A 56,001-nucleotide genomic window follows, 5' to 3' on the forward strand; every position below is an offset into this window, starting at 1 on the left:
TTTTGAGATGTGTGAAATGGCGGGTAAAACCAGTCCAGCCGTCCACTTCATCCAGCATTTCAGTAATTTTAGGGTGAGGGAGCATGCCATAAACCAGATCGCCAAAAGGGGATGCTGCTGAAGGGACACTGTTATCCAGCGGGGTAATTTTCACGCCTTTATCCGATATATCAACATCGGGTAAATCACCGGCCAGCGCCATCGCGTTAACTTCTTCCAGACGCGATGCAAGAAGCGTCAAACGGCTCTTGATGTATTCATGGCAATCGGCCGGAACAGCAAGGGGTAACTGGTTATCCCTGAGTGATTTTTCAAAATCGCCTGACGGGATCAGATAATCATCGAAATTCCTGTAGCGGCGTGACCCCTTTACCCAGATGTCACCTGAACGTAAGGCTCCCTTCAGTTCATTCAGCACGCAAAATTCGTAATATTTTCGGTCAATGCCGGTGGGGGTGATCACAACCTTTCTCCAGCTTTCCGGGATGAACCCGATTGGCGCGGAAGGCGGTACTTTTCGGAGTTGTTTTCTATACATATCTCTGACGGTATCCAATGCGTCATTGAGCTGCATTGCGGCGGGTGCAGCCCTGAACTGCAACACGGACAGCATCCGGGGGGCGTATTTACGCAGCGTACTATATTTTTCTGTGATCAGATGCAACGGGTCGAAGTTGTCCTTACGTGACAGGAACCGCGTCTCTTCCACGCTGTTGATGAATTCCTGCCAGGGAAGGACGTCTTCTATTGCGGCCCAGGGATCTTCCCCGGATTCTCTGGCGTTAAGTAATGCCTGCCCGACGGTAACGTATTGCTTCAGTTTACTCTGAATCAGCTTTCCCGTTTGCTGGAGCCGCTCGGCCTGAGTGCGTTTTGCCCTGCTGAACAGACTACTCAGAATACGCTCGTGCAGATCAATAACTTCGTCAGTCAGGGTGGATCTGGCCTCCGATATGATACAAACCAGCGAGGCATAACGGCGAACATCCGTGAATCTTGCCAGATCCCGGCTACTCATTTTCCTGCCTTCGCGTGCGAGTTTCAGGAGTCGGTTCTGGTGAACGGAAAGTGCAATGCCGTCAGGGAGTGCCAGCGACTCAATCGCATTTAACCGGTCGATATGTTGCAGGACATTTTTACCATTAATTTTTCCCGGAGGCTGGAGCAGCCAGGCCAGCCGTGAAGGTTGCTCACCCTCAGATACCAACAGACGGTCCAGTGCCGCTTTATGCCCTAGTTCAAGCTGCGCGGTAAGCGCAGAAAAAACCGCCCTGTCGGCAAGTGTTGTTGCTTCGGCCAGGGTTCGTTCGATCACTTCAACAGAGGGGAAAATAACCTTATTATTGTGGAGCCAGGAGAGCATTTCCTCCGCAAGTAAAAAACCTCTGTCTGTCCGCATGGCGTGGGGATAAAGGTGGCGAATACAGGTTTTTTGCAGCGCCCGGTTAAAAGGGGATAATTCCAGGTAGCGGTAGAGTTCAGCCAGATGTTCCCAGCGGGTGACCTCTCTTGATGCATACTCGACCCACAAATCAGACTGGACTTTCAAATGAGTCGCCAGCCTGAAGACAACACCGTCGTGAGGTGAAATACTTTTGTCGGGAGGAAACCCTGGTCCTCGCAAATAGCAGAGTAAAACTGCAAAGCCCAGACGGTTAGCTGGCCTGCGGTGTTTATTAATGAGCGCGAGGTCATGTTCACTCAGAAAGCACATGCGCGTCAGAAATACGTCATCATCCGGCACAATCAACAAGCGTTCTTTTTCTTCACTACTGAGTATTTGTCTCCGTGGCATAAATGCTTCCTCTGCATATAGTTTATATGAGTTATCGCTTTAAACTGACCGAAACCGGTCAGTTTCGTACATCAGGCTGACAACATATCCGAAAGTCAGTGAAATTAATTTCGTACATGCGTTATGATTCGTACATCCTTTACGTACGGAAAGTTGCGCGATGTCACGAGTTTTTGCCTACTGTCGTGTCTCTACCCTGGAGCAGACAACCGAAAATCAGCGAAGAGAAATTGAGGCGGCTGGTTTCGCTGTTAAATCTCAGCGACTGATTGAAGAACACATCAGTGGCTCAGTTGCCGCCAGTGAGCGGCCAGGGTTTTCTAAACTGCTCGACCGGATGGAAAATGGCGATGTGCTGATTGTCACCAAACTTGACCGTCTGGGACGCAACGCGATGGATATCAGAAAAACGGTGGAACAACTGGCTGCTTCAGATATTCGCGTTCACTGCCTCGCTCTGGGCGGTGTGGATCTGACAAGCCCGGCAGGAAAAATGACAATGCAGGTCATCTCTGCTGTGGCTGAATTTGAACGAGATTTGCTGCTAGAGCGCACGCACTCTGGTATTGCGCGGGCAAAAGCAGCAGGAAAGCGGTTTGGACGTCCTTCAGTACTGAGTGAAGAACAGCAAAGTACGGTGATTGCACGGATTAACGCCGGGATCAGTATCAGCGCCATTGCGCGGGAGTTTAATACCACCCGGCAAACCATACTCCGGGTAAAGGCAGGGAAGTAGTGATCCTGAGTTCTTATCTGGACGGTCTGCTATGTGCCAGTTGCGGACGTTCATAGTACTGGGTCATCTGTCTTCAGTTTAATGAGTTATACATTACGGAATGTTTTCCGCCACTCTCTGGGGCTGACACCGAATTTTTCCCGAAACTGTAGCCTAAAAGTGGGTGCTGACTGAAACCCCGCTTGTTCAGCCACCTGTTCTACAGGAAGATCCATGTTCTCCAACAGCTCCTGACTCCGGTGCAGTCGTGCCGCCGTTATCCACTCAACGACGGACATACCTGTCGCTTTCGTGAAATGTCGCGTCAGTGTCCTGCGGCTCATTGAGGCGTATTCAGCCAGAGAATTAATATCGTGCGGCTCCTGAAGGTTTAGTAGCAGGTAATCAAGCACCCTATTAATTCTACAGTCGGCTGTCTTTTGAGTGACGGGATGATCAATATACTGCGCCTGACCACCATCACGGTGAGGAGGTGTGACCATCCTGCGGGCAATGTGATTAGCCGTCAGGCTGCCAAAATGTTGACGAATGATATACAGGCAGCAATCCATCGCCGCAGCCGTTCCTGCCGATGTAGTCAGTCCATCGTCATCAACATAGAGTTCGTTAAGATTCAAATGAATGGAGGGAAACAACTTCCGAAAATCTTCCTCATACTCCCAGTGTGTTGCCGCCATATGCCCGTCCAGCAAGCCTGCATAAGCCAGTACGAAAGTGCCTAAGCATAGCCCCACTATCTGAGCTCCTGCTTCACGCGCTTTTACCAGAGCGTTAAGCAGAGGCTCGGATGGTCGTTTACGCACATCTCCCCAGAAGGGCACAATGACGGTATCAACCTGAGTCAGAACGTCCAAACCATGATCGGCCTGTATTGCCGTTCCTTCGTCAGACCAGATGAGACCCGGCTTTTCAGCGCATATCAGGCGGGTAAAGAGCCGTTGGTCTGTGAGGGTATCGCCAAAAAGGATCAGCGGAACTGATACGTGATAAGTGCTGAAGCCCTGAGTAACGAGAATGGCAACTGAAATCACAGACATCGTGGCTCCTTAGTTATCGGTTTCCGTCAGAACGTGACAGATTCACCGTCTGCAGGAGCTGAAACGTAATCCTGAATATGGTTAATCAGCGCATATTCCAGGAGTTCCTGTCGTGTGACCAGACAGTGGTTAACAGCTTCCATGTGGGTGGCAACAATTTGGGCTTCTGGTAATACAAAGTGCGCCTTCGAAATATCCTCTTTACCAAATATGATTGCGCCGTAGCCCAGCACATGCGCCCAACCGGTGTTCATAATCAACACATCCGGTATATATTTTCGCATGTTTTCTTCGACGGCTTTAATCCAGATAGAGTCACCAACAAGATATAAGGTTTTTTCCGATGGATGACGGAACACAACACCACTGGCATCGCCAAGCATTTCTGCCAACTGTGGGTTGGTATAGGCTTCATCTGAACCGTGCTGACATGCTGTCTTAATCAGTTCAATATCTTCAAGGCTGCTGGTTTCGGTGAGAACAACCAGATTTGTGAAGCCCTGAGTACGCAGCAGCGCTTCATCATTCTCATTCTGTACGTAAATCAGCTTATCTTTTGGCACAATATCCGCAGCGGCCTGATCCCAGTGGTCAGGGTGGGTATGGGTGACAATAATAGCATCTACAGCAAGCAGTGAGCTGATATCCAGAGGCAATTCCACCATAGGGTTACGAATTTCTGAGCGAACAGTTCCCTCAAAACCGGGCCATATATCTTTGTCAGAAAGCATGGGATCGATAAGGAACTTCTTACCCGCATATTCGAGGATCTGAGTGGCATTACGGACCTGAGTAATTTTCATTATATGTTCTCCAAACTTTGTTTAAACCAGCAGGAGTCATGTCAACCATGACCCGATAACCGATTATAGTGATTATCGGGCAATTCCACTGCCTCAGGAGAGCCAAGTTTCGCGCATATCGGGTCAAGTTTCCGTTAAATTATACAAATATACGTAGCAGCCTAAGCACCTCTTTTACGTTCGCTCAGAGCTGCCTGTCATGTGTGCTTAAGAAATGGCCTTAGCGTAGGATATTTTCCGTTTTCCAAGCGGACCCCTTATTGCGTAAAATTAATTTTGTTTCATCAAGAGAAAGACTATTTAGTTTTACTGTTAAGAGCCTATCTCAATAGGACTTTATTCCAGACAATAAGACCACAGGCAAAATGCAACATGGCCTCGTAATTTTCAGTCTTCTTTTCCCATCGTGTCAGAACCCGGCGAAAGCGATTCATCCAGCTATGAGTTCTTTCGACAACCCAGCGATGGGCTTTGAAGTCCGTGTTTTTACTGGCATCTGACTCTTCTTTACGGGACTGGATATGCGGCTCGTAGCGGCGGCTCTGCAGATATGTTTTCAGCCAGCCTGCATCGTAACCTTTGTCCAGGCAGAGTCTGAGTTTTTGCCCCGGACGACCCGTCTGAAGGGCATCGAGCGTATCCGCAACCAGTTTGATGTCGTGCGTGTTCGCTGCTGAGACAACCAGCGACAGAGGAAGCCCGCAGGCGTCCGTCAAAAGGCTGCGCTTTACGCCTTGTTTCCCTCTGTCAGTGGGGTTACGGCCTGTTTTTTTGTTCCTGACAGCGGCGATTTGGTGATACAGCCGTCCATTGACAGCCAGGACCAGTCAATGCTGTCCAGATGCCCGCAGGCAAGCAAACCGTTCTGCCAGAAGCGCTCGAAGACTCCGGCATCGCGCCATTCCTGAAAGCGCCGGTGTGCAGAACTCGATGAACATATCCCGGTGGCGTTCAGGGCGTTCCACTGGCAACCGGTCCTGAGGACGAAGAATATGGCGTCCATGGCAGCGCGGTTATCAACGCGTTTCCGGTGCGTACCGAGTGGATGGCAGGTTTTGTGCTCAGGGATAAGCGGTGCCATTTTTTCCCAAAGTTCATCGCTGATCCGCCATTTGCTGCCTGTCATCTTTTCACCTTCAGAAATTATCAGTTACGACATTCTGACAATCCCTTCTGGGATAGGTTCTAAGTGTTGATATTGAGGAAATGTAACGGATGAGGAAAATATAAAGTATATGTTTTTGTTTCTCAATTTAGAGGTTTCTGTAAACTGAATTAAATAGCTTAATGCTTCTTGCTCAATATCCCCACGGATGTTATCAATAATAACAAGATAAGTATCACTTTGATCTTTGCTCATTTCAAATATAAGCAATTGTGGGTTAACCCCAGTATAAGCAACAAAACAATCATCAATTTGATTTTTTACAAGAACATCTGAAAAATTGAGTCTGAAGTATTTTATTTCTTTTTTGTATTTAGATGTTGTAGAGTAGATAAATCCATATAAACCTGCACCTAACCCTGCCTCAATGAACGCATGGTTATATCTAACAAGCTTAAGAAAAACATCATTTTGTTCTTTCTTTCTAACCTCAAAGTAATCAGGGTTGTTGCTTATATAATAGTATTTTAACTCGCTAGTCGTATTTAAATTGACCGGCGAGGTTGTTACTTTTTTACTTCAGTTACCTCTTAATTAAAGATATTAAATATTGATATGCAATCAACCCCCTTGTAAAACTGAATTCGCTCTCTGCTTATTGCATCTTTTAACTTTAGTTCAAGATGCCCATAATCTCTAAAAATGTCGGCATCATTATTTGCATAAAAACACCATATTAGAGAGTGTCTAAATTGATTGTTATTAACAATCTCCAAAAGAGTCCGGGTAAAACTGTCTTCCCATCCACCATATGCCATAATGCAAGTTGTATGATTTTCCAATATATTTCTAATGGATTCTTCTATTTTACCTCGCCGTTGTGCTAATTGATTGCGAGTATGCATGGTGTCACCTTTATTCCAGACACCATGAATGTGGACTATAGTGAGAAAATCATTAGCATTTTCATTAATGTTCGAGTCTGGAACAATACTGATGCTATTGTATAATATATTTTCCTCTGAAAGAGCCTCTTCAATTAGAGTGTCAAAGTTTGTTGTTATTATGTATTTTACTTTAAGCTTGTTTTCTTTTATGGATTTTACTAAATCTTTAACGTTTTTTGGTATTTTTTTCTTGCCTGATGCTGGGTCTGCATTTAACTCTACAATTTCATTTATAATATTATATATTTCATCCGCGCCATATGTTTTGGCTATAAATTCGAATGCAGCTTGATATGGAAATACATCGCGATTTTTTTTGCAAATAGTCTTCAAATGGTTCGTGATAACCAGCTTTTTGCATTTTTTTGCGAATGTATTCAACTACTCCATTAGGTTCCAATATACCTATATTATCACGACGTCCTGTTAATGCAGAGCCAAAAACAAAAGATATTTCACGTGTATTAGAGAGGCGTCTTACAAGGTCTTCTTTATTTGATAATTCTAAAGACATCTTTGATATCCTAATCCGTTAAGTAAAATAGTACTGTGTTAACCTATTTGCTGTGCAATATGTATCAATACAACATATTGTCTTTTTAATCAATTGATGTGTGCTCATAATATTCTAAATTCTAAATAGCTGCGCCTAATACCGCTACACTTTTTCCAGTCCATGCTGTCCTCCCGGGAAGGGACTGACGGTTTCCATAAAATGACGAACCTTTTTCAGTAGCTGCCACATTGAACGGCACTGATGATTACGCGTTATCGTGTCATGCAGCGCCTGCCATAACCGCTCAACATGGTTTACCCACGGTGAGTAAACTGGCTGATAAATCACTCTGAACTTCGGGTTCCCTTTCAGCCACCGCTGTGTTTCATGGCTTTTATGGATAATGTAGTTATCCACGATGAGCGTGATGGTTTTTGCCCGTCGATATGTGCCTTTCAGGTGCTTCAGCAGGCTGATGAAGAGTGCCGAACTCTTGCTGTTTCCACCCACATAGCTGACTTTGCCCGTGCCGCTGTGCAGCGCTCCGGCCAGATAGTATTTTTCATTCTGCCCCGGCGTTATCACGCGTTTCTGTTGTCCACGCAACTGCCAGTCTGCACCGATTTTGGGATTAAGGTGGATATCCACTTCATCCTCATAAAAGACCGGGTGTTCTGCGCTGCATTCGTCCAGTGCTTTATGGATTGCCGCCATCTTTTCGTCCTTATGCGGATCGCGGATACGCAACGTTGGCGCAGCCCTGCGCCATACCAGTCCGGCAGAGGGCAACCAGCGACGCACAGTGCCTGCATGCAACTGACACCCGGTTATCTCATTGATTTTTATTGTCAGTAATTCGGTGCTCCAGCGTGAACGTTGATAACCAAAATCGCCGGGAGAGTGCTTTATCAGTTCACGTAACAAGGTGCAAATATGCTCAAAAGGCCAGCGTCGGGAGCGTCCTGCCGGTAAGGATTTGAGGCCTTCCACACCCGATAACGTGAACCAGTTAATCCAGCGCCCAACAGATGAACGGGCGCAACAGAGCGTTCTGGCAACGCAACTAACACTGTTACCCCGGTGCAGCATCAGCATAGCGGTGAGTCTGCGGGCATAATTTTTATCGCGTGTTTTATGGATAGCTTTTTGCATCAGGCGGCGTTCGTCGCGGGGTATTGGTGCTATGATCGGCATCGCTCAGTCCGGTTGGTGATTTGTTTTGATTTGGCGATTGATCAGATCGCACAATTCGGGCTGAGTTCCCTTTAAGTGATCTACTATTCGGCGCAGCTATTTAGAGAACACTCTACTTATTAAAATGTACGTTTGAAAAAGTAGACTCTCTGCGGTACGCTTCATCAGTATCATGGAACCCGATTTTTTACCCAGCGCGCCGGACGGTTTCCGGCCCTTCCGGAGCCTGAGATGACCCCACTGACGGATGACCATCCCGATCACCAGCCGGTTCCGGTCTTCAGGGATCAGGAGTTCCTCCCGGCGCTGGCCGGGAATGAAGCTGTGCTTAATCCGGCCCGGGCCTATTTACTGTCGCTGAACTCCCCGCGCAGCCGGCAGACCATGGCCTCGTTCCTCGGGATTGTCGCCGGCATGCTCGGCGCCGCGAGTGCTGATACCTGCAGCTGGGGCAGCCTGCGCCGCCATCACGTGATGGCCGTTACCGAGCTGCTGCGCGATACCGGCCGGGCGACGGCCACGGTCAACACCTACCTCTCGGCGCTGAAGGGGGTGGCGAAGGAAGCCTGGATGCTGAAGCTGATGGACGTCGAGAGTTTTCAGCATATCCGGGCGGTGCGCAACCTGCGCGGCAGCCGGCTCCCGCGCGGTCGCGCCCTGCCGGCAGAGGAAATCCGCCAGCTGTTTAAAGTCTGCGATGCGGACAGCAGCTGTCAGGGGGCGCGTGACGCAGCCCTGCTGGCGGTGATCCTCGGCTGTGGTCTGCGTCGTTCCGAGGCGGTGGGTCTCAGTTTAAGTGACATTGTCACGCATGAGCGGGCGCTGAAAGTACTGGGGAAAGGGAACAAGGAAAGACTGGCCTACATGCCGGCCGGAACCTGGCAGCGGCTGATGCACTGGACCGAACAGGTCCGCGGTGAAAGCCCCGGACCGCTGTTTACCCGCATCCGCCGGTTTGACACCCTGACGTACGACCGGCTGACCGACCAGGCGGTGTATCATATTCTGCAGGTACGTCAGCGCCAGGCCGGGATTGAGAAATGCGCGCCGCACGACCTGAGAAGAACCTTTGCCACGGCGATGCTGGATAACGGCGAGGACCTGATTACGGTGAAGGATGCGATGGGGCATGCAAGCGTCACCACCACCCAGCAGTATGACAGGCGTGGGGAGGCGCGTCTGCGTACCGCCCGCGATCGTCTGGATCTGGTGTGACACATACCATCTTAATAACTTACTATTTTAACAAGATGATAAGTGAACACCCTGAATCAAAACGCGCTGGCAATGGTGACGCAGAACAACTCTCGGTAAAGAGGGCAACCGGATATCTTGCTTCCCGTTCTGTCTGCCGGGGCTGCATTTTATGAAGCGTGAAAATTTTCCGCGACTTCAGCGAAGTAACTTAATAACCGGGTATCTCTTGCTGGCATACGTTCATGCGCCGGAGTTATCAGCCCCATCATCAAAAAACGACCGCTGTCCCACATATGTTCTGTGTAAACGAGATAGTGATCTGAGGTCCGGTTGTAATTCTCTTGTTTTGCACTCCAGGTTAGCTGGAAGTGCAAATTTACGTGAATATGCTGGAGGTTGGATTCGACTGCGAATGGCGGGAAATCAAAGGGAGCATCCCGCCCCAGGAGATTAGAAGGTGCACCCGTTGATTTATAAGTAATGAACTCTGCTTTTAGCTGATTTTCCAGCTCAGGATAAACGGCAAACGTGGGCTGGAAAAATGTATCCCAGGTAACAGGACTGTACTCAGCCTTCAACGCCATTTAGCCGCAGCCCTGTTGCCTGACTCCAGAAGATGATTCATGGCTGAAAGATTGATGCCAGAGTCACGTACTTCTGTCGTGCGTGTGAGCTGATCAATCAGACTCAGGTAGTTTTTAGTCGCGATACTGACCATTTTAATGGCCTTAAAGAATGCAAACTCTACAGAATTCTTGTCATAGGCCTGCACAATATTTTTTTCAGGCAACATCAGAACAAAGGACTCGGCAATGCCAGCCACATGGATAGTCTGATTCCTGATATCGCTGGCTATCTTGATTGCGCCAGAGAAATCCCTGTCCGCATACCTTATCAGCTCGATACGGCTTAAGCGTAATTCTTCTGCCAGGGCATTGAGAGCAGCTGTGAGATCGCTGATGTCGGTTTTGTTGACCCTGGCACCCATCTCATGAACCCGTTCCACGATCGTAGGCTGACACGCAACCGCTATGGGTTGTGGCTGGAGACTGGCAAGTACCAGTGCCACTGCGGCCTGCAACTGCTGGATAGTAAATTTCACGACGGACTCCATAATCATCATCTCTCGACGAGGCGCTGCATTTTACTACTGAACTTAACTATATGCTAAAAAAAGTTGGTTGCCTACGTGCCCGGCAGACCCAACGGGAAATCAGACTCCGGATCTGAAAGTCACGAATCTGGCGCGGCCTGACGGATAGCTGCCTGTATTCTGTCGGCGGTCACCGCTTCCGGGAAAACGGTGATGGTATCCGGGGTGCGCCAGTGAGAGGCATAACGATGATACCAGGGATCCCGCCAGCGTGCCGTTTTTCTCCAGTATGGCCGGGTGACTGGCCTCGTTCGTGGCATTAACACCCGCCTTTGTTGCGGCCGCATGAATATCTTTAGCGCTCAATCTTTCCCTCAAAATGACCAGTAGCATAGATGGCGTAATGGTAGGTGACGTAGGCCTCTGGCCCTTTTTCTTTCCATACCGCCAGGCACTGGTGTGCAGCCTGCTGGGACGCTTCCCAGCGACTGCCAAAGATGGGCCATTCTTTAAAGATGTAGCGGACATCAGGCTGAGCTTTCATGACTTTTTCCAGCTCCGGCGAAAACTGACTGCAAAACACGCACTGATAGTCAAAGAACTCGATGACGGCCACCCAGGCACCTTCCGGTCCGGTTGTCGGCGTGTTCGAGTCTATTACAAACAGTCGACTTCAAATTGTACAAATACAGCCTTGGCGTGGGGTTATTTCCATTTTCAAAGCGACTCCCATCAACGTAACCGGCTGCGTCTGGCTACGGCGCCACGGACCACTTTACTCCGGTCAAATTCAGAGGTCTCCTTTATCTGAAACGCTAACTGTCTTATTGCAAGTAACGATCAGTACAGCGAGACTGATAGTCAATAACTATCGATAACCATTTAGCGATCGTTATAATCGCTCACTGTTTCTTTTTTATGCTAGAAAAGTTTCCCAATACTCGGGCAGCTAGAAAAAATTGCGTCATGAATTTTAATCATTTGCTGAAAATTGTTCATTCACCACCCTGAATATTTCCCAAGCCTCACTCAACAATGGCACATATAACTCCCGAGTCATCTCGCCTTTTACATACAATGCTGAGTCAGTTGACGGATATTTTTTTGGAGAGTTCATGCGTATCTTTCAGAGTCTGCAGTATTGATGCTGCCGCATCAGATGCATGCATATGGGCACAGTCCAGCGCCAGAAAGCGATCCGCATATACGCGGTGAAGACCGGCTGAGCAGTTGAAGCCTGCGCCACAGGATTAAACCCAATGTATGTTGTAACTAACAAAGCGGTCAGTGTCTTCAGTTTCATCAGTGTTCTCTTCCTGTCCTGGGGTTAGCGTTCTTTCTGGATAGTACGGGTGAGGGTCTGTTCTTCGCGCTCCGGTATTCTGCCGCGCTCAGTGTTGTCGGCATGGCGAACCATTTCGCGCTCGGCACTGACCAGTTCACTGACGACCCGTGATGCCCGCTCACGTTCGCCTGGGGCGTTATCCGCCAACGTGTTTTCACTGCGCACACGTTCCGCCAGTTTCTGTTCATGACCGTCTGCACGGTCATTGTTTCGCACCGTGGCCAGCAGACTGTCATCCGGTGTCAGTGGCTCAGGTTTGACCGGATTCAGGTCTTCCGGTCGCAATGTCACCACCTCCCCGGCCGGGAGAACGATGCGCTGCGGTTGATTCTCTTCCTGACGGGCTGCCTCCTGCGCACGTATAAGGTCCGCCTGCTTCTGCTCAGCCTGCTGACGTTCATCCTGTCCGCTCAGATCGGACAGCGCGAGCCGCTGCTCATCATCCTGTCGCACACCCCCGGTCACCTTCAGCAGATGGGATGACGGTGGCTCTTTCCCGGTCTGCCACACCACACCATCACGGGGATTCCCTTTCACCGCCTCCAGTGCCGCGTTCAGGTCACTGACTACTAGGGTGTTGCCTGACTGACTGCGCTGAAGAACCACCCCGCGTGCCCGCTCAGTCATGACCATACGGGTGTCACCCTGTGTCAGCCTGCCCTCCGGGCTGGACACCAGAGAGACCAGGGCCAGTCCCGCGCTTTTACCGTTGTTGTCATAGACCGGCAGCGCGAGAGCCGGCTCCGGAAAACGCCGGGTGGCCGGGATCACCTTCGCCGTCAGCGATGCGTCGCCCATCCCCTGATGGCGCACCCAGGCACGACCAATGGCGGTTTTTGTGACCGGCTGACCCATTGCCCAGATTGCTTTCGCCTGTTTTCGCTGCGTTTCTGGCTGCAGTGCATCGTGCGCGGTTTTGATATCGCGCTCTGGTGACGTGACGGCTTTCACCCAGTCCGCCTTACCGTCCGTGTAAATCTGCACATGCTCCTTTGCACGGGAGGCCGAAATGTAAAACGCACGACGAGTGGCCAGAGCCTTGCGCCCCCCGTCGGTCCCTTCCAGGGAAATCACATAATCCGTACTGGTCCCCTGCGCACCGTACCCGGTCACGGCCCAGGCATAATCAAGATGCTGCTGCGCCCGGACCTGAGTCGGGTTGATGGTTACCAGACCGTTCGCACCCCGCAGGCGAATATTGCCCGTCTCGCTGACGCTGTCGACCGTAAAACGCTGGTTAGCGGTCTGGCCCTGCTCACGATCCGTGGCTGTAAACCGCAGCAGATCGCCCTGCCGGACTTCAATGTTATGACGCTTAAACAGCTGCACGTCGCCGGTTATCAGCTCTTTAGGGGAATACAGTCCGATTTTCCCCTCTTCATCCCGCACCGTGACCGTGCTCCCGTTACGGTCGACCGCCACAACGTCCTGGTAGCAATCGCCACGTTTCACCACCATGCCCGTCTGCCAGGCGTCCGTTTTGTTAAAGGCATGCCGGGTATGCGTGATTTTGTCGAGGACAGGGACAGTGACCGCTTTCTCACCCAGTTCGCCGCGTTTGGCCAGCTGCGCGTGAATACCGGCATTCACCGCCTGGCGGTCAGCGTTAAGCTGGGTAATGATAAGGGTTCGTGCCCGGGCATCGATCGTGCGGCCAGTCCAGTCACTGACAATGTCGTCAACCGGCGAGGCGGTTTCCTGAAATGCCCCGTCAGGTACTGTTGCCCCTGGCTGGCGGCCAATCCGCTCTGCCGGCTGAGCCTCAATGCGTTTTAAAGCCGCATCGATGCGATTATCAATGATGTCGTGAACGGCACCGCGCAGCTGCACATCTTTCTGACGCACAATTTCTTTCATAATGGCCACATCCATCGGGCTGCGCTCCTGCATCAGCTTAAAGGGCGCGCCGGAGTCCACCGCTTCGAACTGGTCAATATCCCCCATCGAGACCGCACGCCCCCCGCCGGTGGCAATGGCCTGAAACAGAGCGGCGGTGTCCTGGTTACCGGCCATCGACGATTCATCAATCAGGAAGACCTGGCCTTTGTAATCCGGTTTTTCACCGGCAGCGGTGGCCTGGTCATGCTCCACAATAAAGGACTTGATGGTCTGCGCCGTCACACCGACCTCGCTCATCTCTTTCACGGCCTGATGCGTTGGTGCAAGACCCGTCAGGGTAGGTCGGGAATCGGCCGGCAGCGTCCCGAGCGCGGCCACGACCGCTTTCACCTGCGTGGTTTTCCCCACACCGGCATAACCCTGAATACCGGTAAACTGGTCGGTACTTCCCAGAACCAGCGACGTCGACGCCTTTTGTCCTGCAGTCAGCCCGTTGAAAACAGCGTCTGGCACCTTATCAAGCAGTGGAGTCTGTGTGTTTTTACCCTCCTCCACGGTGCGAAGGATGGCTTTTTCCATTTCCCAGGTCGCCCGGGCGACCAGTTTTGGCTCCCCCCCGGCAGATACCCGCATCAGCTCCCCGGTTTTCACCATCGTGCTAATTTCATGGCCGATATCGTCAAAGTCGGGATGGTACTTCTGTGCCTCGTCAGCCAGCGTCAGTTCACTGAACACCACGCTGCGCTGATCGTTTACCGCACGCCACACGGCCAGCCCGGCGTCGGTACGCACACTGTCATGCAGCTGGCCGACCGCTTCACTCACATTTTCTTTACCGCTGAGGGTGCGAACCAGATTCACGGGAGAGGCATTGGTTTTCATTCGCAGCAGCCGGGTTTCCGCCTTATCCTGGACTTCGGCGGTAAAGATTTCGGCACGATGGCCACTCTGCGCCAGCGAGTTCATGGTCTGAGAGGAGATATCCCGGCTGTTAAGTGCAGCCAGGACCACCCCGGTATCGTTATCACGCCCTCCAGGTGCACTCACCCAGGCGTGCGAGACATACAGGGGCTGGTCTTTCGGCAACGTCAGGATGTCATCTCCCCGCTTTACCTCGATCCCTTTTTCACTGATGCCGGTGACTTCCAGGCGGTCTTTTGCTTTCAGACTGTGTTCACGGTCGCCCGCCACGGCCAGCAGTTTTTCGCCGGTGGCCACGCTGAGCGTTTCACGGCTGAACAGTCGCCAGTCGGCGCTGACATCCCCGATTTTCATGCGGGTCAGCACACCATCCCCGTCAATGAGCGAGATCACTCTGGTGTCCTCATGCACCCGGTCAATCACGTATGACTGGCGCGTTCTGGCATCACTGCGATCCTCAAGCACCATGCCGGGCCGGTAAGAGCCGGGCATCCTGCGGGTTTTACTGTCGAGCCAGACCGGCTGACGTGCCTCGATGTCCACACCGTCCCGTCCCAGCTGGCCGGCATTCTGTAGTGCATCACGGATAAGCCCGGTCAGATGGGTCTGTTCGCGCTTACCGACCACCACGGCGGTGACATTTTCGGCGCCGCCACTCAGCTCTGCAAAGCGGTTCGCCAGCGCCTCATAGCGATCGCGTTTGTTGGCGATACTGACCACATCGGCCTCAAGCCCCGGCGTCGGTTCATTGCGGCGTGAACGGACCACGCCAGCTGACTCCAGTACCGACATGGCATTGCCGTTCGCCTGACGACCGGCACTGTCCAGAAAGACCAGCTGCGCATCCTGCGCGCGCGCTTCGCCCAGCAGGACCAGCGTCTCCTTAAGCCCCAGCCGCTCTGCCCCCTCAATAATCAGCGTACTCTGGGGCTTCAGATGAAAATCCCCGCTCAGCACATGCTGACGACTGATAATACGCTCACGCAGGTCATCAGATTTGCCCAGCGAAATAGCACGTTCGGCAGAGCTGGCCAGCACTCTGACGTCACGCCCTTGCGCAACTGAGATACCGGTCAGTTGTGTCGTCAGATCGCGAATACCGGCCACGCCTGATGGGGCATTCATCAGCACCAGTGGCGAGGTCTCCACCACTGCCAGAGCGGGAGGGGCATACTGTTCCGGCCGGCTGAAAGCCACGACCGGTGTGGATTTGAGATGTTCCTGGCTGAGTGCCTGAATGGAGAGTTCATCCAACAGATGAATACGGGAAGTGAACACCCCTTTTTCGCTATCCAGGGGGACGATCATGCCGTCTTTCAGCGCCGTATCGATGGCCACGCGGATATCCTTAATCTCCGGCAGATGTTCGCTCAGCTCAGCGGTCGTCAGCATCAGCTCCCCGAAGGTAAAGCGGGTTTTGCTGTCACTGAGTTGCGAGATGGCCAGTCGCATCGCATCAGCCAGATCGGGCTGCGGTGTCTCAGCACGAACTGGCTGCACCGGGGAGGCCGTTCTCCCGACAGGCATTTTTTCGGCATCAGCCCGTTCCGGCTGACTCAGAGTGTCAGTCTGTCGTGATTCGGGCTGGCGTGAGGTGCTGTCCCGCACTGCCGGCTGCACCGGTGATTCCGGGCCTTTTTCCGGTTGGGGTGTCTGTCCGGGCGACATCATCGCACCCTGTTCTGTTCGTCCAGGCATGTCCGATGAAACCCGTTCAGGCTGCGGCGGTGTGCTACGTGCTGCGGCTTCACGCGGGACCACGCTGGCCTGATAGGCCTTCAGGTCGTAGCCTTTATCCTTCAACTGGCCGAGCCAGCGCTCCATCAGGCGAAGCCGAGACGGGTCGACCTTCGCCTGACGGGTGTCCTTCGCCGCCACGTCACGGCTGCGTAAGGTGGCCTCCGCCCCGACGGCCCCCTCAATTTCCCGGCCACGGGAGGACAGATCGTCCCGCACCTCCTCTGGCACGCCCTTGATTTCCCACATGCCGTGCTTGCCGACCTCTTCCACCTCGTGGCCCAGCGCCTCCACGCGCTGGCGCAGTGCGCTGCGATAGATTTTCCCGAGCGTGACCTGCATTTTCATGACCGTTTCGATAAAGCCGGCATCGTGGATGTAGTCCGTGGCCAGCGCTTTCCACTTCCCGCCCAGCTCAGTCATATTGGCAATCAGCAGGTGGGTGTGCAGCTGAGGGTCCAGGTTACGCGAAGTGTCGTGGGTAAACGCAGCGGCCACCATTTTGCCGGTGTGAACAATAGAGGTGACACCGTCTTTCGTGTCACGCGCGGAAATCAGCTTCTCAACGTAGCCCGCCGCCACAAGAACAGCGTGGTTGTGGGCCTCTACCATCTCTTTATCACCACCAATCAGGCCAAGGATGGACACACTTTTGGGCGCTGAGAAAGTCAGGTCATGGCCAGGACGGTGAACGTGGTTGCCGTTAATCTCCTTGCCCAGGCGGGAGCCGTCAGGAAGACGTCCCTCAAGCACGGACGTCAGGTCATCCCCCCGGACACTTCCCTCCAGGCCGAGGTCTTTCGCCCCCTCGCCCAGCCAGAGACTCTGGAGATTGCCGAGGAAATAGTAGTTGTCGGAATTGCTGTAGTAGCCGGCAGCGGTGCCAGCTGAGGCGATGGGGGCGACTGACATCATAGTTCAGGCTCTCTGTCTTCATAGTGTTGGTCGTAGTCGCTGTACCCAGGATCTTCCGGGTCACGGTGACGTAAAATGTTCTCTTCATCCTGTGCCAGCCTGCGGTTGACCTTGTGGTCTTCGGCTGGCCCTTCATGGGTGACACTTTTCCCCGCCGTGGTGACGGCCAGTCCGCCATCTGCCCGTTCTGATACGTGCATATCCAGATTCATTGACTCGCCACCTGCTTGCGTATCGTCTTCCGTTTCATTTGCGCTACCCGTGCCGGTCGTCAAGCGTCGCTGCAGCATATCCAGTGCCCCGGAAGGGGGCTGTGCGACTGGGGTCATGCGACTCTGAAGTTTTTCCAGTGCTGAGGACACTGGCTCTCTGCTCGTGACAGAGGGAGCAGGGATTTCAGGCACAGTCCGGGAAATGTGAAGCGGGACGACATTACTTTTCTCTTGCACAGTGACAGGGGCTGTCACCGGACTGTGCTTCTGTGGCCTCGAAGGTGGCGCGGTGGAAACGGGAGACGGTGTCACTGCCGGCGTGGCGTGCAAGGGTTTCACTGGTTCCGGGCTGACGGAAGCGGCCGACACAGCTTGAGGCCCAGAAGAGGCGCTGGCTGTCGCTGAAGCAGACGAGACGGTGGACGAAGTGTCCCGATCGCTGCCCTTTTCCAGCCATTCATCACCGGTCGGGAAGGCGACACCGGCGACACTCGCGGCCCGTTCATTGTCCTGAATCACCTTTTCAAGCTCCGGACTCAGGGCATCCCGGATGTTGCGCTCTACCAGACCTGGGTGGTGTTTTTTCTGCTCACGGTATTTCAGTTTCAGGCGAACAACCGGATACTCGCCTGGCAGGCGGACATAGAAACTCAGGTTGGGCAGGCGCATCACCTGCTCGTAATCGACAATCGGGTTGTTGACCTCATCTTTCCCGAGTGACACACCGTCACGCACCTGATCCAGACCGTAGCTGTTCTGCTCGCGGATTTTTCGCTTACGCTGGTTGCCCAGTTCTTCTTCCACCACTTTGGCCATCTCCGCACTCGGAGAGCGCCCGTACATACGGGTGTTCATCAGGTCGAAGATACTTTTGGCCAGTTCACGTCCGTAAACGTGGACCAGTTGCGCCATGTTCTGCATACCCAGCACAAAACACCCGCCGAACTTACGCGCTTCAGCCAGGGTCTCCGCCAGTTCAGGGATACGCTGCAGGCTGGGGGTTTCATCGATGATGAACCAGACCCGGCGGTCGCTGTTTTCTCCCATGCTCTGCAGCATCATGGTGGCCAGCGACACCCAGAGCGAAATCAGCGGTCGCACACTTTTGCGATGCCGCGCCTGGGTGGAGATAAAGAGCCAGCTGTTGTCGTGCTCCTCCTTCGTCATCCATTCCCGGATAGTGAAAGGCGGTTTAACACCATCATCCAGTCCCTGCAGGTAGCGCAGCGACTTCGCATAGTTCGTCACCACGGAACGGATGGAGATCGCCGTCTTCTCAATTTTTTCTTCTACCAGGTTGGCTGATGGCGTGTTGGCCAGATAACCACGCAGACTTTTCATGTCCAGCGACAGCAGGGTTCTGAGGAATTTCTCAATGCTCCTGTCCGGGTCAACCGACATGCGAATAGCGAGGTCGGCGAAGATGGTGCGCGAGCTGGATACCCAGAACGGATCTGACTCCCCTTCGACCGGGATCAGACTGGCCGACATATTGTCGTAGTCGACCGCATCCACGCATTCGCCCCACAGGTGCCAGTTGGCACAGCGCTCGTCATGGGCATTCAGAATAAAGTCGGTGGCGGGGTTATAGTGGGTTTCGGTGAAGGTACAGCCGGAATCGTAGATGATGGCCCTGTCGCCACGCTTACGGATGTAATCCAGCAGCCAGCGGATCAGCGTCGACTTACCGACGCCGATCGTACCGTGCATCAGGAAGTTCATGACTTCAGCCATCCTGACCATGTGCAGGTCACCCACACGCAAATCGGACAGTTCGCCATTCTTGCGCAGCAGCTGGTTCACTTCAGCCGGTTTGTCTGTCAGCAACATGCCGGAAAGATACTCATCCTCGCTCTCCCGGCGTCCAATGCCCACAATGTACCAGGTCACGGCGAGAAACACGGCCAGACACCCTGCCCCGCTTATCAGCGCAGCCCACTGCAACTCACTCAGGAGTTGTTCGCTCATTGCAATCATGTAGGGGTCTTTGAACACCTGGGCCAGCGTCATTTTGAGCACCATCGGTGTCCCCGTCGGGGCGTACCAGTAGTGAACGTCGTAAATTTTTGGCGCACTGCCCGGCATCAAATCAATAAAGCTGTTGTTCATCCAGGCAAACCACCACAGAGAGCCGTTATCCAGCGTCTCCTGCGGTATGCGCCAGAAAAAAATGACCGTTGCCAGCACCCCGAACAGAATGAAAATCCAGTAACTAATCCAGTTATTCACCTGAAGGAACATGCGCCAGCGGTAGGCGGTCATCTGCCCGCCCTGAGTAAGATTTTTGCCTGCGAAGCTCATAGAATATGTCCGGCAGTCATCGCATCACCGGGACGGTGACGTGACTGATTGAGAGGTTAAGATTGAATACCCGGCGCTCGCCGCAGACAGGGCTGCGCTGGCGCAGTCATGCGAGGAAGCGAAATATCACGGGACTGACTGAAAGCACTGACGCACCCGGTTTAATACAGGCTGGTCGTTAACAGGTTAAAACAGAAAGAAGGGCTGTGACGGGCGCCACAGCCGCAGGTGATTACATAATGCCGGTAATGGATTTGGCCAGCTGGGCTTCCAGGACAGGTTTCGCCTCTTCAAACTTGAGGTTCACCTTGTTCGCATTGGAGACCACGCGGGTCTGGTATTTGGCGCGGTTGCCCTGTTCAGTGCTGGTCTGAACCTTGACGCCTGATGTGCCCTGCTTCAGAGCGGCAATGTTGTCAGTCGTGACGGTAGCTTTGCTGCGCTCAGAAATCTGCAGATCGGTCACCATCGTGTAGTTCACATCCTCCACCATAGAATCCGCCGCCAGACCAATCAGGCCACTTGCCAGACCAACACCGAGCGTCGCACCTGCTGACGCTGAGTTATAGGCGGTAATACCCGCGCCTAATGCTGCAGCAGTGGCGGCCCCTTCATATCCGGTGCTGAGGAAGCCCTGGGATGCGCGTAAATCCATTTTCTCAGCTTTCAGAACGTTAGCCTGAACCCAGTAGTACGCATCATCCGGGGAGTGAGTGACGCGATAGCCTTTAGCCGACAGCGCATTTGAAATCTGCGTTTCGAGTCCTGACATATCCTGATCTGAAGTATTGCGCACCTGGAGGTATACGGTTTTCTCCGACGACGGCTCCAGCCAGACGGTCTGACTCATCTGTGTTTTGACATCAAGATTACGCTTCTTCACCGCTGTCGACATTGCGCCACAACCAGAGAGAGCAAGAGTAGAAGCCACTAAGCCAACGACTGCATATTGTTTTAATTTCATGAGATCATCCTGTGAATAAAAAAACGTCCTGTTAACGGCGGAGCGCTAACAGGACTGTTATCGGCTGAATTGAAAGGATATTTAGTTTAAAGCGGGGTATTTACGATTTGATTGGTAACAAAAAGGGCTCAAGCCCCTTTTTCAATAACCGCGATTCGGATCGTAGGTACTGGAGGGTTCGTTAAAGTTTGTTCCCCAACTATTACCATGAATATCAAGACCGGACATTCCACCAATCATCGGCATCCCTGTGGACGGGTTAACGATAATTCCTGAATTGTAATCGTGATTAACGTTACTACTTAACTCAAAGTTTACTGGTATTACAGAAGAATGTGAGTCAAAACCAGATACTGAGCTAGAAGAAAAATCACCGGTTGGTTTGAATCGTCCAGAAGTATCGTTCTTACACCGCTCCACTTCACTATCAGAGAGACGATACGCCTTTCCTTTGTGTACGCGGTAGATACTCCCGGTATCTTTATCCACGATGAGATTTACACCTCTAGTGCTATATGCATAAAGCATACTGCTCAGGCCCATAGCTAAGCCCATAGAGACATAAAGTGGAATGGAGTCTTCCCATAAGAAGAACAAGCAATTCACTTGAATAGCTGCTGCAATAAGCATGCTAACAGGGATATTAAATCTCGGTTTGAAATCCCCACTCGCACTTTTGAGCATTAGGAATAACAATGGCGTGGCTATAAGAGTACCAAGTGCATATAGCCCCCCTAATGCCAGCCAATCATCCAAACGATACCCCTGATAGTATGGAATCACATCTCTGATCAGCGGAAATCCGAAGTACATGACAAATACGGGTATGAAAGTAATTATGCGAAAACTACCTTTTGTCATTTCCCCTCCTAACCGGTTTTTTTCCTTAATTCAGCTAGTTGTTGCTCTAACTTTCTCTTTTCAGCGCTATCAATAATGGGCATTTGTTGATCAATTTCAGCTTCTTTACGACCAATCTGGAATTTGCCTTGAGCGCTTGAATCTTCTCCTTTAAGAATATCACTGGATGCCTGAACAGTGGATTGTTTTTTCCCAATTTCACTAGCAGATTCATTGATATTACGCTCATTTTCAGATCTTTGTTCCGCAGCCCGACGCTGTATCTCATTTTGTGGACCAAAATTCTGACCTGATTGCTGCTGCAGTTTTTCCTGATTTTCCTTATGAGCGTTTTGCATTTCATTGCCTGAAACACGCCCTCCCAGAACCCCACCGGCTGACTCGCTCAGATTATTACCCACTTCATTTCCACCCCTTTCCGCCCCAGAGACGTGATTGTTACTACGATGGCTGGAGTTCACTTGCGGATATTGTCCCGAATAGTCATCAGCACTATTTACCTGATGGTTTTCGCGATGACCACCATCACTAACACGGGAGGCTCCTGATACCTGGCCAGCTTCACTAACTCGAGAAGCTCCCGATACTTGAGATGTCCCTGAAGCCCTTTCCAGCTGGTTACCTTCACCAGTCACAGTCTCACTATTATGGTGGCCAGCTGGTGCGCCACGTTGTATTCCCTCAACCGTTGACTGACGATTTCCCTGATATGTCCCTCCGGATTGAATTTCATAAGGCGATCCGGATGAACTCACATCGGAAGAGCCAGAACCAGCAGGGCGATTTACGTCCAGGTCCTGTTCCCGTGAAACGATTGATGGCTGGACAATATGCTTGCCGCTAAAAGCTTCGTGTTCGGCTCCACTTGATAAATCAGAACGGCCTTGCTGGTAGTCACCCATGATTTCCGGCTTCAGACGCTCGTTCACGAACTCCATTGCGGCTTCACGGGCACTTGGTGCACTGGTCAGCATGCTCTGTGCCTTATCACCGTATTTGTTGCCCGCCCAGTCAACAAACTCCTGCGTATAGTTGGTATCGAGGCTTGCGCTTTCATTCTGCGCCAGCGTCGCCATACGGCTAAATTCGTTGCTGTTGGTTGAGCTGGTTGTGTACTGATGATACTGACTTTGGGCATCATTCAGGGTCGCCGCAAACTGCTGCACATTGCTGGTTGCAGCATTCTCAGTATGGTTTGAACCATCCGTCACACGACTGCTGGTAACCATATCCATCCCCTGACGGAAATCATTAACTGCCTGACTGTTCTTATCGTGCCGCATGTCCTGAGTATGCGAATCAGAATTCTGGGTACCACGCGAGCTGCCGGTAGAATGGCGAAGATCGGTGGCCACACTGCCTTCAACCCCTGCTTTCGCAACGCCGATATTGATACCCCCCCCTACTGTGGTCTTGACACCTGCATTTATAGAACCCTGATTACTGATATCCATTAAGGAGTTATAAGCCTCCTGCGTAGAGATATTATTCGCTTTCGCATAATTCTCAGCCGCTGACATCATCATGCTGGCCCCGCGCGTCGCGTTCGTGGCCTGGCTGTTTTCACTGCCCTTACTCAGGCTGTCGCTGGTTCCGGTCTGATTAGACAGCTGTGAGAGCTGTGACCAGCCGCTGGTGACGCTGTGGTTGTATCCGTCCAGCGCCGTCTGCGCCTGGACCTGAGACTGACGGGCCGATTCCTGGAATCCACTGCTCGCCAGCTGACTGAGCTTCATGTTCACCGGCAGGTTTGACATCGCCCCAGAACCGTCGATAACCGTATGGCCACCGGCCGTCTGGGTCTGTGTGGAACCGTTATCCGCCTGCCATGTCTGCTGACCCTGGCGCTGAACAAGATTTGTATCCATCTTGTTCTGACTGAGGTTATCCATCGACATGTTATTGAACGACCAGTTACCGTCAGCCGTCGTCGCGGAGACGCCAGCTGAGGTAAATGCCGCAGAACTGAGCACGCTGCCAGCAACCTGAGAGCCGATCGCTGACGCCCCCTTGGTCAGATAAAACGATAACACCGGGATCGAAAGTGCCAGATATCCGGCAAGGTTGGCCACATCAGAATGCTGTAGCGCAACGATGTTTTTATTTGCCAGCACCAGTGGCGTACCGCCTGTCTGGGACTGCAGCCAGTAGTTCGAGGCGTAGTTCAGAATCGCAAACATAATCGGCCACATCTGGAAATAGATGAATCCCCCAATGTAGATTTTCAGGGTATTCAACCCGAACATACTGTGGTTTGACGCTGCAAGTGCGATCATCAATGGGAACAGACAGACCAGAATCAGCATCAGCAACGACTGCGCAAACGGCAGCGTGCGGGTGGCCAGTTCATTACCTGCCGCCCAGCTGAGTCGCTGTTTGGTCGCGGCATTTTCCGTAGCGAGGTTCAGCAGGTTAGCGGTGTCTGAAGAACGCGCGGCAAAACCTTTGATGCCCTGTCGCACTGCGCTGTTGGTGATGTTGTTCTTCATGATCTGCGCAGCCGTCATCCCCCCGGCATAGAAGTAGCCATAGCTCTCCCCCATTGCACTGGACAAAAGACTGGCTCCGTTCAGTTTGTTGCCGAAGACCTTACGGGTCAGCCAGGTAAAGGTGGCGCTGCCAGGGTTGGCATCCGTTGTCGCCAGTGTTTTGATTTCTGCAGCCGCCTGCTGGCAGGTCAGAAACTGACGCGTTGTGGAGGTCATTTTGAAAATGCCCCGTAGCGGACTCGGGTTGCTGGTGATCAACGTCAATGGGTCAGTGGAATTGAGCAGCTGGTTAATGGTGTACTTGCCATTCAGCAGAATGTCGCCAATAACGCAGTTTTCCACGTAATCCGGTAGCATCTGAGCCAGAACCGGGTTTTGCGTGGTGAAGTCGCTCGTCTCCGCCACAATCTGCGAACCGAACAGCATCCCGGTCTTGCTGTAAGTTACCGAGTCTGGCCGCGCCATGAGAGAGTCGTATAACGTGGTCATTTTGTACCCGATACTCGTCGTGAGTGACGCGATCGCCGCCAGCCCCACCGGAACATTATCTGTTTTCCAGACTGCAGCAGGGTCTGAAATATCGATCACCTGCACGGAACGTTTCGGCACCACAAGGATAGTGGTGACCAGCATGAAAATGGCCAGCCACTGCACAAACACCATCGGGTTACGTTGTTTAATGAACGTCAGCACCACCGCCAGCACGGCAAAAGTACCAGCCATACGCATCAGCGTGCTGAATGTATTTGAACCGATGAGGGTGACAACGGCGTCCAGCGCCGTTTTCCACATCCCTCCGCCATAGATTGTGTAGATCTCAAGCATCAGCGATCACCCCAGTGATAGTTGCTCTGGTAGGAGCCTGAAACGATGGTGGATACCTGCTGTTGCAGGTATTGCATATTGCGATCAATCCCGTCGAGAGCATTCTGGTCTGCTGCCGACTGCAGCTTCATGTCTGCCAGCAGCCCCTGCGCATGAATGACGTTGTCACGCAGTTTGGCGGCCGCCTCTTCCGGAAAGTTTTTACCTGCAAGCGACAGACTTGCCTGTTTCACCAGCTCCTGCAGATACTGGATCATCAGATCCTGAGCGATAAAATCGGCCACCTGCAGCAGGTAGGTGGCGCTCATCCCCATGCTCTGTGCATTGGTCAGATATTTCAGCACCGGCACGGATGTCGTGTTCACAAAGCCTTTTTCCTGATCGGTCAGCGCCTTGTCATCGACCAGCTTGTTCTGCATCGAGAGCATCAGGTTTTTGACCAGTGTGACCAGCCCATTCGACTCAGTGATGGTCAAATCCTTAACGACCGGTGCCAGGCACAGAGTGGCTTCGTCGCAGCCGTACACCTTCGCCGTCCCGCCCCGCATCAGCACCTTAATCAGGTCCCGGTTATCAACCAGCGGCGTCAGGATGGTGACGTCCCCGGCCTTATTGAAGATGATGGAGCCGACGGTACTCATGACCAGCTCTTTCAAAGCCCGGTCATTTGCCAGCAGACCGTTCTTACTGAGGGTGTCCCAGATAAGGTTTTTGTTTTTCAGCACCTGGTCTTTCTGGTCATCGCTGGCTTTGTTGGTGACCGTGTCGCTCTTGCCCCCGACGGTGCAGCCCTGGCGTGATGCCGCCCAGTCTGAAAACATGTTGGTTTCACCGGCAATGTCCTGACAGATTTTTTGCTGCGATACCTGCGTGACTGGCCACAGCCCGCCGATAATGCCCTGTGCTGCCTGACAGGAACTCATGTTCATTGAGTTCACATCGCTGGCCAGCTTCTGCAGAAAGTCTTTCGCCTGCTTCAGCTCCGGCACCATCGTCTGCAGTGCCAGGTCAAACGCGTACCCGGCCGCGTTACTCATGATTTGCTTCACGAAACGCTGTATTTCTTCGCCGCTGATCATGCTGAATGCCCCCAGATAGGCATCTATTCCACCGCAGCCGGCATTCAGCGACGGAAGCTGCATCGAGACAAGCTGAACGTTTTTGACGGGATTACGCAGGTATACCGAGCCACCGGAGAAGTACCCGGCCGCCTGCCCCTGCCAGGCCTGTGCCTGGGAGACGTTACCGCTGTAACCCAGTTTGCCGAAGAAGCCGTTCAGGTCACCGTTCACATCGGCCTGAGCGGGTAATGCGACCAGCCCTGCCAGGAAAATGCCAGCAGCCGTTATCAGTGACTTAACCATGCCGGACCTCCCCGTTATGTGTTTTCTGCAGAGACACACGCAGCGCGTAGTGCCCGGTGGCGGAAACAATAAATCCGCCACTCAGGGAAATCAGGAGGAGCACGGGGAAATCCTGCAGGTATGTTGTCAGTTCTGGCCGGGAGAGCGCCCGGACGATCCGTGACGCGAACGTGCCGTAGAAAGCCGCAGACACCAGTAACGTCACGCTGAACAGCAGCCACACGCGCTCGGTACGCGACAACGCATACGTATATGTAGTCATTTTGTAGTCCGGTTGTATTACTGAGGAGTGACCTGCGCGCTGGCAGGCATGGGTGGCAGTGTTTTGGGGTCGACGTTATCCATGTCCGCCTGAATCAGGCTGGCCCAGCGGCTTTCAAGCGTCGGAATTTCCATCACACCCTGCGTCAGCGGATACGCTTTCAGGGTGTTGACGTTTACCACAAACGCCGTCGGTGTGGCGATCGGCAAACCGTTACCAAAGAAGGTGACAATCTCATCGGCAATCGGCGCGGCCGGGTCAATTTTGCGCGGAACCAGCGGGTGGGGATAAGACACATCGCCGCCCCCGTCCAGGGTGTAGGGATAAACACGAATATTGTGCTGATCGGCCCAGTCCTTGAGCAACGGATCGAACTTCGCGCTGTACTGGCAGTGGGCCTGCATAAACAACACCACCGCATAATCCTTCATATCTGCCCGACGCCCGTCCGGCAGCTGCATCAGACTGGGAGGGGGAGCCGCCGGAGTGACAACCTGTGTCAGTGAGGAGACGGTACCGGTTTTAGCGGCCTCAAGTGCCAGCAACTCCTCACGGACGCCGGCACTGGCCATCACGGGGATCAGACACAACAAAGCGGTCAGCGTGGTTTTACATTTCATGACTGGCCACCCCGCTGCGTTTTGCACGGCGTTCCCGCACAGCAACAATGCCGGCACGAATAACCATCGCACCCGCAACAGCCCAGAGGGCATAGCTCAGCCACACCAGGCCCGTCTGTGTCCCGCTGACAGACACCGTCATCAGCTCGCTCAGTACGAGTGCCATCACGCCCCAGAAAATCAGTCCTGCGAGAAGATTAACGTTCATTCGTATATTCCTTTTTAAGCACAGCAAGTTCCGGAGGCGTTGTGGTGCGACGTTGTTTCAGGTGAACGAGGAAGCCTGCCAGCGCGCCAAGCAGCACGGTCATTACCCAGAAATTGAATAACACGGCATCCGTTGTCCGTGACCAGTGGGCGCTGTCTACAGGTTCTGAATGACAGCTGGATAACACCGGCACGTGATACGGGAGCGGAGTAACGTCCTCTTCAGGTTTGGGTTTCCGGTGTTGCAAAGGCGGGGGGTTATGTTCGATGCACTGCATCACTTTTCCGGCAGGAGCGCCGGCAGTCAGGCGTCGTGCCTCGTTCAGAAACTGCTGCGACAGAGAATCATCCAGCGCGATGACCATCACCAGGGAATACAGCACCAGGGCAGGACCCAGAACGAAAGAATATGAGGCCAGACGCACCATATTTCTGATATGAGGAAACAGTCGAATATTCATGAGTAAACCTTAAGAGTTGGGTTTGAAGCCGGTGGCCACGTTCAGGAATCGCTTCGCCAGGTCATCCTGGGTCATGAAGCCGTAGGACAGCGCACGATAGTTCTGGCTTTTCGGATCAACCAGGAACAGTGCCGGGTAGTGTGAGATATTCATCGACCGGGACTGACCGGTATCAGGACGGCTTTGCGGCAGCGTGGCTGCCACCTGCCCGTCTACCGAGACAGGGATAAGTGAGATACCGTTGGTTCTGGCAAAATCGGCCACCACACCTGCCATCTGCACATCAATCGGATCGCTGCCACGATAGAAGTAGAACAGTCCGTACTGCTGTGAGAGCTGTGCTACTGCGCTTTGCTGAGTCTGCTGATCACGTGTCTGCACAAACGGGGCCATACTGTTGTAGTGCGGGTATTCCAGGTTGTAGTCGAGATCTGGGTGGCTCAGCTGGGCGGCCGCGAAGGACTGGCTGAACATCGAGCCTCTGTCGGTCCAGAACTTCTGCCAGCGCAGGAATGTTGCCGTGTTTTCCCGCGTCGGATACAGGATGGCGCGGTTAAGCGCCTCCATCGTGTATCCCTTCAGTACCTTTGCCTGCTCAAGTGCGGACATTTTACTGAGATCAGGAATGGCCTGCGGTGGCGCGGGCGGCTGCGGCTTCGTTTTTTGCTCCGGCGGTGTCTTCGGTTCGTTATACCAGGACCAGCCAGTAAACGGGTCTGCGGGGGTAATGATCTCCTCCGCGATGGCCTGCAGACTGGCAGCGGTCATCAGAAGACCGCATAACAGTCTTTTCATTTATTGCCTCCCTGCTGATTCACCTGGGCGGCTATACGGTCTTTGATGAGTTTTACCTGAGCAGCGGTATCGGGGATTTTCTGGTTCTTCATCAGATCGTCGTAGAAATCCGCGAAGTTGATTTTGTCGAAGTCGATACTTTGCAATTCCGGCACCGTAATCCCACGGCAGTTTGGGCTGTCTCCGCTACCGAATTTTACCCCCAGTTGATCACGGCGCCCCTGCTCCTGAATGATGCGCGCAAGCTTGCCGTCAAAGACGCAGTAGACCTGACTTTTCTGGATACACGCCCCGAGCACTTTTTTGTCACAGCGCTCACCGATCGTCACCGTGATTTTTTTCGCTTTGGCCTTACCAATAGCCATTTCGTCTGAATTGCAGGCAGCAAGACCAGTATCCTGACCCCATCCCGAGTCCTTGCAGCAGTTGGAGAATCCGGCAAACGCTTTGCGACAGCTCATGGCCTTACCGGTGAAGGCTTTTATATCAATCTGGCTTTGGTCTTCTTTAACGTCATCAGCTGCAGAGGCCAGTCCGGCAAGTTTGGCCACCGCCACATCGAAACCGCTGTTGCCGGCTCCATTGGTCGCATCACAGTCACCGGTTTTACAGATGTAATCCCCACCACACACCAGACCACCTGACTGATAAGTGGTCTGGCACTGATATGTGTAGTTCATGTGCGTACACTGACCGTCCGTCGTCTCCACGCATTTAGATGCTGAAGCCGTGCACTTCGGATTGGTCATCAGCGTTCCGCAGTTACCGGTCGAACTGGAGGAGACGACATAGTTATCGGTGTATTGCCAGCAGTCACTGTGCACCTGGTAGCTCTGGCCATTACTGACAACCGTTTTGTCGCCGCCCGGGGTGGTGCAGGTTGAGGTCGTTTTTTTGGCTTTGGACATGTCCAGACCGCAGGACGTTTTCCAGGTGACTTCAGGGACAAAGGTCGTCTCAACCGCATTCATCACGACAACCAGTGTGAGACTTGACGCTCCGGATTTAAAATCAGCAATCTGCTCGCGGGCATGTTTCTCGCAGCGATCTTTGTTTCCGCTGGTACACCCGGTGCTTGTATAGGTCCCGACCGGCATCGCTGTCCCTTCCATCAACTGATATCCTGGCGCGCCGGGCAGAGGCCAGTCATATTTTTTTCCTTTCAGTGTCTTGTTAAGCCCCCACCAGACCAGCTTGCCAACATTGACTTCGTGATCGCCCCAATAGAGATGAGCACTGATTACAGGGCCTGTAGCCGGTGCGTTAAAAGTGATATTGAATGACGAACCGCCACCATGATAGAAAGTGGCATCAGCAGCAGTCAGCGTGAAGGTTTTCTGCACCGTCGTGGTCGTTGAATGCCCCCCGGCGGTTGCCGTTCGGGTACATGATTCCACGGAAGCCACATCCTTATCACACTGATAATTTTCAAATGTGGTCTTACTGACGGTTGTTTCAGTGCACTGTTGTGCCGTACCCGCCAGCACCCCTTCAGAACCCGCTTCCGCATTTTTACCGATGGTGATAAACGGCGCTTTAGGATCTATCGTGGGTACCGGGTTGGTATTTCCCGAGCTGATGACTGCCTGCCCTGCATTGCTTCCCTGCAGCGCTGCCTGCCCCTTATTGGCCAGACCGCCATCGCCACCCTGAACGCCACCGTAGTAGCCTTTTTCCGGAGGATTAGCGGTATAGCCAGGAATGGAGCCGGTCACCGCCCCCGGGTTTTTCAGGCTCCCGGTGCCGGCCCCGGCATTTTGTTTGCCAAAACTGGCCCCGGCATTGAAAGCAGGATCGGCTGACATGGCAAAAAGCGGTGTCATCAGTAGTGAAGCAAGGATCAGTCGTTTCATTGCGCCGCCTCCAGAATTTGCTTCGCCGTGGCGGCACAGTCACCGCTTTCAGCCACTTTCTCCAGCGCCTGTTTGAGCGGAAGACTGCCGCGAATCACATCGAAGCGCCCCGGACAGGTCACCACCAGGGCCGGGATAGTAGTGATGTGGTATTCGGTGTAGAGCGTCGGGTCAATTTGCACCCCGATATTTTTATCCTCTTTGGCCAGCTCAAACATGGCCGATGCAGTCTGACGGAGATCGTTATTCACCAGCCCCCGCAACGTGGCCGGCACGCCGTAACGGTTGGCCTCTTTGAGCATCGGTAACAGGCCTTCGCGCGGCAGGCCCAGACTGACAAAATACATGGCGGGAAACGTGCGTTTTTCATCGTACTCACGCGCTGCCTGATGGCTGGCAATGTCGCCCTGAAGCCGGCTGATGAGCGCCTGTTGCTCTGCCGGCAGTGGCAAAGCCTGTCCCTGGAGACTCTGTTTCAGCGTATTCATTGACTGCTGCTGTTGCTTCATCCAGTCCCTGTCACTGGCTGACACGCTGGTTTGTTCGCTGGCCAGTGCCTGCGAGGCGCAGGTGACCAGAACGCTGAGGATCAGCGCCCGATATAACGTTGTATTCATTTGTCTGACCTCACGAATAGACGCAGTTACGTTTGCGCCAGAGCAGATAGCCGAAGTTTTTCTTTGACTGCGGGGAGTTATGGGGTGTGCCCCAGGTCTGGGTACTGGCCCCGAACGCGTGACAGCTGTTGGTTTCGGGATACATGTTCACCATCTGATAGCGCCATCGCTCTTTCGGCACAATCGGGGACGGGTACTGATAGCAGACGGCATAATCCGCGCCGACCGTGTTCATCACCAGACCTTCCCGGTGCAGCTTGAACGCCATGCGCTCGCTGACCAGAAGCGACGACTCCAGGGGAGAAAACTCGCCGCTGGTAAAGCCCGTGAACGGATACATGCTGCCCTGACTGCCGGCACACCAGAACAAAGGGGAAAGGGGAACGCCTGCTGTACTGGCCACGGCGTCCGCCGCACACGCGGCCTGTGCAATCAGGTTACCGAACAGCGCAGCCTCCGGGTTAATCAGCATCGAGAGCGTACTGTCATTCCAGAGTGGATCAACTTCAGACATGTAGGCGATATCCATATCCCCCCCCTGAAAACAGCCGGTGCTGGTCATAATACTGAGCCAGGAAATCAGCGGGTATTTGTACCAGTGCACGTGGTAGAACGCCCCCGCAGCCGGTCGGTCGCTTTGCCCTGCGGTACCGGTTCCGGTTCGTCCCAGATCAATTTTGAAGCCCCCCATATTCACCATGACGCCGGGCTCACGGGTCACATCCGTCATCGCGGTCGGCTCCCAGTAACCAATGGCCAGCCCCATGCGGTACAGCACACCGTAAGAGCAAATCTGGATGGGCATGGACGGGTTACTGGTATCTGGTTGTGGACCCGATGCCAGCTTGACGCTGCCGACCGACATCGGAAACAGACATTTCCAGCAGACATCCGATATTGGATTCACCCAGCGCCCGGCACCCGCGTTAGACGCAGCTGCTGATGCAGAGGTTAATGATGCTGTCCAGCACACTGCGGCCAGCAGCAGAGCGGTCAAACAGGCTCTGAATGTCATTGCGCCTCCCGTAACCAGACACAGACCGGGCCGTCTTCCGTGTCGTGTATGGAGCCAATAAACCAGCCGCTGCCTGACGGTGGCGAGGGTTCCCATTCGCTGATACAGGTGAACCCGTGTTCCCAGGCCGTAATGACATAAGTGGGGGCATCATTTTCCATCCAGCGCGTGGCGCAGGTCAGTCGGTGTTGGTTCAACCAGTTGCCAAATTCTGCCGGAGTGGCTTCATCGTCGGCTGGCTGAAAGTAGTGCGGGTGGGTCCAGAAGCCGTTTCGGTCACGCGTAACCGCCACCGGCCTGATAGTTTCAGGGTGTGTCATGGGATATCTCCGGGTGAGCCGCAGCCACCGGACGGGCGGGAGGGCTTAAAGAAAGGTCAGTCTTTGTCGGAAGGCAGGGCGGCTTTGATAACCAGCGCCATACGTTGTTCACAGGTCATTTCGTGCAGGGCCAGAATGCCGGCCCGCAGTACAATCGAAGGGTAGAAAAGAGGGTTTTCCTGCAGAATATCATCCAGACGCGAGGCTGATTTTTCGTCGTGGCGAACAGCTGTTACGGCGACATTCCGGCCCTTTTCACCATCAGGGTCTTTTTTCATGGCGTTACCTTGTCAGGTGTTAAGAGGAAACCGTGACGGCAGTCAGGCTGAGGCGGAGCGCAACGCAGTGAGCACCGAACATCCTGAATGGCGAGCGGTTGAATCATTCATTAGCGGTTGGGGTGGTGGTGATAAAGGCATAACCGTTGTCATCATCGTAGTCAGCGCCCTGATGACGGCGTGTGATATACCAGCCCTGCTGTTCACTGCCTGTTATCAGTATCGATAACCACCGGGCACAATATCCATCGCTGGACGCCATCGTGGCTTTTTCAGCCAGCTCATGCTCAGGCTGATTCGGGGCCAGATAGCGCTCACGTGCGATGTATACCGCTCTGGCCACAGTGCGCTGCGTCTCACCATCAGCCACAACCTGCTGCAGGCGGTCGCGAGTCAGTTCGTATCCCTGCGCAAACAGGGCTTTTTCCATCTCCGCCAGCATGAGCTGGTAATACTCCTGGTTCGCAGATCGCAACACCGCTTCAGCGTGCGCCGGACTGCCAAACACGGACGGGACTGACACGGACAGACCGTATTTCATTTCGCGTTCTGCTGCCTTTTCTCGTTTCGCATCAGCACTGAGTTGCGCGACGATCCAGAGGGCCAGTCCTACCGCAACGGCCAGAAGACCGCTTAGCCCTTCGGCCTCCCGCAGACATGTCAGAACACTGCTCAGGTTTTCAGGGTTTCTGAAACATTCGATTATCGCCATGAGCCCCTCTCAACCATCTCCTGATGAATACGTTCTGCCAGATAATCCATAAACCGCTCATCCCGGTCTTTCGGCTCAGACAGGTCCATACCGTTGACCTGGCGCCAGTGAAGCCAGAGTTTGGAAACAAATACGGGATGCCAGCCATCTATCTCCGGATAAAGCGCTTTCAGTGTTTCCGCCGTGCCTTTTTTCCGGTCCGGGCTTTTCTTTTTTACCTGTTTCGGTGCAGCTTTACGCATATCGGGGAACAGGTCACCTAATGTGGCTGTCGTCATTTTTTTACTCCGGTAGCCGGGATTTCTTCCACTTTCAGCACCCGCCCGTCACGCGAGATCCGCGCCGGCGTATGTGTGAAACCAAATTTGCGGGTAAGGACACCGGACTGGTCGAAGTAGATCCGCTCATCCAGGGCGTCGCTGGCGTCCTTGATATTGCCGTTGACCAGAATCACCTTGAAGTTTGTCCCGCCGGCAATCTGCTGTCGGGTCCAGGCGATTTGCGCCTTATCGTCACCGTCAATGAAGTACAGCACCTGACTGAACGGCACTTTATCCAGCGGGTTCACCTGGTCGCCCTTACGGGCGATGATGTTGCCTTTCATATCGGTGATGGTTTCCGGCACCGTGAAGGTCGGATCAAACGCAAACGATCGGTAGTCTTTCGCGACCGTCAGCCCCTCGACAGGCTTCGGTCGCACGGCATTGCGTTTTACCCGCTCCGTCGCCTCGTTCTTCAGCCGCTCAAGCTCGCCGGACTGCTCCATGCCTTTGAGTCGGTTCTGAATGAAGACCAGCATGTCCTGCTCGGCGGGTTCGAAGACGTTGCCCCACGTACCCAGGTCTTTTGCGCCACTGCCTGACGAGACTATCAGGCACATCAGCGCCGTCAGCTGCAGTCGTGTTCTCATTGCGCCTCCTGAATACGACGGGCGATATCACTGCGGATAGTCTCCGTAATGTCCGTTTCCGGACTTATGACGGCCGGTTTGACCAGGATGACGGCGTGATGAGAGGTCTGCCATTCATTGAGACTGTCGGTCAGGGCGGTGTTGAACCGCGAAGTCAGCACCTTTGCTTTCTCTTCATTGAGATTCAGCTGGGCTGACTGTTGCTGAAAGAGGTCAATCGTGCCCTTCATATCGAACACCACCACCGCCGGCATGACCGCTTTTGCCGTCACATACGCCACCCCGGTCATGGTCAGCAGCCCTGCCAGACCGAGAAGCCCGGCTTTTACCCAACGGGATGTCCTGCCCGCCATCATCACACCGTCCCGGACGGTATCGCCGTCATACGGCTTTTGCTTGTTATCACTCATGCGGCTTTCACCCATTCTTCAAGTTCACGCAGTTCATCACCCGACTTCTTCTCGGCCAGCAGGTAAGCCGCCTCCTCCGCTGTGGCTCCGGCTTTTTGCGCATTCTGCATAAAGGCGAAGTCCTCACCGCGCGAACTGAACATGGCGCGCGTGATGGGGTCGACAAACAAGCGGTGGAAGGAGCTGAACTCACCGGCGCTGATAAGCAGGGAGCTGTAGCCGGTCTGTAGTGCAGGCTGGAAGCCACGGATGACCTCTTTTTCCATATCCGAGAACTGATCCGGGTTATCGGCCAGGTACTGTTTGAAAGCTCTCGCATCCTGCAGGAGGGTGATTTTGGTGGAGCTGTTGTTCCAGGCCGCTTCGGCTTCCTTACTCGCCCCGAAATCTTTAATGCCCTGGGTGATGGTGATAAAGGCCCCACGGTGGCGACGCACGGTGCGGTAGCCGGTCTCGATAAATCGCGCGGCGTGCGGGTTGGAGCCGCCGAGCAGTCGCCAGGCTTCGTCGATAATGCAGACTTTTTTCAGGTCGCGCGGGCTGTGGTACATCTTTTCCTGAATGGCCAGGATCAGCGAGAACAGGATGGATGAGAGCAGCTTCGGCTTGTCTTCGAGGCTCAGCAGCTCCAGCACGGCGAAGCGGGTTTCGCCATCGAGCGTCGGATTGTCCGCATTGAAGTATTCCCCGTCAGGGCCCCACGTGCAGTAGGTTTCCAGCAGCATGGCGAGCTCTGCCAGGCGGGAGATGATGGTCGGTTTGTCGGCAAAGGCCTGATTCACATCCTCGCTCGTCAGGTAGTTGTACACATCATCGATACGCGCCCCGTGCTGTTTTCTCTCCCACGCGTCCATGACCGCTTTTTGCAGGATGGCTTCACAGACCCCGTCGAGCGGTTCTGTCGGACTCGCCAGCACTGTCAGCAGACGCACAATCCCTTCGGCGGACTGCTTGATATCTTTCACGTTGGCAAACGGGTTAAAGCGCAGCTTCGCACCGTCCAGGTACACCCCGCCCGCCTGCAGGCAGTAGTTCTTGTAGCTGTCGCCCATGTCGATAACCCAGGCAAACCCGCCCGCGTTCAGCACGTCGCGCAGAATCCCCTGCGTCAGGAAGGATTTGCCCGCACCGGAGGTCCCGGTAACCGCGATATTGAAGTTGGTGCTGCCGTTTTCCTCCCCGAACATGTCGAAGAAAGCGACCTGATTACGGTAGGTCGGCAGCGGCATCCCCACATGAGACAGCTGGCGTTCTGCGACCACCGGCATCAGATTGACAGCGTTCCATGATTTACCGCGCAGCGTGGCGCCGGTCATTTTCATGTCCTCCCACATCCCCTCCTGCATCACAAACGGGAAGCAGCTCAGCCAGTTACGCATTTGCTGGTACTGGACCGTCACCATCTCGAGTTCGTTTTTACGGAACACGTTAACGGCCGCCAGTTCACAGGACTGGGCATCGGTATTGTTGTCGGGAGTGAACAGGGTCAGGTTGAGGGACATTCGGCAGAAAGCGATCTCATTGTTGGCCAGCTGTTCGCGGTTACGTCGCCATTCTTCGGCCTGGCGCTTCGTGCCAGGGAATAACTGGCCATACGCGGAGTTGGCTTTTTTGGACAGATCCATGTCCTTGCGCAGGGCTTCGTTTTGCGTGGCGGTCTGTTCCTCCAGCTCCGTGGTCCAGGTGAGCATAAACGGACAGGGAATACCGAGGTCAGGGAATCGCAGGTTCTGCAGGTTATCGGCACCCTGCCACAGGGCGAAGCGTTTGGGGCTTTTACTGAGCTGCATGTTGATGACGCGGCAGACAGAGGCCGGCAGTCGGGTTCCGCCGGGTTCGATGCTTTCCGGCAGTTCCACGCGAATATGAGAAGGCCGCACCCTGATATCAATCCCCGGATCAACCACCTGGCGATTAAGCTTCTCGTCTTCGTTGTAGTCTCCGCTGGAGGTCATCACCTGCTCCTCGCGGTAGTTCATCATTTCACGCATGACGGAGAGGAAGGCATTCACATCGGTATTCATGGTCTCGATGCGGGCCGCGCCCAGTGACACGCGAATGGTGTTGCGGACCTGCACCAGGTCATCCATCACCTGCTGGCTGAAGCGCTTCGCGGGTTTACCGTACACAATAAAAATGCGGTAGTTACGCAGATACAAAGGATACTCACGCTCGTTGGCCAGCCCCTTCAGCGCTGAGCGCTGCCAGAACGCGCGGGTAATTTTATTCAGGTGATCGGCCATATCACCTTTCCACATATCCGCGCTGACGCCGCGTGAAATACGCTCCCCAACACATTTACTGGCCAGCATAATGACGCTGACCGGCGTTTTACGCGGCAGCTTCTTACGCAGCATGTCATCGAGTGCAGCGATAACCTGCTCATTCGCGCCCGGCAGTGGAGCCGCCTCCAGAATGAAACCGGCGCTGCCGGCATTCACAAAAAGCTCGTTCGTTTCGTCGTAATAGCGATAAGGCAGAGAGGCGACGATCGACGGATAGCCCCACGTCTGTTCCAGATTGGCGCGCGCTGTTGCGGCACCGTCTTCACGCTTACGGTTATTCACAAGCCCCATCAGGCTGTCGAGAATACTCATTCTCCCCCCTCCCCGATGACGCGATAGCTTTCATCCCAGTGGGATTTGTTTTTCACAAATTCCACCACCGAAGGCTGGTGAAAGTTGTCGTCAGTATCGACCCAGGGCGCAATCCACAGGCGCTGTGTGGCATCAGGAATACGCTGAACCGGCACGCGGCCAGCAGTATTAACCGTCGTTACTGGCGCGATGTGACCTGTGGCGACTGGCGATGTTGCTGTCACCGTTGCAGGACCAGCCGGTGCTGTGGCCAGCGGACGCGGCGCGATGGGTTTTGCGACAGAGGTTCCGGTTGCTGCGACAGAAACAGGACGCTGCGGGTTGATAACCGGCGCGGTGTTACGCAGTGCCGGCAGGGTTTCACCCGCAGGCTTTTTTGACGTTTTATCGGCGGTCAGGGAATCCAGGCTTTTGCCCTGCGCGGCCAGCTTATTGGCCTCACCGGTGGTCAGGCACTGGTCGGTGGCGGTTTTGTTGCAGTCAAAGTCTGAGTTCATACCGGCGCAGCCGGTCAGTGCGCTGCACAGCAGTGCAGCACCCAAAAGATGTTTCATGGGATATCTCCGGTTGGTATTACAGGGATAACTTATTTAGCGGTTCTGCAGGATGAGGAAAACTGTAATCGAAGGACACGAAACTCAATCACATCGTTGCGCTCAAGGAGTTTTAGGGCTTCGGGCGAGCAGGCCATTGCAGCCTTCAGCGCCAGTGAAACCGCGAGGCTGCGGTAACGGTTTTTCAACCCGGTGGAGGCGTTTTTAGGTACTGCATTTAACACCTGTTGATACGCTTTCCACGCATCTGGCTGAACCATAGCTTCACGTTCAACAGCCTCAAGCTGAGCAGAATCGTCTACTTCTCCGTCTACTAATGCGCTATTTGCTGTCGTAATAATCGCTGCCACGGCAGCCGCATTCACTACACCAGGTGTTGCCAGTGAGAGCGCCATTAATAAAATTGCAGTCTCACGTTTCATTTTCACTCCTGCTCATCTATTTTTGCACTTGCGGTTGTTGCCGTGTTTTTGCTTGCGTCTGAAGGTGGCAAGTGGATATCACGCCACACACTGCCGCCGGGCATTGTCTGGGCCAGAAAAATACCACTTGAGCCGCAGAGCAATAATCCAGCCAGCTGTACCCACATAAAATGGGAGTGCAGTGTGGCGTATAAAACAAATACTGAAGCGATGAATATCAGCATCGGCGTCCAGCCAGTGGCTGCCCACAGCAGTATTTTTCGCGCTTTCATCTTCACCTCCTCATCAGTTTATCGTATCACCGAGGCGCAGCTGGCTGGCCTGGCGAAGCACATCGTCGGGGTTGATGTTGCCGACGGAAGAGGTGCTGGATGCCGTGGTCTGGTTCGCAGGTTGCGGAGTCATGGCATTTTGCGCGGCATTGCCGGCTTTCTGCAGTTCCTCTTTCGCCTTCGCCTCCTCAGCGTCTTCCAGCGTTTCAAGACGGAACCCTTTCTGGAACACGACCGTGACCTGGTTGCCTGCACCAATATCAATAATCGGATGGTACTGTTCGGCGCGTTTAATCCAGTACTGGCTCAGCGTGTCAGCGGCTTTACTTGCCCCGCCGCCCAGACCCTGTTTAAACACATCCCCGGCACCCACATCTGCTGTGGCGCCGAGTCCTACTGACGGTGTGGCGGCAGACTTGATGCCCTCACCAAAACCGGACAGGAGACCAGCTGCACCGGCGTAGCCGACAATCATGCCGTTACGCATCACCGGCTTACCGCGAACACCCCCTTTACCCTGATAGCTGACGTGACCGTCGAACTCCATATCCACATGCTTTCCGTTCTTGAGCACGCAGCTGATTGACTTCGTCCGGACGACGCCCCTTTCACTGGAGATATCGCCCCAGATTTCACCCACAACAAAACAGCCGTCAGCACTGTATTCCTTGTTATTGGGCATCTGAATATTACCCAGCAGTCGGATGGTCACCGGCTGGCTATTCTGCTGCCCCGTGACGCTGGCGTTGGCGTCAGCACCTTCAATCATGATGGCGTCAGAGAAAGAGCCGGAGGGTATCCAGGGCAGTTTAGTGGGCTTCTTTTTGAGGCTGTCGTAGCTGAACTTTGTGGTGGTCAGCCCGCCCGCAAGGCGCTGGCCGGAGCCGCCCGGATAGAAGCCTGCGCCCTGCCCCATGTTGACACCAGTGGCGGCCGGTGCGTTGGGGGTGACGGAGTATTCCGGCGGTCGGGCCTGACCGGCAGCAACGGGACCAGGGAGTGGTGTTCCGTTCTGACCTGCAGGTGGTGTCTGCTGGCCAGCAGGTGCGTTGCTGCCGGGGGCTTTCGTGAGCTGGTCAGTCAGGCGCAGAATTTCAGCGTCCTTCTCGGCCAGCTTTTGGTCGGTGGTGAGTTTGTTCTGCGCCACCAGTTGAGCAAGGGTGGCATACTGTTGCTCAAGGGCGGAGGTTTTGGCCTGTTGCTGTGCCAGGGCGGCGTCGTTGACCTGCTCGTTAAAGGAGGCTGTAACGACACCGGTCATGTTCGGCGCGGCAGCAGATACAGGGTGTTTTTGCTGCTCCTGATGGTTGCCGTACCACACGACGCCGCCGGCGGTGGCGGCTCCGATAGTGAGCACGGTGACCAGCACGGCCAGCTGGGTGCGGCGGGTTTTGAGATTTTCATTCAGACTCATGAGCGCGGCACTCCGTCATCTGAGAAGACAATCCAGGCATAGCCCTCACCGCCGGCGTAGAGCTGATGCTGTGAGAGCATGACGGCCCTGACCCCTTTCTGCCAGAAATCGCGCTCGCGCAGGCTCTGGGTAATACTGCCGGGGTTGGTCATGCGAAAACGAACGATACGCAGGTGATTGCCGACAAACTGACGCTCTGGCGAAAGTCGGACAGTTGTGGCGGGAGCGTAAGCCGTCATGCGACTGACGGGGTACTCCTGATACTCATCCGGCACCTGACCGTTCACGACGGCGCGGGATAATGAGACCAGCGTTTTTTCATAGGTCTGCCCTTCTTCCCATGCTTTTGCGTCATCGTTCTTACGCAGTGGCGGTGACATGGGGGTAAAGCGCAGGGTCTTTCCGTTGCCAGGTTGCGGCCTGACGTTGAGGCTCAGTGATGAGCCGTGGTCGGTCTGGATAAACAGCGTGAAGTTCTGAGCGACAAGCGGCGAAAGAATCAATGCGCCGTCATCGGTGGTGCTCTGGTCGTAGGCTCCGGCTGGCCCGCTGATGCTGGTAATGAGTTCCCCGTCGACAACAACCTTGCTTGGGTTGTTATTGCTGAGGGCGACATTAAAGGCGGCGTCGTTCTCAAAGGGGATGGCGGCGGGTGCGGTAGCGGCCCGAAGGCCGCTGGTAAAGATTCCCGATGCCAGTAACACAGCAGCAGCTGCCGGTGAAATGCGAAGTTTCATGGGCAGTCCTGTCAGTTGGTAGGGGTAACCGGCTGAAGCTCCTCAAAGGAATGGAGGTTAACCAGTCCGTTCTGGTAGCTGAGTTTTAGTCGGTAGATTTTTTCCTGGTCCTTCAGGGGGGTAGTGATTGCGCCGTTGGTCGTGGAAGACTTCAGCGTACCGCTAAACTCCACAGCCCCGTCGGTCATCACCCGGATATCCTTCGTATCAAAGCGGGTGGTGATGCCGCCTTTTTTGATGCGTTCCGCTTCAATATCCAGCGCTTTTTTGAGTGCGTCCCGCTCCGTGGAGGGGACGAACCCGAGCAGCATTTTCTGGTTATTGTCGATGTTTTCCGGACTCACGTTCAGTCGCCAGTAAATAAAGGAAGAGGCGAACATGGTGATGCCGGAAGCATCTGAGCTGACAGCATCAGACGTAAAGGGCTGGTTATAGGTCATGGGTGTCGTGATGGTTTTTTGTGTGGTCGCGAAATGCCACGCCAGGGACCCCGTTAACACATTACCCGCGCCCATTAAAACGATTAAAGAAGCCATGCCGATAAACGCATACGTCAGTTGTTTATCGCGCTCACCCTTAATTTTGAGCTTCATGGAATTTATGCCCTCCAGTGCCGGAAACTGGAATCAGGTATCTGTCGGAAAGTGACTTTGAATAAAGCAGAAGGAAGATGCCAGTAACAGAAGTTCAGTAACCAGTAAGAACCTTGTCCTTTTTTCAGATACCTGATTAATGCCCAGAGCAGGCCCGCTATTATGGAAAGTTCCGTCGACATATTGTTAAGTACACCGAGGATGACCAGGGGTGCAACAATAAGGATTTCATCTAAGGGCAGACCAAAATAGCGTTCCTGCTGATTGAGCGTTTCCGGGAAGTCGTATTTATCCGCTTCCCCGCTCATCATCAGCTCGCAATAGAGAAGGCAACGCGGGTGAAGATAATACAGGCGACGATGCCCACGAATACCAGAGGAGAGCGGGCTTTAATATAAATGAAAAGCCCCATAATGATTTCTGCGATGTAGAACCATTTAATAATGGAGGACCCGGACCCGAACGTGCTGTTGACTGTAGTTTGCTGTGAGGCCAGTAAGTCGCTACCGGATGCCAGCACCGGATGAGCGACCATAAGTGAAATTAAAACCAATCCTCCGTTTTTAATGAACTTTTTAATCTGACGATTTTCACGGGCTTTGCGAAATAAAGACGCTACCGCCCATCCCTTCATGACATTGAGGGCATTACCTTTAGTGGACATGCTTGTTTCTCCGGAAGTAAACAAAAGTGATGTGCATAAGTGGTTGTTTACGCACGCGATATTGTCCCATGACCCTAAAAAAAAAAACTGTGACGAATGTCACACTTTTAGAAGCGTTTAGGAATTATCTGAATATGTATGTGAGTAGTCTTGGTCATCCAGGGGGTCCTGGGTTTGGTTGCGAGATCTATAGCAATGAAAGTAAAAGAGAAAATGTGGGAAGGTCGCGGTCGTCCACGGAAATTCCGTCCGGGTGAGGCTGTGGAGTGGCGCTTGCGCGCCCCGGATAATTTGCTGATGGAGCTGAGAATATGCGCCAGAGTGGGGAAAAGGAGTGTTAATGACGAAATTATTGCCAGGTTACTGGTCTCCCTTAATTACCAGCCCGGTCATGAAGTCATTAAAACCGCCAAATCAGAACGGTTGATATCTCTGGCAGTGAAATTCGAAGAGTGGCTCAGTGAGTTGCTGGATAGTCAGTCGCTGAGTGGCGGTATAGATAATAAAGATGATGCCAACGATGAGCGACTGTGGATGTGGCGCGAGGGAGAGCGAGTGTTGCTCCCAGGGAAGACTGCGGGTTATAGCATGCGTATTCCTGAGAATCTTGCTGAGGAAATTCGCACAATGGCCAGAGTGCATAAGCGCAGTCTGAACGATGAAATGCTGACAAGGTTAATGAATACTCTGGGTTATTTTACTGAGCGCATTCTTGACCAGAATGAGGATACGCAAGCGCTGAAAGTGTTGTGCATGGAATTTGAGGTGTTTCTAAAAGAGAAAATAGCGGAAGCGGAAAAAACGGAGCTGCCGTAGGAAAAGGGCAGCCCTGAGTAATGCGTGCGTGGCCGGTTAGCTCCGGCCATGTGATTTAGCTTTCGCTGTTCACGAAGTGTCTTGATTCGGCATCATCTTCAGCTGTGTTTATTCCATTAAGAAGCATATCGAGTGTGTCTTCCAGTTTCCCTTCACCGTCTTTACCTGTCATTTTCAAATACATTTCAGCGAGTAATGTTGCAATAAGCACAGTGCCTTCCCTTGAGCCTGCAGCCTTTCTGATTAGGTCTCTTCGGTAGCCCTCGAGATCGAACTGATGGCCGTCATCATCATCTCTTTTGTAAACAAGTAAACCGAGTCGGATTAGTTCATTGCAGGTTGCAGATATATTTGCTTCGCCTGGATTAGCGCCGTTCTGAAGGTCATGCTGCACAATATCACGGACCTCTCGCTCTATTTTATCTTTAAGGTAAATCCCCACTCTTCCCATATTTTTAACCTTTCTATGGTGGTGTCGGAACCGACACTACGTTGTTTATTAATTTGATTTCAGGATGTCGGATAAAGCTACGATAATCAGAATGATATCTGCATTTTACTCATATATACAGTAGTAGGTTTAGGTACTCGTATGTCGCACAGTGTGACACTGTGCGATACGTAAATCAATGTTGTTAAAGCACATCTACAATTGTGATACACAGGTAACATACACTGACACTATCAGGTATCCTAATCCTGTGATGTTGTAGTGTCGGTGTATACGATGTTTTTCTTCCAGATGCTAATTCCCCGCAAAAATGCCTATGTTATTCGTCTGATTTTAAAGGAATAATCTGCAAGACGAAGTCTTGCGTGGGGTGTGGTGTTTTAAAGGGTTAGTAAAGAGCGGCTCTGATATACCGTCACCTGGTCTGACATTGTTATTTGAGCGGCGTGGTAAACACGTGTTCTGGAGCGCTTACGCGCGTTTGTAGTAAATAAACTTGATTCAGATGATCCGGCGGGTTATTTTTTACATCGCTTCCTGTTAGCCCGTATATTTCGCTTAAAGGCCAGAATATGAAAATATCGTTATTGCCTGCATCGCTGCTGATTTTTTCTCTTTCAGCGGGCGCGGCTCCCCAGATGTGCTTTGACCAGGCGGGAAGAGATTACCGTATTGATCCCCTGTTGCTTATGTCAATATCGATAAAAGAGAGCAGGCTGAAGGCCGGGGCGATAAATGGATCGAATACGAATGGATCAGAAGATGTGTGCGGGATGCAGGTGAACAGCTCCCATTACGGGAAGCTTAATGATTTTAATATTACCCGTGAGAGATTATTAAAAGACCCGTGTATTTGTGTCTATGCGGGTGCGTGGGTTCTGGCGCACAACTTCAGGTCATACGGTAAAAACTGGGACAGTGTGGGAATATATAATACCGGCCCGAGTAAAAAACTCATCACCCTGCGCAAGGCCTATGCGGAAGACATCAAAAATATATACCGTGTTTTGCTGGCCAGAAAAGCGATCCTTTCTCAACGTTCAGGGCATGTCGGGGATATGATAAGTGCAGAAAAAATGACAGACACTGTAGCGCTGAATAACGCGCAGTAAAAAGCCGCTCTCTTGAGCGGATTAATTTTCAGGCCTTCAGTTTCGCGAACTCTTCAGCCATTTTCCAGAGTGCCTGGTTTAATTTTATATCACCATCGATGCCGGTGACTTCACGCGTTCGGGTGCGTTGTCCTTTTGCCGTTCTGCCCGATATACCACCTTTGATCACATTCTCCTGAATACGGTTGAATGTCGTCCATAAATCCGGGCTTTTATCTTCCCAGCGTCGGGCCTGTAATACCTGGTCAGGCGTTACCGGTGATGGTTTCCCGTCATACTTATAGCTCAGGGCGGCCGCACTTAACAGGCGCTGTTCTGGCTCCGTCAACTGAATGCCTTTCATCATGTCGATATTTCCCTCGACCGCGTCGAACGTTTCCAGCACGCTATAAGCGCCCTCGATAACCTGCCCCACAATATCACCTTTGTGAGGGACACTGATTTCACCAAAGTTTTTCCATGCTACCAGACCATTAGTGCAAATCTGGCGGAACATCCCGGGGATCATTTTATAGCTGCTTGAGCCGTCATGGCTGTTAAGCAAAATAATTTCCGGTACTTCTTTACCACTGATTTGATCGTGACGGCGAAGGCGTAACATATGTTTAGTAAACTCACGCTTTTCAACATCGCGCGGACGTGTTTGCGTGGCGTAATAAGGCTGAAAACCTTCATCCCGTAAACGGTCAAGCAGGACAATCGTTGGAATATAGGTATAAGTGCGACATGAAGTCGCTCGAAGAATTGCTTCACCCGCAAAGTATCGTGGGGACAAAGCCCGCTGTTCCGTCAGCGGTAGCCTACTGATCCATGCTCGACGGGTAACCGTTGGGTCTGAAGCGATCGGGACAACGTAGCAAGGGCTGCAAGTACCAACGCGGCTCGAGCGCAAGGCTTGATGGTATGGTTAACAGAAGTGAACTGCTCGTAAACGTCGTCAATATTAAGCAGCCAAAGGTACTGAAAGGCTGTAGCCAAAAGGCAAAGTAGCTGGATATTCCTTTTTACACTGGGGATACACGGACAACAGAGCTACCGGCGGAGAGGCAGAACCTAACCCATCGTGTTCTTCGTAGCGGAACATGGTAAGTCCGTATCGCCGCCCGTCTGGGCAGGGGCCTCGTAAGGGAAACTGTTGGTGGTGCGGATAAAGGAGGACTGAGAAAGCGAAAGCCATTCTGTAATGGAATGGATATCGGTGATGCGTTTTTTGCTGTCTTTGTCGACATGCTTTGTTCCCCTTATCCGGATATTTCCCGGCATTCCTGAATGCCGGGCGTATTCAATTTTTAAACTTCAGTGGAGCCAATCCAGTTACCATTCAGGTAAACATCAGCGCCCCCTGTCGCAACCTGTGGCTGAACAGCACTTAAACTCTCGTGCGTCCATCCCGCATGTGGTGCAGGAACCTTCAGCAGTGTATTTCCAGCGAGATCGCGGACTTCCAGCGTGGCCAGCTCGAGTCCATCGAGAATATGGTTTTCTCCTGGTCGCTGGTCTGTGATGTAAGTGATCATTATTTTTCCTCTGTGGAAACTCAGGCCAGATACGGTCTTAAATCGCGATGCCCGTGCGTTCAATCAGGCGCACAAACTGTTTGAAGTGGTCGGCTTCAACGACGTGGATATGGCGGAACTCTTTATCCACGCCGCTGCTGAGGGCTTAGAAATACTGGCCTTTCATTTTTTCAGGGCAGCTTCTGCGCATTTTTTTCAGCGCCGCGAGGGTGCGGAACTCCATAACATCTGCCTCATCCGTTGAGTTTTTTTCGTTCTCAGCGACGAGAAGGGTGTATGACTGAGGTTTGCCACCCATCTTCCTGGAAGATTCTTGAGCGGCGGTTTTGACGTTGACGTTTCGTGTGTGCATCCTGGTTTTCTCCTGTGGGGATGGTTGTCCATCTCCCTGGTGAGTTCTCTCGCGGCAAAGGGCAAAGGAGCAACGGCGAAGGGAGGAAGGAAAGGGGCGCAGACAAAAGTTTTTGCCCGCAAAAAGTTTTGGCGGCGTGCATTTCACCCCTTGGATGACGACCCGACGGTGCTACGACCAGCCCTCCGCGTGAGAACGCACGGGGGATGGCTTCACCGCATGAACAGGATGCACACACCCGACACGGCGGAACGTCGGGGCGGCCTTAAAGCGACGGCACGGCCGGCGCGGTCAGGGCGGCGTGACCGGAACGGTCGCAGCAAGCCGGGGGTTGACCTCAGCCATCAGACCCTAGCGGCAGCCCGAAACCCGAAGGGATTCGGCGGAGACTGGCCGGTGCGAAGCAGCTGCCCGTCGGAGTGGGGCTCGACGACTGAGCCGCTACGCGGGTCAGGAGCCGAAGGGGGCCATGTTCAGGGAAGTGATTCTGTTTTGATGCATGTTGAATCCGGGCAAGAAGCAAACCACGCACAGCTAACTTACCCGCTCAAAAGGCTTCACTGGAAAGTCATGGAGCAGACAGATTTTTTCTCACACGGGAAAACAGCTGGCCATCGGGATTTTGTCGCCGCCAGAAGAGGGAGTGAAACACTGAGGAATGCGGAGGAGGGAGACAGACAGAAGCGCCGGAGGCGCTGCTGCCCTTCCCCCGTTCCCCGGAGGGGAACAGACCTTCCGGGTTGTTCATGCGTGCGGTCGCGCAGGGAAGGATGGAAAAAGGGGCTACCAGCGAACCGGTAACCCCTTCATAAAGGCGCTTCAGGCAATTCTAAACATCACCAGCCCTGAAAAGGCGGGGTTTCCCCCGCCTCCAGGTAGCTTACTTACCGGATTCGTAGGCCATAAAAGCCGCCACCTCCCTGTTCGTGTCCCTGTACCGGATTTCGCAGAGCGATTTTCGGGTCAGGTATGTGAATATCAGCAGTGTGAGACACACTATTAATACGCACCAGAGCAGGGTACTTCGCGGCAGTTTCATAGCTGACTTCTCCTTGCCTTTCGGCAGGTAAGCGGCTAATCTGATGTTGTCTAGGCATACAGATCAAGCCTCGTGGTTAATGATAATTAACTTCGGGGCTTTCTTCTTTCTGCCTCACAACATGATAACAAACCAACCGAACATCATGAGGCAAAAAGCCTCAAGCGCCACCGCCATTATATCGTGCTGTGCATCTTCTGCCCAGGAATAACAGTCTGAAAACTGTATAAATCCTCACCTTTTTTCAGTCATCACGTTGACTGTCCGGCCCCTGCTCCCAGTCCTGAATCTGTTCCTCAAGAGCCTTAAGATGCTCGTCAACACTGTCGGCCAGTCGCTCGCTTTCCGTCTCCAGCCAGCCACTCACCCCGTCCCATTCGCACGACATCTCTTTCAGCCTGGCGGATATCGTTTTCAGCCGGTTGCGCTGGCTGCGGGCAGCTTTCAGCTCCGATTTGTAGGGATTATTTCTCATGCCGGTTTCCGTCGCAGCGTCAGCTTGTTCGGCACCTGCCAGCGTTCAGCCCTGCGAACAGGCTCGGGCGTTTCCCGGACGATGAACGGGATTTCATACATCACCGCATACAGCGGCTCGCCGCTCAGACGCAGCCACTCCAGTTCCTTCAGCGACGCGAACCGCGTCTGCCATCGCCAGAACATTCCCGCCAGCTCTCCCGCGTCAAACTCTTCGCTCCACCGGGTGTACCAGGTGCAGATCGTTTCCGGTGACTGAAAATTCAGGTCGGTTTCCGCCTGTGAAAGCAGGTTCTGGCGAAGCCGCCAGCGCTGATCGACCTCGCGGGATTCGCGGCGCATCTGTCGTGAGGTCCGGATGTTTGACCTGCGCAGCCGTCTGTCCGTGCGGGTGTGCATGATTTCGGGGAAAAGCTCGGCCTGCACGTCCAGCGTCAACGGCAGCGGGCAGGACTCCCCTCCCGTGGCAATCATGGTGTCCAGCGCCTCCTCAACCTGTTTCAGAGTTGAATGGCGGTTCTTTGGCACCCAGTTCAGACCCGGTATCTGGCGTGCCACCGTGGCATTGAGGCGACCGCTGCCCGTCAGCACACGCAGGAAGGTGCGCACGTAAGGCATGGCGGGCAGTCGTGCGCCACGTTCGCGGGAGGATTCCACCTGGCATATTGCCTGAATCGCGGCCTGACGGGCAGGCTTCAGGGAAACGAGTGCGTGTGAGGACGGGATCATGCTGTCACCTCTTCGCTCATCAGGTTCGCCACAGTACGGGCGGTACAGTTAAAACGACGCATACCTGCCATCTGCGTAATCAGCTGGCTGACCCGTTCAGGCTGAAGCGAGTCATTCTGGTAAAGGGTTCGCACCACTTCGCCACCGGAGGAGAGCAGCACCAGAAGCCAGTGCGGCGAGACTTCGCCAGGACTGCATACGCACAGATGCCAGTCATCGCTGCCGTCCGCGCTGAAGCGGCACTGTACAGGGAAAAAGCCGCCGAACTCGCTGCGGTACTCGGCGCAGACGCGCCAGCCCTGCGGAACAGTCAGCAGGCCGGTCACGGCATCGCTGAGGGCGCGGCGGGCGTCCTCGCCCTGCTGGCGGATAAACTCCATATCGGAGGCGGTCAGGGCATTGATTCGGGTCAGGTCATAGTGCAGGGTCATGTCTGTTCCCGCCGCCCGAAGGCGGCGGCCTCCGGTTAAGCAGCGTGGTCAGTGGTGTCAGCGACGGTTTCGGTGTTTTCTTCAGCCTGAGCGTCTGGTGCAGGGCGCACCATCCAGTCAGGGAGCCAGCCCACCGCATTGAGATCTACAGCGGCGGCCTGTGCCGCATCCCGACGTTTGAGCTTAACCACTTCCCCCGCACGTCCGGTCAGTCCTGCTTGTTCATATGCCTTGCCAATCTGAGCAATTTTGAGCTTGCCAAAGTAGCTCTCTGCATCCGGCTGCCACCACTTGCGCAGGTCAAAATCGAGTGCCGCTTCCAGCCCGTCCAGTTCGCTTTTTTCCGTATGGTTATACAGGCGCTCCTGAATACCGTTGATACCGTGCGCAGCGCAGAATCCCAGCAGGGCGTTAACCTGCTCTGCTGACCATGACAACAGCCAGGTAAAATCGTGATGCCAGTTGTCGGGCAACGTCGCCTGAAGCGCCTTTTTCTGCGCAATAAGCGCCAGCAGGGCTTTCCCTTCGTCGCCTGACGGAGCCAGTGATGAGAGGTGATGCTGATTCGAGGACACGGAGGCTTTCAGGGGTTCGCTGCGCTTACCGTAGCTGCGGTCAAACAGACTGAGGCACAGCGTCCACGTCAGGAGCGCGACCGACACATCGGGACGACCTGCCAGTTCGGCCTGAACGGCGAGAGTGCGCTCAGCAGACATCGCCTTGACCAGCGTGGCGGGATACGCATCGGCGGGAATATCAGGGGTAGTCCAGGTCACCACATTATCCCGACGCGCCTGAAGGGCTTTCTCTTCCTCCTGACGTTCCTCGTCCGTCACTTTGTGAATACCCGCCTGAACCTTAAAGTTGTCGCCATCCCATGACACCCAGACGCCGTGTGCGGCGCGGAATTCCGGTGTGGCTTCGCGGTACGTCGCCTCGCAGACAATGTCTTCAATCTCCTGCTGGAGCGCGTATTCATCATCGTAGCTGTCACTGGTTTCTATTTTTTCTTCCAGATCGCTGACACGCTGCTTTTCTTCTTCCGTCAGGACGGGGGCTGGCATGGCAACGCGATACTGTTCACGGTCGGTCACGTTGTCGCCAAGCTCGCTCATGCGAAACTCTGACCAGCCCCAGCCCTGCTCATGCTGAATACGCGCCGCAATGACAGTGAGCTTTCCTGCCAGCAGAGATTTCACCCGTGCTGCATCGGCAAAGGTACTGTCCCTGTCGCTGAACAGATCGGCAGTCAGCGTACCGCCAGCGGCGATATACGCCTCCTCGCCCACAAATTCGAACATCGGGTGACTGGCAGCCATCTTGTCATCCGTGACCATTCTGCGCAGAGTCTGCACGGCAGGATCACGCCACTGCTCCACCGCTTCTTTCCAGACCTGCTCCTGACGCTCATGCGTGTCGGCAAGGGTCAGCGCTTCGCACTGCTCGAGGGAGATGCCATCCCGCGCCAGCGTATCCAGCAGGGAGGGTGCAAGGTTTGCCAGTTTAAGGCAGCGCTGAACATGGCGCGGGGCATAGCCCAGCAGGGCGCTGATCTGCGAGACGGTTTTGCCCTCCTGCTCCAGCGTTCGGAAGCCGACAATCTGCTCGGCAGGGTGCATATTTTTACGCTGACCATTTTCGGTCATGGAGGCCACCACAGCCAGTTCCAGCGGGATCACCTTCACCGGAACAAACGGCGTGTCAGCACGGGTGATGCCTTTCTGGACCAGAATACCCGTTGCCTTGCGGCGACCTTCTCCGCCGACCACACCGACTGAGCCGTCAGGCAGTTCAACGCCGATCAGGTTCTGAAGTATCCCCACGGCCTCAATACTGTCTGCCAGTTCTTCCACCTCTCTGTCCGTGTGCGGAATACGGCGCACATTCAGATCCGTGCTGGACAGGCGTGAATAAGGCAACAGTTGTACGGGGGTCGCGATCAGCAACTGTAACAGCGTCTGATTTGCCGCCTGTGCGGCGTCAGGCGCAGCTTTTTTGCTGCGGGTGGCTTTTACGGTTTTGTTTGCCGTAGAATGGGTGGTGACCATGATTTTTACCTCTTAGTTTAAGTGATGGTTCGCCGTGGCCGGAGTGCGATCCGGTCACGGCACTCAGAATTAATCGGTGATGCGTTTTGGGTGTGCGACCAGCGCACCAAATGACGGACAGGCATCGAGCACTTTCATCATCGCTTTTGCGCTTTCCAGCATCGCGGTATCCGACGCTGTGGCACGGTTTTCACAGACCACGATCGTTGCCAGCACCCCAGCCTTAATGTCAGAAAAGCGTTCGTGCGTTCGGGTACTGAACAGGATGCGCTTATCCCCTTCCATAACCTGCCAGTTCGAGCAGTCGTTGAAGCGCGTGTCCACGTTGTCAAACTCCACCACATGCTTGTCAGTGGCCTGAATACGCAGCAGCGTGACCATGTCACGGCTCGCGCCTACCTTTTTTGGTGATGTTGCGGCTTTCAGAACCTGCATTCCTGTCTCCTTTTGTTGGCGTTCCGGTTACGGTGTTTTACTGCCGCACATCCTGAAGATTGCTGTCCAGATCGGCCAAAAATCCCGATTCAAAAGACCATGCGCGCCAGTTGAGGTGGCCGTTGGTACGGATTTAGACCTGAACATCACCATATCGGGACACGTCTGACACGGTGACAGTGACCCCCTCTTTCAGGTCAGCGACCTGCGCCACGCGCTCCCGCGTAACAGACGCGAGATCCTGTCCTTCCCCCATCTTCCTGGAAGATTCTTGAGCGGCGGTTTTGACGTTGACGTTTCGTGTGTGCATCCTGGTTTTCTCCTGTGGGGATGGTTGTCCATCTCCCTGGTGAGTTCTCTCGCGGCAAAGGGCAAAGGAGCAACGGCGAAGGGAGGAAGGAAAGGGGCGCAGACAAAAGTTTTTGCCCGCAAAAAGTTTTGGCGGCGTGCATTTCACCCCTTGGATGACGACCCGACGGTGCTACGACCAGCCCTCCGCGTGAGAACGCACGGGGGATGGCTTCACCGCATGAACAGGATGCACACACCCGACACGGCGGAACGTCGGGGCGGCCTTAAAGCGACGGCACGGCCGGCGCGGTCAGGGCGGCGTGACCGGAACGGTCGCAGCAAGCCTGGGGTTGACCTCAGCCATCAGACCCTAGCGGCAGCCCGAAACCCGAAGGGATTCGGCGGAGACTGGCCGGTGCGAAGCAGCTGCCTGGCGGAGTGGGGCTCGACGACTGAGCCGCTTCGCGGATCAGGAGCCGAAGGGGGCCAGCGCCCTGCCCGTTTTTCTGGTTCCGGCCATCAGAAAACGGCAGCAGACGAAAAAGGCAATCCACTGGATTCAGGTGTTTTCAGGGAATTTTATGATCGGGTTTCAGAGCCCACGCCCACGCCCACGCCCACGCCCACGCCCACGCCCACGCCCACGCCCACGCCCACGCCCACGCCCACGCCCACGCCCACGCAGAAGGCTGTTCCGGTCGCAGCTTACCTGCCAGCACTTTTTTCCCCTGCCCTCTCAGTTCCCTCTTCAGGGGCGGAGAGGGGAAGCGCCGCAGGCGCTTTCTCCCTCGCCCGTCAGCCCGCAGGGATGACAGGGTTTTAGCGCGCGATCAGGCAGCGCCGTAGCCCTGCCCTGACGGTTATGGTTTGTCGCCTTCGCCGCCCTGAAGAATGAAGTGACCGCACAAATAGACGGCACACTGACGGGTGGCAGATTCGCAGATTTCATCCATCACTTTTGCCGTGGTCACGGGGCTGAGACCGAGTTCCTGCCGTCTTTGATTTATCAGGGTTTTGTACTGGCGGAGTATGGAACGGGTTTCTGGTGAGAGTTGCATTCGATTTTCCTTATTTCTTTGGCCGGAGGCATCACCTCCGGCGTCCTGTCAGACATTGATTGCGCGACGCAAATCCTGCATGACATCGTTTGTTTCTTTCAGCGCGCCGATTTCCCCCTGTAAAGTGAGCCGCTCCATCTCCTTCCCTGCCAGCTGCATGACCACTTCCAGTGACGTGGCGGGGATCGTCACGGTACGGAGCGCACGCTTTTCATCGAGAAAGTCGTCCACGATGCCGCGTATCGACCCAAAATCACCGCCACATTCGAGTTGCGCATTCAGTCTCTCCAGCACCCGTTTCACGTCCTCGTCGCTGAGATCCCAGTCAAGGCAGATGCTGCGAATATCTGCCCCATACCAGCATGCAAACACGCATTTCTCGCCGTCAAGGTCGGAACATTTGAACATTTCAAGGGCAATCTCTCTTGGTGTACCAATCATTTTCTTCTCCTTTAATCGGGCGGCATCGCCGCCCGTGGCCAGTCAGTCGAGGGCACGCCAGAGAGTGGCGCTTTCCGGATGAGTATCAGCAAAATCCATGAGTTGTTCATGGCGGCGGCAGAAATGGCGGCACAGCTCCTCATGGTCATGGTTGCTGTGGTGCCAGCTCCGGTGGTTCAGTACCAGCGCCGTAAGAATGATCCCCGCCACTTCCCCACTGACGGTCTGCTCAAACCAGTTCTCCGCGTTACGGAAGAGCAGGTTTTCCACATCCGGCGCCATAAATCCGCCCCCGCCAGGCAGACGGTAAAACTGCCAGAATCCGCCCTGATATTCGGGGCAATAGCGGTGCGCATAGGCATACATGGAGGCTTCGGACGTCATAAAATCGCCGCCAAAGAGATCGGGTAAAAAGGTCAGGCGCTGGGCGCCCTCAAGACGAACGGCATCACAACAGGTCAGGGTCAGGCTCATACAATCCTCCACGGTTAACATATTCTCGGTTCCGGCATCGCCGTGACGACACGACAGACCGGCGAAAAGCGGAGGACGCAGGGGCGACACCGGAAGCCGCAGCGCAGACATAAACGGGCTGAATGCACCGTTTATGGCGAGAACGGGTGAGGATGGCGGCGACAGCGAACCCTTGTGGCCGCAGCGGTCGGGCTACAGTGAAGTCACGGCGCATGCCGTCACCGCACCCTGCCGCCCGGGAGGTTCCCCGTCCCGACGTTGCCCGGAGGGTGGCGGCGGATAAAGGCGGAAGGAACTGACTTCCTTTTTCGCTTTGTCTGGCCCCGGTCCGGATACGGGGGCCAGGCCCCCGGAATGGCTTACGCGGCCAGTTGATCCTGGAGGGAATGCACATCCCTGAGCGCATCTCGCAGACTTTCTGGCTCCTGTCGTCCGGCCTCCCACGCATGACCGACACGGTTTTCCAGGTCACTTGCGTAGCGTTTCAGCACCCTGGACAGGAGTGTTGCCGTCACGCTGACCTGCCGGTTTTCTTCTTCACGCTGTTGCATCAGCAGCTCGCAAACCCGGTCACAGGTGATCCCTTCACGGCGATATTTCGCCATCGGCATGTCACCGATCGTTTTCATCAGCGACCAGACTTCCTTTTCGTCGGGATGCTGACCGCTCTCCCTGCACGCCACTGACACGCCCTCTTCCGTCCAGACCAGCAGGATCAGGGGTTCATCAAAAGTGAACATATTTTCAAGCTGCACACACAATTCTTCACGGGTTCCAAACATCAGTTTTCTCTCTTGTCAGGTCACAGGCCGGGCTGACGCCCGGCAGGGTCAGTCAGTTCTGAAAGGTTTCATCCAGTACCAGGGCTTCACGGTACGCCTCCAGTAACAGGGTGTTGATCCGCCGCAGGGTCTGGGCGGCCATGCGTTCGGCCAGCGTCGCCGCATCGTGCCGGTGCTGAGATTCAAGACGGTTAAGCAGCATCCTGACATCACACATGGCATTACTGAGCGCGGCAACGTCCGCGCGCAGTGCTTCAAGTCCCGGATAATTCATGCCGCCTCCGGATAATCGGGATAAAACATGCCGTCATTGGCCGCCGGCATTCGTCTCGCCCGTTCAACCTGTGCCAGACGACGCACGCCGGCAGCGTGATACTGCTCCAGCATCTCAATACCGATATACCGCCGGCTCGCTTCGGCAGCCGCCACGCAGGTGGAGCCGGAGCCGGCGAACGGGTCGAGAACAATCGCCCCCGGACGGGTCAGGGATTCAATCAGGGGGCGCAGACTCTGCACCGGCTTTTCAGTCGGATGGTGATGATTGCCCGTGTATTTCCAGGGGATCACGTCCGGGATGGGGCGGTCCGGCGTCTGCGGACGGCCTTTAGCCAGCAGATAGGCGTTTTCATGGGTGTAGCCAACAAAGGTGGATTTTGAGGCATAGGTTTTGGCAAACACCACATGACCGACAATCCGGAACCCCGCCGCTTTCCAGGCACTGATAAACAGATCCGCGCGGTTCCAGGCATAGAAACTCACCATCAGACTGTCATTTTTCAGCACGTGGAACATTTCATGACAGGCAGGCTGGAGCCATTCCGCCGAGTTATCACCCGCCAGCGTGCGGCCGGAACGGTCCTTGTAGCCAACCAGATAAGGGGGATCGGTCAGAATAAAATCGACAGCGCGCGCCGGAAAACGCGACATCACCTGCACGCAGTCACCCAGAATAAAACGGGACATAGACACACTCCTCTCTGATATGCGGCACCCTGTTGCGCCGTGCCGCCACAAAAACCCGGCGGAAAGCGGAGGACACAGGGGCGACACCGGAAGCCGCAGCGCAGACATAAACGGGCTGAACGCACCGTTTATGGCGAGAACGGGTGAGGATGACGGCGACAGCGAACCCTTGTGGCCGTAGCGGCCGGGTTAGCGTGAAGGCACGGCGTTGAACACGCCGCCGGCTGGCGGCAGAAAGGCGGAGGGGAACCGACATCCTTAGTTGTCCACTCTGGTACCCTTTTCCCCACAGCCCTTCCTTACCGAGCCAGCACAGGACGCCGCACACTGCAGAACACATCGTTGAGGTTGGGAACGGATGATGACAGTGGCGAGAGCTGCTCTTGCGGCCGATGAGGCAGGTTAACGTGAAGAGCCGGTGGGTTATGCTGATAAAGAAGACGTTAAACGGTGAGATTTGACGGCAGGGATCAGATGTCATCCTGCCGTTTTTTTGGCTGGCTTTGCACGGTGCCGGAATTATCTATGATGAGCAGCACCAATACGACGTAATGCGTGAGTGACTTTTTCGGGACCCAAAAAAAAATCTGATGGCGAAGCTTTTACGGCGAGATTACAGGCCGCACAGGCTGCATTCCAGGGCATTACCCACTCAGGAGGCCGCGTCTGCAGAACTACCTATATGACGTTTTATTCTCA

60 protein-coding genes and 2 pseudogenes (1 of these 62 only partly in view) are annotated in these 56,001 nt (G+C 54.1%); 4 read left to right on the plus strand and 58 right to left on the minus strand.

Translation table 11 applies throughout. The annotated features are described in order from the left end of the window. Positions 1-1,795, minus strand: a 1,795-nt coding sequence (locus tag EXW94_RS27565) for a Tn3 family transposase (protein WP_174341670.1), incomplete at its 3' end; no start/stop codon positions are given. 160 nt (positions 1,796-1,955) lie between these two features. On the opposite strand from EXW94_RS27565, the gene EXW94_RS27570 reads away from it, so the two are divergent. Further along, positions 1,956-2,531, plus strand: a complete 576-nt coding sequence (locus EXW94_RS27570) for a recombinase family protein (RefSeq protein ID WP_050081837.1) — start codon at positions 1,956-1,958, stop codon at positions 2,529-2,531. Between the two features lie 86 nt (positions 2,532-2,617). Here the strand turns inward: EXW94_RS27570 and EXW94_RS27575 are convergent, their stop codons facing one another. The 5 genes from EXW94_RS27575 to EXW94_RS27595 all read right to left on the minus strand — a co-directional run bounded on the left by EXW94_RS27575 (position 2,618) and on the right by EXW94_RS27595 (position 8,113). Then, positions 2,618-3,568 (minus strand): GlxA family transcriptional regulator, encoded by a 951-nt coding sequence (locus EXW94_RS27575; protein ID WP_174341671.1) that lies wholly within the window; start codon positions 3,566-3,568, stop codon positions 2,618-2,620. 26 nt (positions 3,569-3,594) lie between these two features. Next, on the minus strand, positions 3,595-4,371 hold the full coding sequence (locus tag EXW94_RS27580; RefSeq protein ID WP_174341672.1) for an MBL fold metallo-hydrolase: 777 nt from the start codon (positions 4,369-4,371) through the stop codon (positions 3,595-3,597). 320 nt (positions 4,372-4,691) lie between these two features. After that, positions 4,692-5,497, minus strand: a protein-coding gene (locus tag EXW94_RS27585) for an IS5 family transposase (RefSeq protein ID WP_174339605.1) whose coding sequence is annotated in 2 segments (ribosomal slippage) — positions 4,692-5,144 and positions 5,147-5,497 — 804 coding nt in all. Because the reading frame shifts where the segments join, the coding sequence is not laid out codon by codon here. A 569-nt stretch (positions 5,498-6,066) separates the two neighbouring features. Continuing rightward, complete coding sequence (locus tag EXW94_RS27590; RefSeq protein ID WP_174341673.1) at positions 6,067-6,804, minus strand: SIR2 family protein; 738 nt, start codon at positions 6,802-6,804, stop codon at positions 6,067-6,069. 277 nt (positions 6,805-7,081) lie between these two features. Next, a complete protein-coding gene (locus tag EXW94_RS27595; protein ID WP_174339222.1) occupies positions 7,082-8,113 on the minus strand; it encodes an IS630 family transposase in 1,032 nt (343 codons plus the stop codon). A gap of 231 nt (positions 8,114-8,344) precedes the next feature. Between EXW94_RS27595 and EXW94_RS27600 the strand changes: the two genes are divergently transcribed. After that, positions 8,345-9,328, plus strand: a complete 984-nt coding sequence (locus EXW94_RS27600) for a tyrosine-type recombinase/integrase (RefSeq protein ID WP_174341674.1) — start codon at positions 8,345-8,347, stop codon at positions 9,326-9,328. 149 nt (positions 9,329-9,477) lie between these two features. Here the strand turns inward: EXW94_RS27600 and EXW94_RS27605 are convergent, their stop codons facing one another. From EXW94_RS27605 to EXW94_RS27760, 33 genes are all read right to left on the minus strand, one after another. Continuing rightward, on the minus strand, positions 9,478-9,894 hold the full coding sequence (locus EXW94_RS27605; protein WP_174341675.1) for a type II toxin-antitoxin system YafO family toxin: 417 nt from the start codon (positions 9,892-9,894) through the stop codon (positions 9,478-9,480). Further along, positions 9,885-10,412, minus strand: a complete 528-nt coding sequence (locus EXW94_RS27610) for a hypothetical protein (RefSeq protein WP_309232530.1) — start codon at positions 10,410-10,412, stop codon at positions 9,885-9,887. Before EXW94_RS27610 ends, EXW94_RS27605 begins: the two co-directional genes overlap by 10 nt. 131 nt (positions 10,413-10,543) lie before the next feature. Further along, on the minus strand, positions 10,544-10,723 hold the full coding sequence (locus EXW94_RS28485) for a hypothetical protein (RefSeq protein ID WP_302480562.1): 180 nt from the start codon (positions 10,721-10,723) through the stop codon (positions 10,544-10,546). Positions 10,724-10,758: 35 nt separating this feature from the next. Beyond that, the gene (locus tag EXW94_RS28490; protein ID WP_309232531.1) at positions 10,759-11,019 is read right to left on the minus strand and encodes a DsbA family protein; all 261 of its coding nucleotides are present in this window, start codon (positions 11,017-11,019) and stop codon (positions 10,759-10,761) included. Between the two features lie 711 nt (positions 11,020-11,730). After that, on the minus strand, positions 11,731-17,160 hold the full coding sequence (gene traI, locus EXW94_RS27620) for a conjugative transfer relaxase/helicase TraI (protein WP_174341677.1): 5,430 nt from the start codon (positions 17,158-17,160) through the stop codon (positions 11,731-11,733). Beyond that, a complete protein-coding gene (traD, locus tag EXW94_RS27625; RefSeq protein WP_174341678.1) occupies positions 17,157-19,673 on the minus strand; it encodes a type IV conjugative transfer system coupling protein TraD in 2,517 nt (838 codons plus the stop codon). Before traD ends, traI begins: the two co-directional genes overlap by 4 nt. Before the next feature lie 232 nt (positions 19,674-19,905). After that, positions 19,906-20,637 carry a complement resistance protein TraT gene (gene traT, locus EXW94_RS27630; RefSeq protein ID WP_174341679.1) on the minus strand — a complete coding sequence of 244 codons (732 nt, stop codon included), beginning with the start codon at positions 20,635-20,637 and terminating at the stop codon, positions 19,906-19,908. 141 nt (positions 20,638-20,778) lie between these two features. Next, complete coding sequence (locus EXW94_RS27635; protein ID WP_174341680.1) at positions 20,779-21,498, minus strand: hypothetical protein; 720 nt, start codon at positions 21,496-21,498, stop codon at positions 20,779-20,781. Positions 21,499-21,506: 8 nt separating this feature from the next. Continuing rightward, the gene (gene traG, locus EXW94_RS27640; protein WP_174341681.1) at positions 21,507-24,812 is read right to left on the minus strand and encodes a conjugal transfer mating-pair stabilization protein TraG; all 3,306 of its coding nucleotides are present in this window, start codon (positions 24,810-24,812) and stop codon (positions 21,507-21,509) included. Then, positions 24,812-26,176 (minus strand): conjugal transfer pilus assembly protein TraH, encoded by a 1,365-nt coding sequence (gene traH, locus EXW94_RS27645; RefSeq protein ID WP_174341682.1) that lies wholly within the window; start codon positions 26,174-26,176, stop codon positions 24,812-24,814. Before traH ends, traG begins: the two co-directional genes overlap by 1 nt. Then, the gene (locus tag EXW94_RS27650; RefSeq protein ID WP_174341683.1) at positions 26,169-26,438 is read right to left on the minus strand and encodes a hypothetical protein; all 270 of its coding nucleotides are present in this window, start codon (positions 26,436-26,438) and stop codon (positions 26,169-26,171) included. Before EXW94_RS27650 ends, traH begins: the two co-directional genes overlap by 8 nt. A gap of 17 nt (positions 26,439-26,455) precedes the next feature. Continuing rightward, entirely contained in the window at positions 26,456-27,058 is a 603-nt protein-coding gene (locus EXW94_RS27655) for a type-F conjugative transfer system pilin assembly thiol-disulfide isomerase TrbB (protein ID WP_174341684.1), read from the minus strand. Beyond that, positions 27,048-27,266 (minus strand): hypothetical protein, encoded by a 219-nt coding sequence (locus EXW94_RS27660; protein ID WP_174341685.1) that lies wholly within the window; start codon positions 27,264-27,266, stop codon positions 27,048-27,050. The genes EXW94_RS27655 and EXW94_RS27660 overlap by 11 nt, the downstream gene beginning before the upstream one ends. After that, positions 27,256-27,726 carry a hypothetical protein gene (locus tag EXW94_RS27665; RefSeq protein ID WP_174341686.1) on the minus strand — a complete coding sequence of 157 codons (471 nt, stop codon included), beginning with the start codon at positions 27,724-27,726 and terminating at the stop codon, positions 27,256-27,258. The genes EXW94_RS27660 and EXW94_RS27665 overlap by 11 nt, the downstream gene beginning before the upstream one ends. Positions 27,727-27,735: 9 nt before the next feature. Then, positions 27,736-28,521, minus strand: a complete 786-nt coding sequence (gene traF, locus EXW94_RS27670; protein WP_174341687.1) for a type-F conjugative transfer system pilin assembly protein TraF — start codon at positions 28,519-28,521, stop codon at positions 27,736-27,738. Further along, positions 28,518-30,374, minus strand: coding sequence for a type-F conjugative transfer system mating-pair stabilization protein TraN (gene traN, locus EXW94_RS27675; RefSeq protein WP_174341688.1), 1,857 nt, complete (start codon positions 30,372-30,374; stop codon positions 28,518-28,520). Before traN ends, traF begins: the two co-directional genes overlap by 4 nt. Further along, on the minus strand, positions 30,371-30,991 hold the full coding sequence (trbC, locus tag EXW94_RS27680; protein WP_174341689.1) for a type-F conjugative transfer system pilin assembly protein TrbC: 621 nt from the start codon (positions 30,989-30,991) through the stop codon (positions 30,371-30,373). The genes traN and trbC overlap by 4 nt, the downstream gene beginning before the upstream one ends. A gap of 10 nt (positions 30,992-31,001) precedes the next feature. Next, positions 31,002-32,006, minus strand: a complete 1,005-nt coding sequence (gene traU / locus EXW94_RS27685; RefSeq protein ID WP_174341690.1) for a conjugal transfer pilus assembly protein TraU — start codon at positions 32,004-32,006, stop codon at positions 31,002-31,004. Beyond that, positions 32,003-32,326, minus strand: a complete 324-nt coding sequence (locus EXW94_RS27690; protein ID WP_100776904.1) for a hypothetical protein — start codon at positions 32,324-32,326, stop codon at positions 32,003-32,005. The genes traU and EXW94_RS27690 overlap by 4 nt, the downstream gene beginning before the upstream one ends. A 56-nt stretch (positions 32,327-32,382) precedes the next feature. After that, complete coding sequence (locus EXW94_RS27695; protein WP_174341691.1) at positions 32,383-32,604, minus strand: hypothetical protein; 222 nt, start codon at positions 32,602-32,604, stop codon at positions 32,383-32,385. A gap of 103 nt (positions 32,605-32,707) precedes the next feature. After that, complete coding sequence (locus tag EXW94_RS27700) at positions 32,708-33,316, minus strand: hypothetical protein (RefSeq protein ID WP_174341692.1); 609 nt, start codon at positions 33,314-33,316, stop codon at positions 32,708-32,710. Continuing rightward, positions 33,307-33,594 carry a hypothetical protein gene (locus tag EXW94_RS27705; protein WP_174341693.1) on the minus strand — a complete coding sequence of 96 codons (288 nt, stop codon included), beginning with the start codon at positions 33,592-33,594 and terminating at the stop codon, positions 33,307-33,309. The genes EXW94_RS27700 and EXW94_RS27705 overlap by 10 nt, the downstream gene beginning before the upstream one ends. Further along, positions 33,591-34,226, minus strand: a complete 636-nt coding sequence (traW, locus tag EXW94_RS27710) for a type-F conjugative transfer system protein TraW (protein WP_174341694.1) — start codon at positions 34,224-34,226, stop codon at positions 33,591-33,593. Before traW ends, EXW94_RS27705 begins: the two co-directional genes overlap by 4 nt. After that, positions 34,223-34,636, minus strand: a complete 414-nt coding sequence (gene trbI, locus EXW94_RS27715) for a type-F conjugative transfer system protein TrbI (RefSeq protein ID WP_174341695.1) — start codon at positions 34,634-34,636, stop codon at positions 34,223-34,225. The genes traW and trbI overlap by 4 nt, the downstream gene beginning before the upstream one ends. After that, on the minus strand, positions 34,633-37,233 hold the full coding sequence (gene traC, locus EXW94_RS27720) for a type IV secretion system protein TraC (RefSeq protein WP_174341696.1): 2,601 nt from the start codon (positions 37,231-37,233) through the stop codon (positions 34,633-34,635). The genes trbI and traC overlap by 4 nt, the downstream gene beginning before the upstream one ends. After that, positions 37,230-37,787, minus strand: a complete 558-nt coding sequence (traV, locus tag EXW94_RS27725) for a type IV conjugative transfer system lipoprotein TraV (protein ID WP_174341697.1) — start codon at positions 37,785-37,787, stop codon at positions 37,230-37,232. Before traV ends, traC begins: the two co-directional genes overlap by 4 nt. A 32-nt stretch (positions 37,788-37,819) precedes the next feature. After that, a complete protein-coding gene (locus tag EXW94_RS27730; RefSeq protein ID WP_174341698.1) occupies positions 37,820-38,209 on the minus strand; it encodes a hypothetical protein in 390 nt (129 codons plus the stop codon). Between the two features lie 2 nt (positions 38,210-38,211). Continuing rightward, the gene (locus tag EXW94_RS27735; RefSeq protein WP_174341699.1) at positions 38,212-38,481 is read right to left on the minus strand and encodes a hypothetical protein; all 270 of its coding nucleotides are present in this window, start codon (positions 38,479-38,481) and stop codon (positions 38,212-38,214) included. A gap of 13 nt (positions 38,482-38,494) precedes the next feature. Beyond that, complete coding sequence (gene traB / locus EXW94_RS27740; protein WP_174341700.1) at positions 38,495-39,895, minus strand: F-type conjugal transfer pilus assembly protein TraB; 1,401 nt, start codon at positions 39,893-39,895, stop codon at positions 38,495-38,497. Next, positions 39,892-40,632, minus strand: a complete 741-nt coding sequence (gene traK / locus EXW94_RS27745) for a type-F conjugative transfer system secretin TraK (RefSeq protein WP_174341701.1) — start codon at positions 40,630-40,632, stop codon at positions 39,892-39,894. Before traK ends, traB begins: the two co-directional genes overlap by 4 nt. An 11-nt stretch (positions 40,633-40,643) precedes the next feature. After that, positions 40,644-41,225, minus strand: a complete 582-nt coding sequence (locus EXW94_RS27750) for a type IV conjugative transfer system protein TraE (protein WP_174341702.1) — start codon at positions 41,223-41,225, stop codon at positions 40,644-40,646. 5 nt (positions 41,226-41,230) lie between these two features. Continuing rightward, complete coding sequence (gene traL, locus EXW94_RS27755) at positions 41,231-41,533, minus strand: type IV conjugative transfer system protein TraL (protein WP_174341727.1); 303 nt, start codon at positions 41,531-41,533, stop codon at positions 41,231-41,233. A 2-nt stretch (positions 41,534-41,535) separates the two neighbouring features. Then, positions 41,536-41,889, minus strand: coding sequence for a type IV conjugative transfer system pilin TraA (locus EXW94_RS27760; protein ID WP_174341703.1), 354 nt, complete (start codon positions 41,887-41,889; stop codon positions 41,536-41,538). A gap of 195 nt (positions 41,890-42,084) precedes the next feature. Here EXW94_RS27760 and EXW94_RS27765 point away from each other — a divergent pair, with 195 nt between their 5' ends. Further along, entirely contained in the window at positions 42,085-42,705 is a 621-nt protein-coding gene (locus EXW94_RS27765) for an Arc family DNA-binding protein (RefSeq protein WP_174341704.1), read from the plus strand. A 55-nt stretch (positions 42,706-42,760) separates the two neighbouring features. Here the strand turns inward: EXW94_RS27765 and EXW94_RS27770 are convergent, their stop codons facing one another. Next, on the minus strand, positions 42,761-43,156 hold the full coding sequence (locus EXW94_RS27770; protein WP_100776892.1) for a relaxosome protein TraM: 396 nt from the start codon (positions 43,154-43,156) through the stop codon (positions 42,761-42,763). A gap of 572 nt (positions 43,157-43,728) precedes the next feature. Between EXW94_RS27770 and EXW94_RS27775 the strand changes: the two genes are divergently transcribed. Continuing rightward, positions 43,729-44,268, plus strand: a complete 540-nt coding sequence (locus EXW94_RS27775; protein WP_174341705.1) for a lytic transglycosylase domain-containing protein — start codon at positions 43,729-43,731, stop codon at positions 44,266-44,268. A gap of 28 nt (positions 44,269-44,296) precedes the next feature. Here EXW94_RS27775 and EXW94_RS27780 read toward each other — a convergent pair whose 3' ends face one another. The 18 genes and pseudogenes from EXW94_RS27780 to EXW94_RS27860 all read right to left on the minus strand — a co-directional run. Beyond that, positions 44,297-45,112, minus strand: a complete 816-nt coding sequence (locus tag EXW94_RS27780; protein WP_375336655.1) for a DUF932 domain-containing protein — start codon at positions 45,110-45,112, stop codon at positions 44,297-44,299. 445 nt (positions 45,113-45,557) lie between these two features. Beyond that, on the minus strand, positions 45,558-45,785 hold the full coding sequence (locus EXW94_RS27785; RefSeq protein WP_174341706.1) for a hypothetical protein: 228 nt from the start codon (positions 45,783-45,785) through the stop codon (positions 45,558-45,560). Between the two features lie 37 nt (positions 45,786-45,822). Then, a pseudogene (locus EXW94_RS27790) lies at positions 45,823-46,137 on the minus strand (hypothetical protein). Between the two features lie 880 nt (positions 46,138-47,017). Beyond that, positions 47,018-47,137: a type I toxin-antitoxin system Hok family toxin gene (locus EXW94_RS27795; RefSeq protein WP_223297214.1), complete on the minus strand. Its 120-nt coding sequence runs from the start codon at positions 47,135-47,137 to the stop codon at positions 47,018-47,020. Beyond that, a pseudogene (locus tag EXW94_RS28445) lies at positions 47,085-47,234 on the minus strand (DUF5431 family protein); the annotation flags it as partial. The pseudogene EXW94_RS28445 and the gene EXW94_RS27795, both read right to left, overlap by 53 nt. Positions 47,235-47,420: 186 nt before the next feature. Then, a complete protein-coding gene (locus EXW94_RS27800; protein ID WP_174341707.1) occupies positions 47,421-47,651 on the minus strand; it encodes a hypothetical protein in 231 nt (76 codons plus the stop codon). Next, the gene (locus EXW94_RS27805; protein WP_174341708.1) at positions 47,648-48,379 is read right to left on the minus strand and encodes a plasmid SOS inhibition protein A; all 732 of its coding nucleotides are present in this window, start codon (positions 48,377-48,379) and stop codon (positions 47,648-47,650) included. The genes EXW94_RS27800 and EXW94_RS27805 overlap by 4 nt, the downstream gene beginning before the upstream one ends. Continuing rightward, positions 48,376-48,810 (minus strand): conjugation system SOS inhibitor PsiB, encoded by a 435-nt coding sequence (psiB, locus tag EXW94_RS27810; protein ID WP_174341709.1) that lies wholly within the window; start codon positions 48,808-48,810, stop codon positions 48,376-48,378. Before psiB ends, EXW94_RS27805 begins: the two co-directional genes overlap by 4 nt. Before the next feature lie 35 nt (positions 48,811-48,845). Beyond that, entirely contained in the window at positions 48,846-50,858 is a 2,013-nt protein-coding gene (locus EXW94_RS27815) for a ParB/RepB/Spo0J family partition protein (RefSeq protein WP_174341710.1), read from the minus strand. Between the two features lie 69 nt (positions 50,859-50,927). Continuing rightward, positions 50,928-51,293, minus strand: coding sequence for a hypothetical protein (locus EXW94_RS27820; RefSeq protein ID WP_174341711.1), 366 nt, complete (start codon positions 51,291-51,293; stop codon positions 50,928-50,930). Between the two features lie 133 nt (positions 51,294-51,426). After that, a complete protein-coding gene (locus tag EXW94_RS28450) occupies positions 51,427-51,603 on the minus strand; it encodes a hypothetical protein (RefSeq protein WP_254797923.1) in 177 nt (58 codons plus the stop codon). A gap of 841 nt (positions 51,604-52,444) precedes the next feature. Continuing rightward, positions 52,445-52,642 carry a hypothetical protein gene (locus tag EXW94_RS27830; RefSeq protein ID WP_174341712.1) on the minus strand — a complete coding sequence of 66 codons (198 nt, stop codon included), beginning with the start codon at positions 52,640-52,642 and terminating at the stop codon, positions 52,445-52,447. A 48-nt stretch (positions 52,643-52,690) separates the two neighbouring features. After that, complete coding sequence (locus EXW94_RS27835) at positions 52,691-53,083, minus strand: hypothetical protein (RefSeq protein WP_174341713.1); 393 nt, start codon at positions 53,081-53,083, stop codon at positions 52,691-52,693. Between the two features lie 42 nt (positions 53,084-53,125). After that, complete coding sequence (locus EXW94_RS27840; protein WP_174341714.1) at positions 53,126-53,557, minus strand: antirestriction protein; 432 nt, start codon at positions 53,555-53,557, stop codon at positions 53,126-53,128. Positions 53,558-53,916: 359 nt separating this feature from the next. Then, positions 53,917-54,339: a DUF1380 family protein gene (locus EXW94_RS27845; RefSeq protein WP_174341715.1), complete on the minus strand. Its 423-nt coding sequence runs from the start codon at positions 54,337-54,339 to the stop codon at positions 53,917-53,919. Between the two features lie 52 nt (positions 54,340-54,391). After that, on the minus strand, positions 54,392-54,613 hold the full coding sequence (locus EXW94_RS27850; protein WP_174341716.1) for a hypothetical protein: 222 nt from the start codon (positions 54,611-54,613) through the stop codon (positions 54,392-54,394). Continuing rightward, a complete protein-coding gene (locus EXW94_RS27855) occupies positions 54,610-55,302 on the minus strand; it encodes a DNA methylase (protein WP_174341717.1) in 693 nt (230 codons plus the stop codon). Before EXW94_RS27855 ends, EXW94_RS27850 begins: the two co-directional genes overlap by 4 nt. Before the next feature lie 674 nt (positions 55,303-55,976). Then, positions 55,977-56,001 carry the 3' end of a hypothetical protein gene (locus EXW94_RS27860; protein ID WP_174341718.1) on the minus strand. The gene runs 233 nt beyond the window's last position, so only the last 25 of its 258 coding nucleotides appear in the window; its start codon lies beyond the right edge, outside the window; its stop codon occupies positions 55,977-55,979.

The sequence above is a fragment of the Enterobacter sp. JMULE2 genome (genome assembly GCF_013337145.1).
GTDB classification, from domain to species: domain Bacteria; phylum Pseudomonadota; class Gammaproteobacteria; order Enterobacterales; family Enterobacteriaceae; genus Enterobacter; species Enterobacter mori.

Excerpts from the sequence above, each read along its gene's own strand:
- EXW94_RS27570 (WP_050081837.1), top strand. The coding sequence starts at position 1,956 with ATGTCACGAGTTTTTGCCTACTGTCGTGTCTCTACCCTGGAGCAGACA.
- EXW94_RS27575 (WP_174341671.1), bottom strand. The coding sequence starts at position 3,568 with ATGTCTGTGATTTCAGTTGCCATTCTCGTTACTCAGGGCTTCAGCACT.
- EXW94_RS27580 (WP_174341672.1), bottom strand. The coding sequence starts at position 4,371 with ATGAAAATTACTCAGGTCCGTAATGCCACTCAGATCCTCGAATATGCG.
- EXW94_RS27595 (WP_174339222.1), bottom strand. The coding sequence starts at position 8,113 with ATGCCGATCATAGCACCAATACCCCGCGACGAACGCCGCCTGATGCAA.
- EXW94_RS27600 (WP_174341674.1), top strand. The coding sequence starts at position 8,345 with ATGACCCCACTGACGGATGACCATCCCGATCACCAGCCGGTTCCGGTC.
- EXW94_RS27605 (WP_174341675.1), bottom strand. The coding sequence starts at position 9,894 with ATGGCGTTGAAGGCTGAGTACAGTCCTGTTACCTGGGATACATTTTTC.
- EXW94_RS28485 (WP_302480562.1), bottom strand. The coding sequence starts at position 10,723 with ATGCCACGAACGAGGCCAGTCACCCGGCCATACTGGAGAAAAACGGCA.
- traI (WP_174341677.1), bottom strand. The coding sequence starts at position 17,160 with ATGATGTCAGTCGCCCCCATCGCCTCAGCTGGCACCGCTGCCGGCTAC.
- traD (WP_174341678.1), bottom strand. The coding sequence starts at position 19,673 with ATGAGCTTCGCAGGCAAAAATCTTACTCAGGGCGGGCAGATGACCGCC.
- traT (WP_174341679.1), bottom strand. The coding sequence starts at position 20,637 with ATGAAATTAAAACAATATGCAGTCGTTGGCTTAGTGGCTTCTACTCTT.
- EXW94_RS27635 (WP_174341680.1), bottom strand. The coding sequence starts at position 21,498 with ATGACAAAAGGTAGTTTTCGCATAATTACTTTCATACCCGTATTTGTC.
- traG (WP_174341681.1), bottom strand. The coding sequence starts at position 24,812 with ATGCTTGAGATCTACACAATCTATGGCGGAGGGATGTGGAAAACGGCG.
- traH (WP_174341682.1), bottom strand. The coding sequence starts at position 26,176 with ATGGTTAAGTCACTGATAACGGCTGCTGGCATTTTCCTGGCAGGGCTG.
- EXW94_RS27650 (WP_174341683.1), bottom strand. The coding sequence starts at position 26,438 with ATGACTACATATACGTATGCGTTGTCGCGTACCGAGCGCGTGTGGCTG.
- EXW94_RS27655 (WP_174341684.1), bottom strand. The coding sequence starts at position 27,058 with ATGAAATGTAAAACCACGCTGACCGCTTTGTTGTGTCTGATCCCCGTG.
- EXW94_RS27660 (WP_174341685.1), bottom strand. The coding sequence starts at position 27,266 with ATGAACGTTAATCTTCTCGCAGGACTGATTTTCTGGGGCGTGATGGCA.
- EXW94_RS27665 (WP_174341686.1), bottom strand. The coding sequence starts at position 27,726 with ATGAATATTCGACTGTTTCCTCATATCAGAAATATGGTGCGTCTGGCC.
- traF (WP_174341687.1), bottom strand. The coding sequence starts at position 28,521 with ATGAAAAGACTGTTATGCGGTCTTCTGATGACCGCTGCCAGTCTGCAG.
- traN (WP_174341688.1), bottom strand. The coding sequence starts at position 30,374 with ATGAAACGACTGATCCTTGCTTCACTACTGATGACACCGCTTTTTGCC.
- trbC (WP_174341689.1), bottom strand. The coding sequence starts at position 30,991 with ATGAATACAACGTTATATCGGGCGCTGATCCTCAGCGTTCTGGTCACC.
- traU (WP_174341690.1), bottom strand. The coding sequence starts at position 32,006 with ATGACATTCAGAGCCTGTTTGACCGCTCTGCTGCTGGCCGCAGTGTGC.
- EXW94_RS27690 (WP_100776904.1), bottom strand. The coding sequence starts at position 32,326 with ATGACACACCCTGAAACTATCAGGCCGGTGGCGGTTACGCGTGACCGA.
- EXW94_RS27695 (WP_174341691.1), bottom strand. The coding sequence starts at position 32,604 with ATGAAAAAAGACCCTGATGGTGAAAAGGGCCGGAATGTCGCCGTAACA.
- EXW94_RS27700 (WP_174341692.1), bottom strand. The coding sequence starts at position 33,316 with ATGGCGATAATCGAATGTTTCAGAAACCCTGAAAACCTGAGCAGTGTT.
- EXW94_RS27705 (WP_174341693.1), bottom strand. The coding sequence starts at position 33,594 with ATGACGACAGCCACATTAGGTGACCTGTTCCCCGATATGCGTAAAGCT.
- traW (WP_174341694.1), bottom strand. The coding sequence starts at position 34,226 with ATGAGAACACGACTGCAGCTGACGGCGCTGATGTGCCTGATAGTCTCG.
- trbI (WP_174341695.1), bottom strand. The coding sequence starts at position 34,636 with ATGAGTGATAACAAGCAAAAGCCGTATGACGGCGATACCGTCCGGGAC.
- traC (WP_174341696.1), bottom strand. The coding sequence starts at position 37,233 with ATGAGTATTCTCGACAGCCTGATGGGGCTTGTGAATAACCGTAAGCGT.
- traV (WP_174341697.1), bottom strand. The coding sequence starts at position 37,787 with ATGAAACATCTTTTGGGTGCTGCACTGCTGTGCAGCGCACTGACCGGC.
- EXW94_RS27730 (WP_174341698.1), bottom strand. The coding sequence starts at position 38,209 with ATGAAACGTGAGACTGCAATTTTATTAATGGCGCTCTCACTGGCAACA.
- EXW94_RS27735 (WP_174341699.1), bottom strand. The coding sequence starts at position 38,481 with ATGAAAGCGCGAAAAATACTGCTGTGGGCAGCCACTGGCTGGACGCCG.
- traB (WP_174341700.1), bottom strand. The coding sequence starts at position 39,895 with ATGAGTCTGAATGAAAATCTCAAAACCCGCCGCACCCAGCTGGCCGTG.
- traK (WP_174341701.1), bottom strand. The coding sequence starts at position 40,632 with ATGAAACTTCGCATTTCACCGGCAGCTGCTGCTGTGTTACTGGCATCG.
- EXW94_RS27750 (WP_174341702.1), bottom strand. The coding sequence starts at position 41,225 with ATGAAGCTCAAAATTAAGGGTGAGCGCGATAAACAACTGACGTATGCG.
- traL (WP_174341727.1), bottom strand. The coding sequence starts at position 41,533 with ATGAGCGGGGAAGCGGATAAATACGACTTCCCGGAAACGCTCAATCAG.
- EXW94_RS27760 (WP_174341703.1), bottom strand. The coding sequence starts at position 41,889 with ATGTCCACTAAAGGTAATGCCCTCAATGTCATGAAGGGATGGGCGGTA.
- EXW94_RS27765 (WP_174341704.1), top strand. The coding sequence starts at position 42,085 with ATGAAAGTAAAAGAGAAAATGTGGGAAGGTCGCGGTCGTCCACGGAAA.
- EXW94_RS27770 (WP_100776892.1), bottom strand. The coding sequence starts at position 43,156 with ATGGGAAGAGTGGGGATTTACCTTAAAGATAAAATAGAGCGAGAGGTC.
- EXW94_RS27775 (WP_174341705.1), top strand. The coding sequence starts at position 43,729 with ATGAAAATATCGTTATTGCCTGCATCGCTGCTGATTTTTTCTCTTTCA.
- EXW94_RS27785 (WP_174341706.1), bottom strand. The coding sequence starts at position 45,785 with ATGATCACTTACATCACAGACCAGCGACCAGGAGAAAACCATATTCTC.
- EXW94_RS27800 (WP_174341707.1), bottom strand. The coding sequence starts at position 47,651 with ATGAGAAATAATCCCTACAAATCGGAGCTGAAAGCTGCCCGCAGCCAG.
- EXW94_RS27805 (WP_174341708.1), bottom strand. The coding sequence starts at position 48,379 with ATGATCCCGTCCTCACACGCACTCGTTTCCCTGAAGCCTGCCCGTCAG.
- psiB (WP_174341709.1), bottom strand. The coding sequence starts at position 48,810 with ATGACCCTGCACTATGACCTGACCCGAATCAATGCCCTGACCGCCTCC.
- EXW94_RS27815 (WP_174341710.1), bottom strand. The coding sequence starts at position 50,858 with ATGGTCACCACCCATTCTACGGCAAACAAAACCGTAAAAGCCACCCGC.
- EXW94_RS27820 (WP_174341711.1), bottom strand. The coding sequence starts at position 51,293 with ATGCAGGTTCTGAAAGCCGCAACATCACCAAAAAAGGTAGGCGCGAGC.
- EXW94_RS28450 (WP_254797923.1), bottom strand. The coding sequence starts at position 51,603 with ATGCACACACGAAACGTCAACGTCAAAACCGCCGCTCAAGAATCTTCC.
- EXW94_RS27830 (WP_174341712.1), bottom strand. The coding sequence starts at position 52,642 with ATGCAACTCTCACCAGAAACCCGTTCCATACTCCGCCAGTACAAAACC.
- EXW94_RS27835 (WP_174341713.1), bottom strand. The coding sequence starts at position 53,083 with ATGATTGGTACACCAAGAGAGATTGCCCTTGAAATGTTCAAATGTTCC.
- EXW94_RS27840 (WP_174341714.1), bottom strand. The coding sequence starts at position 53,557 with ATGAGCCTGACCCTGACCTGTTGTGATGCCGTTCGTCTTGAGGGCGCC.
- EXW94_RS27845 (WP_174341715.1), bottom strand. The coding sequence starts at position 54,339 with ATGTTTGGAACCCGTGAAGAATTGTGTGTGCAGCTTGAAAATATGTTC.
- EXW94_RS27850 (WP_174341716.1), bottom strand. The coding sequence starts at position 54,613 with ATGAATTATCCGGGACTTGAAGCACTGCGCGCGGACGTTGCCGCGCTC.
- EXW94_RS27855 (WP_174341717.1), bottom strand. The coding sequence starts at position 55,302 with ATGTCCCGTTTTATTCTGGGTGACTGCGTGCAGGTGATGTCGCGTTTT.